The sequence below is a fragment of the Nocardia sp. 2TAF39 genome (assembly GCF_052114905.1).
Classification (GTDB): domain Bacteria; phylum Actinomycetota; class Actinomycetes; order Mycobacteriales; family Mycobacteriaceae; genus Nocardia.
The window spans coordinates 57,672-115,342 of sequence record NZ_JBFRFQ010000003.1; the positions used below are offsets into that span (position 1 = coordinate 57,672).

The 57,671-nt window shown below is 65.7% G+C and carries 52 protein-coding genes, 1 tRNA gene and 1 pseudogene (2 of these 54 cut by a window edge); 20 read left to right on the top strand and 34 right to left on the bottom strand.

Going from position 1 to position 57,671, the window contains the following annotated elements; all coding sequences use genetic code 11:
- The 3 genes from AB4Z47_RS02855 to AB4Z47_RS02865 form a co-directional block, all read right to left on the bottom strand.
- On the bottom strand, positions 1–998 hold the 5' portion of the coding sequence (locus tag AB4Z47_RS02855) for a cytochrome P450 (RefSeq protein WP_441947598.1). It extends 325 nt beyond the left edge of the window; 998 of the gene's 1,323 nt are visible here — the first part of the coding sequence; it begins with the start codon at positions 996–998; its stop codon lies off the left edge, out of view.
- 150 nt (positions 999–1,148) lie between these two features.
- Positions 1,149–2,744, bottom strand: coding sequence for an FAD-dependent monooxygenase (locus AB4Z47_RS02860; protein ID WP_441947599.1), 1,596 nt, complete (start codon positions 2,742–2,744; stop codon positions 1,149–1,151).
- Positions 2,745–2,766: 22 nt separating this feature from the next.
- The gene (locus AB4Z47_RS02865; RefSeq protein ID WP_441947600.1) at positions 2,767–3,573 is read right to left on the bottom strand and encodes an SAM-dependent methyltransferase; all 807 of its coding nucleotides are present in this window, start codon (positions 3,571–3,573) and stop codon (positions 2,767–2,769) included.
- Positions 3,574–3,867: 294 nt separating this feature from the next.
- Between AB4Z47_RS02865 and AB4Z47_RS02870 the strand changes: the two genes are divergently transcribed.
- The 7 genes and pseudogenes from AB4Z47_RS02870 to AB4Z47_RS02900 form a co-directional block, all read left to right on the top strand.
- A complete protein-coding gene (locus AB4Z47_RS02870; protein ID WP_441947601.1) occupies positions 3,868–6,774 on the top strand; it encodes an ATP-binding protein in 2,907 nt (968 codons plus the stop codon).
- A complete protein-coding gene (locus AB4Z47_RS02875; RefSeq protein ID WP_441947602.1) occupies positions 6,771–8,102 on the top strand; it encodes a hypothetical protein in 1,332 nt (443 codons plus the stop codon). The genes AB4Z47_RS02870 and AB4Z47_RS02875 overlap by 4 nt, the downstream gene beginning before the upstream one ends.
- A gap of 325 nt (positions 8,103–8,427) precedes the next feature.
- On the top strand, positions 8,428–11,487 hold the full coding sequence (locus AB4Z47_RS02880) for an ATP-binding protein (protein ID WP_441947603.1): 3,060 nt from the start codon (positions 8,428–8,430) through the stop codon (positions 11,485–11,487).
- Positions 11,487–12,071 carry a hypothetical protein gene (locus AB4Z47_RS02885; protein WP_441947604.1) on the top strand — a complete coding sequence of 195 codons (585 nt, stop codon included), beginning with the start codon at positions 11,487–11,489 and terminating at the stop codon, positions 12,069–12,071. The genes AB4Z47_RS02880 and AB4Z47_RS02885 overlap by 1 nt, the downstream gene beginning before the upstream one ends.
- Positions 12,052–13,797 carry a hypothetical protein gene (locus AB4Z47_RS02890; protein ID WP_441947605.1) on the top strand — a complete coding sequence of 582 codons (1,746 nt, stop codon included), beginning with the start codon at positions 12,052–12,054 and terminating at the stop codon, positions 13,795–13,797. The genes AB4Z47_RS02885 and AB4Z47_RS02890 overlap by 20 nt, the downstream gene beginning before the upstream one ends.
- Positions 13,798–13,823: 26 nt before the next feature.
- Positions 13,824–14,780 (top strand): FHA domain-containing protein, encoded by a 957-nt coding sequence (locus AB4Z47_RS02895; RefSeq protein WP_441947606.1) that lies wholly within the window; start codon positions 13,824–13,826, stop codon positions 14,778–14,780.
- Positions 14,781–14,991: 211 nt separating this feature from the next.
- Positions 14,992–15,261: pseudogene (locus tag AB4Z47_RS02900) on the top strand (IS1634 family transposase); the annotation flags it as partial.
- A gap of 194 nt (positions 15,262–15,455) precedes the next feature.
- Here AB4Z47_RS02900 and AB4Z47_RS02905 read toward each other — a convergent pair.
- The 27 genes from AB4Z47_RS02905 to arfB all read right to left on the bottom strand — a co-directional run bounded on the left by AB4Z47_RS02905 (position 15,456) and on the right by arfB (position 43,191).
- On the bottom strand, positions 15,456–16,283 hold the full coding sequence (locus tag AB4Z47_RS02905) for an alpha/beta fold hydrolase (RefSeq protein WP_441947607.1): 828 nt from the start codon (positions 16,281–16,283) through the stop codon (positions 15,456–15,458).
- Positions 16,284–16,439: 156 nt separating this feature from the next.
- Positions 16,440–17,378 (bottom strand): hypothetical protein, encoded by a 939-nt coding sequence (locus AB4Z47_RS02910; RefSeq protein WP_441947608.1) that lies wholly within the window; start codon positions 17,376–17,378, stop codon positions 16,440–16,442.
- Positions 17,375–18,304 (bottom strand): hypothetical protein, encoded by a 930-nt coding sequence (locus AB4Z47_RS02915; RefSeq protein ID WP_441947609.1) that lies wholly within the window; start codon positions 18,302–18,304, stop codon positions 17,375–17,377. Before AB4Z47_RS02915 ends, AB4Z47_RS02910 begins: the two co-directional genes overlap by 4 nt.
- Positions 18,301–19,194: a DUF4913 domain-containing protein gene (locus AB4Z47_RS02920; RefSeq protein WP_441947610.1), complete on the bottom strand. Its 894-nt coding sequence runs from the start codon at positions 19,192–19,194 to the stop codon at positions 18,301–18,303. The genes AB4Z47_RS02915 and AB4Z47_RS02920 overlap by 4 nt, the downstream gene beginning before the upstream one ends.
- Complete coding sequence (locus tag AB4Z47_RS02925; protein WP_441947611.1) at positions 19,191–21,068, bottom strand: type IV secretory system conjugative DNA transfer family protein; 1,878 nt, start codon at positions 21,066–21,068, stop codon at positions 19,191–19,193. The genes AB4Z47_RS02920 and AB4Z47_RS02925 overlap by 4 nt, the downstream gene beginning before the upstream one ends.
- 46 nt (positions 21,069–21,114) lie before the next feature.
- The gene (locus AB4Z47_RS02930) at positions 21,115–22,362 is read right to left on the bottom strand and encodes a hypothetical protein (RefSeq protein WP_441947612.1); all 1,248 of its coding nucleotides are present in this window, start codon (positions 22,360–22,362) and stop codon (positions 21,115–21,117) included.
- Positions 22,363–22,632: 270 nt separating this feature from the next.
- Positions 22,633–23,604, bottom strand: a complete 972-nt coding sequence (locus tag AB4Z47_RS02935) for a hypothetical protein (protein ID WP_441947613.1) — start codon at positions 23,602–23,604, stop codon at positions 22,633–22,635.
- 13 nt (positions 23,605–23,617) lie between these two features.
- On the bottom strand, positions 23,618–24,550 hold the full coding sequence (locus AB4Z47_RS02940; protein ID WP_441947614.1) for a hypothetical protein: 933 nt from the start codon (positions 24,548–24,550) through the stop codon (positions 23,618–23,620).
- A 134-nt stretch (positions 24,551–24,684) separates the two neighbouring features.
- Positions 24,685–25,689 carry a hypothetical protein gene (locus tag AB4Z47_RS02945; protein ID WP_441947615.1) on the bottom strand — a complete coding sequence of 335 codons (1,005 nt, stop codon included), beginning with the start codon at positions 25,687–25,689 and terminating at the stop codon, positions 24,685–24,687.
- The gene (locus AB4Z47_RS02950) at positions 25,686–26,225 is read right to left on the bottom strand and encodes a hypothetical protein (RefSeq protein WP_441947616.1); all 540 of its coding nucleotides are present in this window, start codon (positions 26,223–26,225) and stop codon (positions 25,686–25,688) included. Before AB4Z47_RS02950 ends, AB4Z47_RS02945 begins: the two co-directional genes overlap by 4 nt.
- Positions 26,222–26,890 (bottom strand): hypothetical protein, encoded by a 669-nt coding sequence (locus tag AB4Z47_RS02955; protein ID WP_441947617.1) that lies wholly within the window; start codon positions 26,888–26,890, stop codon positions 26,222–26,224. The genes AB4Z47_RS02950 and AB4Z47_RS02955 overlap by 4 nt, the downstream gene beginning before the upstream one ends.
- The gene (locus AB4Z47_RS02960) at positions 26,887–28,029 is read right to left on the bottom strand and encodes a C40 family peptidase (protein ID WP_441947618.1); all 1,143 of its coding nucleotides are present in this window, start codon (positions 28,027–28,029) and stop codon (positions 26,887–26,889) included. The genes AB4Z47_RS02955 and AB4Z47_RS02960 overlap by 4 nt, the downstream gene beginning before the upstream one ends.
- Positions 28,030–28,035: 6 nt before the next feature.
- Positions 28,036–29,748, bottom strand: coding sequence for a hypothetical protein (locus AB4Z47_RS02965; RefSeq protein ID WP_441947619.1), 1,713 nt, complete (start codon positions 29,746–29,748; stop codon positions 28,036–28,038).
- Positions 29,745–31,217 (bottom strand): SCO6880 family protein, encoded by a 1,473-nt coding sequence (locus tag AB4Z47_RS02970; RefSeq protein ID WP_441947620.1) that lies wholly within the window; start codon positions 31,215–31,217, stop codon positions 29,745–29,747. The genes AB4Z47_RS02965 and AB4Z47_RS02970 overlap by 4 nt, the downstream gene beginning before the upstream one ends.
- Positions 31,214–32,503: a hypothetical protein gene (locus AB4Z47_RS02975; RefSeq protein WP_441947621.1), complete on the bottom strand. Its 1,290-nt coding sequence runs from the start codon at positions 32,501–32,503 to the stop codon at positions 31,214–31,216. Before AB4Z47_RS02975 ends, AB4Z47_RS02970 begins: the two co-directional genes overlap by 4 nt.
- 146 nt (positions 32,504–32,649) lie before the next feature.
- Positions 32,650–33,435 (bottom strand): hypothetical protein, encoded by a 786-nt coding sequence (locus AB4Z47_RS02980; protein WP_441947622.1) that lies wholly within the window; start codon positions 33,433–33,435, stop codon positions 32,650–32,652.
- Positions 33,436–33,447: 12 nt separating this feature from the next.
- The gene (locus tag AB4Z47_RS02985; protein ID WP_441947623.1) at positions 33,448–34,086 is read right to left on the bottom strand and encodes a hypothetical protein; all 639 of its coding nucleotides are present in this window, start codon (positions 34,084–34,086) and stop codon (positions 33,448–33,450) included.
- Positions 34,087–34,108: 22 nt separating this feature from the next.
- A complete protein-coding gene (locus tag AB4Z47_RS02990) occupies positions 34,109–34,342 on the bottom strand; it encodes a hypothetical protein (RefSeq protein ID WP_441947624.1) in 234 nt (77 codons plus the stop codon).
- On the bottom strand, positions 34,339–35,343 hold the full coding sequence (locus AB4Z47_RS02995; protein ID WP_441947625.1) for an alpha/beta fold hydrolase: 1,005 nt from the start codon (positions 35,341–35,343) through the stop codon (positions 34,339–34,341). Before AB4Z47_RS02995 ends, AB4Z47_RS02990 begins: the two co-directional genes overlap by 4 nt.
- Before the next feature lie 2 nt (positions 35,344–35,345).
- Entirely contained in the window at positions 35,346–35,642 is a 297-nt protein-coding gene (locus AB4Z47_RS03000; RefSeq protein ID WP_441947626.1) for a hypothetical protein, read from the bottom strand.
- Positions 35,639–36,301, bottom strand: a complete 663-nt coding sequence (locus AB4Z47_RS03005) for a DUF6668 family protein (protein ID WP_441947627.1) — start codon at positions 36,299–36,301, stop codon at positions 35,639–35,641. The genes AB4Z47_RS03000 and AB4Z47_RS03005 overlap by 4 nt, the downstream gene beginning before the upstream one ends.
- A gap of 3 nt (positions 36,302–36,304) precedes the next feature.
- Positions 36,305–37,015, bottom strand: a complete 711-nt coding sequence (locus AB4Z47_RS03010) for a hypothetical protein (protein ID WP_441947628.1) — start codon at positions 37,013–37,015, stop codon at positions 36,305–36,307.
- Positions 37,016–37,086: 71 nt separating this feature from the next.
- Positions 37,087–38,646 carry a cutinase family protein gene (locus AB4Z47_RS03015; protein ID WP_441947629.1) on the bottom strand — a complete coding sequence of 520 codons (1,560 nt, stop codon included), beginning with the start codon at positions 38,644–38,646 and terminating at the stop codon, positions 37,087–37,089.
- A 72-nt stretch (positions 38,647–38,718) separates the two neighbouring features.
- Positions 38,719–39,861, bottom strand: coding sequence for a lipase family protein (locus AB4Z47_RS03020; RefSeq protein WP_441947630.1), 1,143 nt, complete (start codon positions 39,859–39,861; stop codon positions 38,719–38,721).
- Positions 39,861–41,108, bottom strand: coding sequence for a cutinase family protein (locus tag AB4Z47_RS03025; protein ID WP_441947631.1), 1,248 nt, complete (start codon positions 41,106–41,108; stop codon positions 39,861–39,863). The genes AB4Z47_RS03020 and AB4Z47_RS03025 overlap by 1 nt, the downstream gene beginning before the upstream one ends.
- Positions 41,105–41,950 carry a hypothetical protein gene (locus AB4Z47_RS03030; RefSeq protein WP_441947632.1) on the bottom strand — a complete coding sequence of 282 codons (846 nt, stop codon included), beginning with the start codon at positions 41,948–41,950 and terminating at the stop codon, positions 41,105–41,107. The genes AB4Z47_RS03025 and AB4Z47_RS03030 overlap by 4 nt, the downstream gene beginning before the upstream one ends.
- 827 nt (positions 41,951–42,777) lie before the next feature.
- Positions 42,778–43,191 (bottom strand): alternative ribosome rescue aminoacyl-tRNA hydrolase ArfB, encoded by a 414-nt coding sequence (arfB, locus tag AB4Z47_RS03035; RefSeq protein ID WP_441947753.1) that lies wholly within the window; start codon positions 43,189–43,191, stop codon positions 42,778–42,780.
- A gap of 302 nt (positions 43,192–43,493) precedes the next feature.
- Between arfB and AB4Z47_RS03040 the strand changes: the two genes are divergently transcribed.
- The 3 genes from AB4Z47_RS03040 to AB4Z47_RS03050 are packed head-to-tail and all read left to right on the top strand — an operon-like array spanning position 43,494 to position 46,551.
- Entirely contained in the window at positions 43,494–43,994 is a 501-nt protein-coding gene (locus AB4Z47_RS03040) for a hypothetical protein (RefSeq protein WP_441947633.1), read from the top strand.
- Entirely contained in the window at positions 43,991–45,151 is a 1,161-nt protein-coding gene (locus tag AB4Z47_RS03045; protein WP_441947634.1) for an MAB_1171c family putative transporter, read from the top strand. Before AB4Z47_RS03040 ends, AB4Z47_RS03045 begins: the two co-directional genes overlap by 4 nt.
- Positions 45,148–46,551: a cytochrome P450 gene (locus AB4Z47_RS03050; RefSeq protein ID WP_441947635.1), complete on the top strand. Its 1,404-nt coding sequence runs from the start codon at positions 45,148–45,150 to the stop codon at positions 46,549–46,551. Before AB4Z47_RS03045 ends, AB4Z47_RS03050 begins: the two co-directional genes overlap by 4 nt.
- Here the strand turns inward: AB4Z47_RS03050 and AB4Z47_RS03055 are convergent.
- Together AB4Z47_RS03055 and AB4Z47_RS03060 are read right to left on the bottom strand one after the other, a co-directional pair.
- Complete coding sequence (locus AB4Z47_RS03055; protein ID WP_441947636.1) at positions 46,508–46,948, bottom strand: hypothetical protein; 441 nt, start codon at positions 46,946–46,948, stop codon at positions 46,508–46,510. The two genes, AB4Z47_RS03050 and AB4Z47_RS03055, sit on opposite strands and share 44 nt — an antisense overlap.
- Positions 46,945–47,430: a hypothetical protein gene (locus tag AB4Z47_RS03060; RefSeq protein WP_441947637.1), complete on the bottom strand. Its 486-nt coding sequence runs from the start codon at positions 47,428–47,430 to the stop codon at positions 46,945–46,947. The genes AB4Z47_RS03055 and AB4Z47_RS03060 overlap by 4 nt, the downstream gene beginning before the upstream one ends.
- Before the next feature lie 751 nt (positions 47,431–48,181).
- On the opposite strand from AB4Z47_RS03060, the gene AB4Z47_RS03065 reads away from it, so the two are divergent.
- From AB4Z47_RS03065 to AB4Z47_RS03105, 9 genes are all read left to right on the top strand, one after another.
- Entirely contained in the window at positions 48,182–48,994 is an 813-nt protein-coding gene (locus AB4Z47_RS03065; RefSeq protein WP_441947638.1) for an MmyB family transcriptional regulator, read from the top strand.
- Between the two features lie 122 nt (positions 48,995–49,116).
- Positions 49,117–50,232 carry a GNAT family N-acetyltransferase gene (locus AB4Z47_RS03070; protein WP_441947639.1) on the top strand — a complete coding sequence of 372 codons (1,116 nt, stop codon included), beginning with the start codon at positions 49,117–49,119 and terminating at the stop codon, positions 50,230–50,232.
- Between the two features lie 323 nt (positions 50,233–50,555).
- Entirely contained in the window at positions 50,556–50,897 is a 342-nt protein-coding gene (locus AB4Z47_RS03075; RefSeq protein WP_441947640.1) for a WXG100 family type VII secretion target, read from the top strand.
- 2 nt (positions 50,898–50,899) lie between these two features.
- Positions 50,900–51,199 (top strand): WXG100 family type VII secretion target, encoded by a 300-nt coding sequence (locus tag AB4Z47_RS03080; RefSeq protein WP_441947641.1) that lies wholly within the window; start codon positions 50,900–50,902, stop codon positions 51,197–51,199.
- Entirely contained in the window at positions 51,199–52,599 is a 1,401-nt protein-coding gene (locus AB4Z47_RS03085; protein ID WP_441947642.1) for a WXG100-like domain-containing protein, read from the top strand. Before AB4Z47_RS03080 ends, AB4Z47_RS03085 begins: the two co-directional genes overlap by 1 nt.
- Positions 52,599–52,883 carry a hypothetical protein gene (locus tag AB4Z47_RS03090; RefSeq protein ID WP_441947643.1) on the top strand — a complete coding sequence of 95 codons (285 nt, stop codon included), beginning with the start codon at positions 52,599–52,601 and terminating at the stop codon, positions 52,881–52,883. Before AB4Z47_RS03085 ends, AB4Z47_RS03090 begins: the two co-directional genes overlap by 1 nt.
- Positions 52,880–53,314 (top strand): hypothetical protein, encoded by a 435-nt coding sequence (locus AB4Z47_RS03095; protein WP_441947644.1) that lies wholly within the window; start codon positions 52,880–52,882, stop codon positions 53,312–53,314. Before AB4Z47_RS03090 ends, AB4Z47_RS03095 begins: the two co-directional genes overlap by 4 nt.
- 472 nt (positions 53,315–53,786) lie before the next feature.
- Positions 53,787–54,047, top strand: coding sequence for a helix-turn-helix domain-containing protein (locus AB4Z47_RS03100; RefSeq protein ID WP_441947755.1), 261 nt, complete (start codon positions 53,787–53,789; stop codon positions 54,045–54,047).
- A 339-nt stretch (positions 54,048–54,386) separates the two neighbouring features.
- Positions 54,387–55,487 carry a tyrosine-type recombinase/integrase gene (locus AB4Z47_RS03105; RefSeq protein ID WP_441947645.1) on the top strand — a complete coding sequence of 367 codons (1,101 nt, stop codon included), beginning with the start codon at positions 54,387–54,389 and terminating at the stop codon, positions 55,485–55,487.
- 79 nt (positions 55,488–55,566) lie between these two features.
- Here the strand turns inward: AB4Z47_RS03105 and AB4Z47_RS03110 are convergent.
- A tRNA-Asn gene (locus tag AB4Z47_RS03110) sits at positions 55,567–55,639 on the bottom strand.
- A 199-nt stretch (positions 55,640–55,838) separates the two neighbouring features.
- Between AB4Z47_RS03110 and AB4Z47_RS03115 the strand changes: the two genes are divergently transcribed.
- Positions 55,839–56,084: a hypothetical protein gene (locus AB4Z47_RS03115; protein WP_441947646.1), complete on the top strand. Its 246-nt coding sequence runs from the start codon at positions 55,839–55,841 to the stop codon at positions 56,082–56,084.
- A 328-nt stretch (positions 56,085–56,412) separates the two neighbouring features.
- On the opposite strand, the gene dnaG is transcribed toward AB4Z47_RS03115, so the two are convergent.
- Positions 56,413–57,671, bottom strand: partial view of a DNA primase gene (gene dnaG, locus AB4Z47_RS03120; protein ID WP_441947647.1) — the 3' portion only. It continues 667 nt past the right edge of the window; 1,259 of the gene's 1,926 nt are visible here — the last part of the coding sequence; its start codon lies off the right edge, out of view; the stop codon is at positions 56,413–56,415.

A 57,671-nucleotide genomic window follows, 5' to 3' on the forward strand; every position in this document is an offset into this window, starting at 1 on the left:
AGGCTGATGAGGACAGGTTGATCTGCTGGTATCCAGGTCTGGTCGACCATGGTCGGCTGGCGTGGGTAGGTGGGGCAGAAGTTCGCCATCGGTGGGTCGGTGAACAACACCTCGTCGAGCGCGTCGCGGGTCGACAGGCTGCCGGAAAGAAGACCGCCGCCGAACCGCTCATCGGTAAGCATCAACAGCAGGGTGTTGGTGATGAGGTTGCGTGTCGGTTCGATGCCGGCGCCGTAAAGGCTCATCAGCTGGGCGAGCATCTCCGCATCGGTGAGGTTTTCCTTATGGTGCGCCAGCCGTGAGGTGATGTCATCGCCGGGATGGGCGCGTTTGTGCCGGATCAGCTTCATCAGCGCCGTCTCCAGCCTGGCCATACCGGCGGCGGCATCACGGCCGGAATCGAAGCGGGCTGCCATACCGGCCGCGATTTCGTGTCCCATCTCTGCCGAGCAGCCGATGATCCGGTTGAGGACTCCGAAGGCGAGCGGGAATGCGTAGTCGGCGGCCACGTCGGCGGCCCCGTTCCCGCAGAAGGTGTTGATCTGTGGGATAGCTAATGCCTCGACCATGGTGTCCAGGCTGTGCAGATCGATCCCTGAGATGCCGGCGACCGAGGCGTGCCGGTAGCGGTCGTGCGCCGACCCGTCGTGGAATCGTGCGGCTGGCTGCCACCCCAGCATCGCCCGAATGGGTGAGTCCTGCGGGATGGTCTTCTCCCACTTTCGCGGGTCGGCTGGGAAATGGGCTGGGTCTTGCAGGATCTTGACAGCCGTGCGGTAGTGAAGGACCAATGTCGCCGAGATACCCTCTGCGAGTTCGACCCGCGCCAACGGCCCGAACTGCTCACGCATCCACCGGTAGGTGCCGTGCGGGTCGGCAGCGAACTGCGGGCTGTAGAGCGAGACTCGGGGGTCGTCGCCGGTATCGAAGGGCGATCCGTGCTCGACGGGGCATCCGCCAGACGTTGTGGGGTGAGGCGGGGGCGGTGGGGTGGTCATGAATGTGACTCCAGAAGGGATGCAGAGGGTGACCGGCAGCGCTGCGCATGTCGCGAAGGCCGCGGTGATCGCGCGATAGCTCGGTTCCGGCTGATGACCTGTTGCCGTGGTTGACGGCAAGCGAATGCGGCCCGTCCGCGTTTGCCGTGGTCAGGTCAGGAGGGTGCCGAGGGTGGTGAGAAGTGTTTCCTGCTCGGGCAATCCGCGTAGCTCGTGGATGTGGCCGTCGGGGCGCAGCAGGCACAGGGTGTCGGTGTCGTCGGCGCCGTACAGCTTGTGGGCGTCGTCGTTATCGGCGATGACGGCACCGGCCGGTGCGGCGCCGCGCTGATCGGGCGATGTGATCACCGAAACCCGCACTCGCTCGCCGAAACGCTGCGCGACCCGGGTGCGCAATGCTGTCAACGTTGGCGTCGACTGAGCGGTGCGTTGGAATGCCAGCACCGTATGCCCGGGATGGCGCAGCAGTTCATGCACGCTCTGCCGGGAGGTGAGCGCAACGTCGGGGGCGCGGTCTCCCGCGACGAGGCCAGCGCGCGGGGTGATGCCCGCGATGTCGGAGGCTGTGTGCCGATACGTGGTGGAGATTCCGGAAATCCCCTGCACTGCTTGCTGGATGAAGTCCGGCTCTCGCAGGATCGCGAGGCGGTGATCGATCGGCGTGTCGTGCGCCATGAGCAGGTCATGGAGCCGTTTCGTCCGTTCGATCACCTGCTCGGCGACCGGGATCCGTTCTTGCGCATATCTGTCGAGGATCGCCTCAGGGGCGTCTCCCCTGGCGACCAGCGCGAGGCGCCACCCGAGATTGACCGCATCCTGCAAGCCCAGATTCATGCCCTGCGCGCCGGCGGGTGAATGGAGGTGGGCGGCATCGCCAGCCAGAAACACATTTCCGCGCCGGTAGCGATCGGCGATGCGATTGCGGATGTAGAAGTTCGCCGACCCTTCTGACTCTCCCAGGGTGACCGTTCCGCAGAAGCGATCATCGAGCGCCCGCTGGAACGCCTCGCCTGTGATTTCGGTGTCGGGGTTCTCACTCAGGTCGCTGACCAATATCCGGTAGTTGGGGCCGGGAAGGTTGATGAGCAGCAACATGCTTCGGTCACCGACGAAGTAGTCCAGACCGTCATCGGACAACGTGAGCCCTGTCAACGGTGCGTCGGTCATGCGCATCTGGCTTGCGGTGTACTCGCCGCCTTCGAAGGCGATGCCCATGTGGTGCCGGACCGTGCTGTGCAGCCCATCGCACCCGATCAGCCACTCGGGATGCAGTACTTCCTCACGACCGTCGACTGTGTTGACCAGATGTGCAGTGATGTCACCAGCAATGTCGGTGGTGACCGACCGCAGTTCGGTGTTCCATTCAACTGCACCTTCCAACGAGGCCAGATGATCGTCCAGGATCTGCTCGATGACGTTCTGGGGGATGTTAAGCATGAAAGGGAAGCGGCTGTCCAATTGCGTGAAGTCCAGCCGCGCAACCTCGTCCACTGCCTGGAAGTGATAGTTCATCGAGAAGGCGAGTCGCCCCTGATTCACGAACTGGTCGGCGATCCCGGCCTGATCCAGCAGCTCCAAGGTGCGAGCATGGGCGACGCAGGCGCGCGTCGTCTGCGCGGGCCCGCTCGACCGCTCGATCACTCGGCAGGCCACTCCGCGGCGCCGCAACTGGATGGCGAGCATCCGCCCGACCGGTCCTGCGCCGACGATGACGATCCGGTTGCGGGCAACGGAATCTTGAGACATGAGTTGGCCTTCCTGTTCCGATTTACGGTTTGCGGGCGACCGCGCCGTAGGCGGAGATCTCGCGGACCTCACCCACCTCGGTCACGCCTGAGCGCCATCGGGTAATGGACACGAAGCCGGGTTCCACCAGCTCCAGGCCGTCGAAGACGGCTTCGATCTGTGCTTGCGGGCGAGGGAAATAGGGGGTGGCGCCGGTGTGGGTGTAGTTCTCGCACAAGGTGACGTACGCCTTGCTGTCGTCGGTGCCGTCCCACATCGCCAGGTAGCTGCCCGCCGGCACGGCGTCCATGACGGTGTGCACGATGCGCAGCAGCTCGTCATAGGTCTTGGCGTAGCCGAGCACACCCATGAACATGACGGCGATCGGCTCGGTGAAATTCAGGACGTTCTCGGCGTCGGAGATGATCCGTTCGGGGTCGTGGTAGTCGGCGTCGATGCAGGTGACCACGCCCTGCGGTGTGGTGCTGGTGAGCAGTGCCCGCGCGTGGGTGAGGACCAGCGGGTCGTTGTCGACGTAGACAATCCGGGACTCGGGCGCGACAGCTTGGGCGAGCTCATGGGTGTTCTGCCTCGTCGGCAGACCTGTTCCGACGTCGAGGAATTGGGTCACCGCGGCTTCTGCGGCGAGGTAGCGCACCGCGCGGGTGAGGAACTGCCGTGACTGCACCGCCATCGTCGTGATGTCGGGATCGGCTTCGACGCCGGCATCGCCTGTGATGCGGTCGATCTCGTAGTAGTCCTTGCCGCCCATCCAGTAGTTCCAGATCCGCGCCGAGTGCGGGATATCGGTCCGGACGAGGGAGAAACCGTCACCGAGTACTGCCGCCATGTGGTTGTCCCTCCTGCTGTTTCGACACCGCGAGACGCCGGTGACGATCAGCGTCTAGCGCCGATGCGATCTGCGATAGATGAGAGGACACCGCGCAGCATGGCGGGCGCGCTCACGCTCATCGCCGCTGGTCAAGCAAGATTCGTGGAACAGACGGTTGCAGTGATGGAGGCGGGCTCTCATCTTGAGATCCAGCACGCGAAGTGATCACCGCATGCCGGGATTGCCGGTGTGCTCGCCGGAGTCGGGCTACCGTGGGTCTGTTCACCGGAACGTGGCAGGGGCGGATAAAGAATGGGTGACAACAAGTCTCGATCGTGCGAGCCGGCATGCGCCGCACGCATCCGCGACACGGCTGTGGGACAGCTGGCTGAGGAGCAGGAACCGTCCGTCGAGTTACTTCATGCGATCGCCAGCGAAATCGCCAACCATTGCGGGCATTCGGTGTTCAAGTCCTATCGGCTCGCCTGGGGGTGGACGGTCGCGCAGGCGGTCGAGCAGTTCCACCAGATGTGTCGACGTGAGAACCTCGCACAGCGTGGTCTTGTCGTGCGCTCGTGGATGGAATGGGAGGCCGGAGCTCGCCCGAGCTGGGACTACCAAGATCTGCTGTCACGGCTGTTCTCCACCAACCCGGTCCAGCTCGGCTGGGCCCCCGACTACGCTCCGCCCGCCCGCCGTCCACCACCGCATTCCGCCGACAAGGGTCTGCTTTCCGCTCGCACGCTGATGCAGCTGCCTCCGGACATCGACGTGTTCACCGGGCACGATGAGGAACTCACGCGGCTGAGGAGTCTGCTGGACGGGCCGCCCACCACTGCGGTCACGATCGCGGCGGTGTCGGGTACGGCCGGTGTGGGCAAGACCGCGCTGGCCGTCCACGTCGCTCACCAGGTCCATCACGCGTATCCCGACGGTCAGCTGTATGTCGACCTCGGCGGCACCGGCACCAAACCCGCAGGGGCCGGTGACGTTCTGGCGGGGTTTCTGCGCGAATTCGGTGTCGAGAACACCGACATTCCTGAAGGTCTCGGGGAACGCACCCGCATGTACCGGGGGTGTCTGGCCGGGCATCGGGTGTTGGTCGTGCTGGACAACGCCGTCGACGAAACACAGCTTCGGCCTTTGCTTCCCGGCAACGCCGGTTGCGCTGTCCTGGTCACCAGCCGCACTCCCCTGGCCACGCTGGGAGGCCTTCACCTGCCGGTCGATGTCCTGCCCGAAGCCGAGGCCATCGACTTGATCTCCGCCGTCATCGGAGCCGACCGCGCCCACGCCGAGCCTGACGCGGTGCGCATCGTGGCGCGGCTGTGCGGCGGGCTTCCGCTGGCGCTGCGCATCGCTGGCGCCCGGCTGGTGTCGCGCCCGAGTTGGACGGTGTCCTGGTTTGCTGAGCGGCTGGCTGACGAGAGCCGGCGGCTGGACCTGCTCGCCGTGGGAGATCTGGAAGTGCGTGCCTCGTTCGGGTTGAGCTATCACAGCCGCAGTGGCGAAGAACAAACCGCGTTCCGGATGCTGGCGTTGACCGCCGCGACCTTCCCGGCGTGGAACCTCGCGACTCTGCTCGACACCGATCTGCACCAGGCCGAGCAGCTGCTGGAAAACCTCGTCGACGCCCAACTGGTCGAGATCGCCGGAATCGACACCACCGGCGCGGTTCGCTACCGCCTGCACGATCTGATCCGCGACTTCGCCCGCGAATGCTCCACCCACCACGACACCGACGATGCGCGCCGCCACCCAGCACGACGACTCATCGACGACTACACCACCGCCGTCCACACCGCCGCCTCGATCCTGCACCCAGGAACCCACCCCGAAATCACCGACCACACCGCCGAGGGCACCGACCGGGCCGCCACTGCGGCCGACATCGCCCGCACCAACCCGCGGCGATGGTTCATCATCGAGCAGGCCAATATCGTTGCCGCAGTACAGCTTGCCCACCGCCTCGGGCTGTGGGAGCAGACCTGGCAGTTGGCCGCGACGTTGCCGACGATGTTCGACTGGCGCGCGGACTGGCAGGCCTGGGCACACACCCATGAGCTGGCCTTGGACGCCGCCCGCGAGATCGCCGCCGACGGCAACGCCGAAGCGGTCATCCTCCGCAGCCTCGGCGCGCTCTACCGAGAACTCGGCCGCTTCGAAGAAGCCGCCACGATGCTGACACGCGCAGCCGCACTCTTCCGTCGCCTCAACGACCATCGCCGATGGGCCGCCACCATGAAACTCATCGGCGACACCCGCCGCTACCAGGGCCGTCTCGACGACGCCCTCGACGCATTCTCCGCCTCGCTACTGACCGCGCAAAGCGAGTCCGACGACCGATCCGTCGCCGGAGTCCTCAACGGGCTCGGCGACACCAGCCGGGGCCTGTCACGCTTCGCCGAAGCCAGCCGCTACTTCACCGAAAGCCTCGCGATCTACCGCGACCTCGGCGACGAACTCGACGCCGCCCGCACCCGAGTCCGCTATGGCCTCGTGCACCGCGACCAGTGGAACAACGACCAAGCCCTGCACATGTTCGAACAAGCCCTACCGGTCTTCGAGGAGTACGACGACCAAAGGTGGCAAGCCCGCACCCTGCGACATATCGCGGTCGTTCACCGCAACACCGGCAACCTCGAACCCGCGTTGAGTGCGTTCGAGGAATCATTGTCGCTGTTCGATCGGCTCGCTGATCGCCGCGGCACCGCGGTCACCCTACGCAACAGAGGTGACAGCTATCGCCTCGCCGACAACCATGCACACGCGGTCGCCGACCTCACCCGTGCGCTGGAGATCTTCGAATCGATCACCGATCACCGCTGGATCGCCCGCTGCCATCTGAGCCTGACCGACCTCAACCGCACCATCGGCAACTACGACCAGGCACATCAACACCTCGACACCGCGTGCGACATCATCTACCGAACCAGCGGTGACAGTCCCGCCCAAGCACGCGCGCAGCGACAACTCGGCATGCTCTGCCGCGATTGCGGTGACTACGACACCGCCACCACCGCGCTGGTCGACGCCCACGCCCTGTTCACCAACCTCGGCGACCAACTATGGATCGCCCGCGCACACGCCAGCCTCGCACGCCTGGCACAGCGACGCGGCCAGGACCCGGAACCAGAGATGAAGGAGGCGCTGGCGATCTGCCACCGACGCGGAATCACCGCCCCCGACAGCATCGAGATGGTGTTGAAAGAGTGGTGACGATACCCGAACCCGACACCGGTCCGACCCGCTACGAGCAGACCATGCTCGATCACTCCCGACGAGCCGCAGACGCGGCCGCCTTACTCTGCGACGCCAGTCAGGCAGCCCGCTGGCTCGTTCCGGCATCCAGCGAACACGAGCGAGCCATCCGAGATGTCGCGGCCGGTGTGGCGGCACCGGCGCTGGTCGGTGCCGTCGTATGGATGCTGCGCGAAGCCGATCGACGCGGCCTGGCACAGCTGCGGTTTCTGTCCCGCGATGGGCAGATCTTCTACGAACTCGCCCGACGCCTCACCCCGGCACTCGACCTCGACATCGATCTCGAGTACGTCTACAGCAGCCGCCTGACCTGGAGCCTGGCCGCCAGCGACCCCTCCTGCCTCGATGAGGAAGCGTGGCTGCTCAACAGCTTCATGAAATCCAACGCCGACGACCTGTGCGCGCGGCTGGGTCTTGCGATCGATGACTACACACCGCTGCTGGAAGCTGCCGGGGTGTCCGTGGATCCCGATGCCCGCGCCGACGGGCCTCGGCAAGCCGACGCGATGCGACGGTTCCTGCGAACACCCCAGATCATGGACGCTGCCCGCGACCGCATCACCGAAACTCGCCGATTGCTCATCGATTACGCCACCGAGCACCACCTCATCGAGCCCCGGACCGGGTTGGTCGACGCCGGATGGACCGGCCGCATGATCGACTCCCTGCTACGCGCCTGCCACACCACCCGGACGCAACGGCCACACGCTCTGCTGTGGGGGTACGAGCCGCGAACGGTCGACCCGACCAGCCTCGACCGCGTCGCGGCCTACATGTACAACACCGCAACCGGCGACGGCCTGCAATGGCGGGTACCCGACGCACCCTTCCTCGTCGAAACGTTCTGCATGGGTGACCACGGAATCGTCACCGGCTACCGCAAAACCCCTGCAGGACAGATCGAACCCATCTTGCGAACCCCGGACAATCCCGCAGCCGAGGCGTGGGGACTACACACCTACCGCTCGACGCTCTACACCTTCACCGAGCAGTTGGCCGAGCTGCCCAGCGAGGACCTGCGTCCACTCATCCACGGCCTCATGACCGCGTTCTGGTCTCACCCCTCCCCCAGCGAAGCCGCCGCCTGGGGCGCCTACCCCTACGACAGCGACCCGGCAGGCACCGCAACCCGCCCCCTGGCCAGACCCTTCGACGAGCAGACCCACACCCGAGAAGACCGTGCCTGGATCCCCGGCGCACTGGCGTTGAGCCGACCGACCGCCCGTGAACGGTACCTGGCCCACGCCTCCGCAGGTGACATGCTCGGGACACCCGCCACAGACTGACCGATCACCACAGAAAACCGCACCCAGTCGCGTCTACCTCTCGCGTTGTGCTGACGGCGTGGGCCGGGAGCAGGTCCACTCGTCGGTCGTGGCTGCCGTACCGGTCGGACCAGCGGGCTAACTAACTAATCTATATACGTTAGGCAACCTAAATGACCGTGACATCGCAATCGAATCGGAGGAAGATAAATTTGAATTGATTAGTCTTACTCGCAGAGCCGGTCAACTGATATATACACACTCCGGGACGCTAGCTGGCAAAAAAGCTTCACGCTGGCGTGTCCGTCAACGGTAAAGGTCGATCGTGTCAGTAACAACCGGACATATGGACTACATTCAGCGGTGTGGTCCGATCTCCGATGTCGATGGGCCTTATACGACCGGGGTGTTTGATTCGCGACGATTGTTGCGAATATTCGGCGTTGGGCGTCCTGATAAGGAAGTGAAGCGGCGGTCGCCGTTGCCCGATGAGCGGTGGCGTCCGCCCACCATCGGTTTGTTGACCGGCATGTACGGCTACCGCATGCCTCTGGCCTTTTCCCTTTCCGGTTCGCAGACGGGCATACAGGTGCAGTTAGGAACATGGTCAGCCAAAGCGGGCGCTGGGGCCGGGAATCAGGATCGGCGATGTGACGTGGTTGCGTCATTGCTACGCGGCCTCTACCCCGCTGTGGCACTCGAGTCGGTCCTCGATCGCGGTTGGACGGTGCCACTCAGCGGTCTCGCCTTGGGGATCCCGGCTCCGAACGGTATAGACGAAATTGACGGATCAGCCCCGGTTGATCGCGTCCTTCGCTCGTTGGTCGGGACGACCTGGACAGCTTTGGTGCTCGCCTATCCTGTGGCCGAAAGCGTCGTCGCCGCAGTGAGATCACAAGTGCTCAACGAGATGAGGGGAATCGCCACGGCAGCGAAGGCAGAGAGTGCGCCAAGTCCCCTCGCTGAGCAGTACACGGAACTGTTGAAGGCAACCCTGGCGTCTCTTGGGCAAGGGATGGCGACCGGTGCGTGGCGCACGGGGGTTTACCTACTAGGCGACGGTGAGAGCTACCCTCGGCTGGCATCTGCCTGGCGCAGTGTCTTTTCCGGTGATCAATCTCTCCCCGAACCGGTGAGAGTATTCGACCTGCCCAAGGTCGGTTCATTAGCGAATGACTGGGCGTTGCCCGATACGGAGTCCCGTCCCGGCCCCGGCTACTACCGGCGTCCGTTTGAGTTCCAATCCCTGCTAACCACAGCTCAACTCGCAGCCTACGCCCATCTTCCGGAGCTCGAAGTCCCCGGTTTCGCGGTAAGCCTAGCCCCACGTTTCGATGTCGTAGCGAAGACACCCTTCAACGATCCAAGCAGCTTCGTCGTGGGGCAGATCCTTCACAATGGCCGAAAAACCGAAAGCCCATACGCGGTAACGCGGCGGTCCCTCACGAGACACGTTTTCGTTGCGGGGTTGACCGGATCTGGTAAGACGAACACGATCATGGCTCTGCTTCTCGAGGCCGCCGCAAATGATATTCCGTTCTTGGTCATCGAGCCGGCGAAGACGGAGTACCGGGCCCTCATCGATCACCCGACACTGGGGTCGCGCATGCGCGTGTTTACGGCCGGTAAGGCGATGGTCGCTCCATTCGTCCTCAATCCGTTCGAAGTACCGAAGGGTATTACCGTCAGCGAGCACCTTGACCTCCTCCGCGCCGTCTTCACTGCCGCGTTCGGGATGTGGAGCCCGCTGCCTCAGATCCTTGAGCTGTGCCTGCACTCGATTTACGTCGATCGTGGATGGGACATGCGGACGAACCTCAACGCTCGACTTGCGAGCCCGAACGAAACACCGGCGGCGTTCCCGACCCTGTCCGATCTGATCGCCAAGGCCGAAGAGGTCGTCCCCTCGCTCGGCTACGACGAGAGAGTGACCGGCGACATGAAGGCGGCGCTGATCACCAGACTTGACTCGCTCAGGAGAGGCGCGAAGGGCGCGATGCTCGACGTCGCCCGTTCGTTACCCGCCGAGGAGCTGTTCGGGCAGCCGACCGTCGTTGAACTGGAAGCGCTCGGCGACGAAGGGGACAAGGCCTTCTTTAGCGGGCTGCTCTTGATCCGGCTGGCCGAATACCGACGAGCGTGCGGCCAGTCCCGTGATCTGGTCCACCTACTCGTCGTCGAGGAGGCACACCGACTGCTTAGCAACGTGCCAACCTCGGTGTCGGAAGAGACGGCAAACCCCCGCGGTGAAGCAGTAGAGACATTCTCGAACCTGCTCTCAGAGATCCGCGCTTACGGCCAAGGGGTGGTGATCGCCGACCAAATTCCCGTGCGGCTGGCACCTGACGTGGTCAAGAACACCAACCTCAAGATCGCACATAGAGTCGTGGCCACCGACGATCGTGCGGCGCTAGCGGGCGCCATGGCCATGGACGAACGGCAGGCGAAGGCGTTGACCTCGCTCGACGTCGGAGAGGCCGCCGTGTTCAGTGGGGGCGATGACGCTCCGCTGCTTGTGAAGATCCCGCTTGTCAAGGACGCCCTCTCCCCGACACCACCACCAGATGCTCGCGTGTGCACCCACATGGCGGGGTGGCGGGAATCGGGTTCGTTTGCCGCGCTATTTCATCCGCAGTCGTTTTGCGTAGAGACATGCCGCACAGTGGCGGCCTGTGAGGCTGCGCGCGGGCTCGCCGAAGACAAGTACGTGCAACGGACCCTCTCGCGAATGTTGCTCTCCATAGTCGATGAGCACGGAGCGCTCGACCGGATATGGGACGACTTAGTCGCTGTACTGAAGGCACGAAGACCCGCCACGGTCCCCGATCGAGACCTCCTTCATGCCTTCGCGGGCCACGGTTCCGACTGGTTCGCAAGACGGCGTGGCGCTCAAGCCGCGTGGTCCTATCGGGACACCGCCGAACTCGGTGACCATATACGTGCGACTCTGCTGATCAAGGCGGCTGGAACCAACCCGGTTCCTGATCAGCTGCTCGCTCAGCTCGAACAGATCATCCGCAGACTGCACGCTCGGACATTCGAGCCGTACCCTGCGTGTCACCTAGCGTGCACGCAGGACCCACCGGTATGCCTGTACCGGTCGGCCGTCGCTGACCTCGTCATCAGCGGGCGCTACCACCAAGCCTGGCGTGACGCCGACGATAAGGACGCTAACTCCGAGGACCGACGGAGCCGGCAGACCTGGGAAATCTGCCAGGACGCGGCATACGAGCTGATCGAGTTCCCCACTGAGGACGTCGCTGCCGAGACGAAATCGGTACTCGACACTGCCGCGCGGCGAGTGTGCATATGCTTTGAGCAACAGATGCTCGCGGATGACCGCCGCAAACCCCCCCGCGCGGCGCGCCGCATTCTGGCGCGCGTCTTGAAGGAGGCGGGTCTGTGATGTCTAAGCCAAGGGGCAAGGATGCGTCTAATTCTTCGGACGCCATAGTCCGCTTCAAACAGTTCGAAGACCAGTTCAAGCTTCAAACCGCCGACATGCTCGAAAAGTCGAGTATGCCCGGGGCGGAGAAAGCCGCTTTTTTTATGCGACTGTCGGTAGATCCTTCGGCCGCCCTAATGAATAAGGGAATGAATTTTGGCTCGGGCTCAAATATGCAGCTCGACATAGGACTTGGAGATAAAGCATCTGCCTCAATCGACAAGGTGCTGCCGGGCACGGGGATGCTTGAAGCGGGGCTTTGTCGAAAATCCAGTATGGATGTCGATCTTGGTGTGAATTTTGGATCGTCGCTCAACCGCGACAGCCAGCTAGCTGACCGCGCTCGGGTCGACACGGACGGAGAAATTGATAGCAAGAACGCGGCTCTATCGACACTTCCATCGAACGATGGTGCACGAATCGAATCGTTCGTCACCAACGAACTCGGAATTGACGCTCTCACACTCATAAGACCCCAGCTCGAACCGGCCAGCGATCTAGTGCAGTCGCAGAAGGAAGAACGCCATGGCCGAACTCGAGTGTGAGCATCAGTCCAGAGCAGATAGATCCGACCAGGGGCGGCCCGGGTCTAACGATGCGGCACAGACCCAACGCCCCAAAGATGAGGGATTGCAGCCAAGAGGACGTACACCTGACGGAGAAACGGGACCATCCAGCAGCCACGGCAACGACGCTGAGCGCCCCCGCCTGCAGCACGAGGAGCAAAGCACGGCAGCGGACAAGACTCCGGCGCAGAAGGGTTCGGGTGCAGAGCCCAGCGCCGTATCCGCTGACCGCGAGCGCGCTTCGGGGGACATCGCAGATCAGATCAAACGTGCGATAGGTGGCCAAGACAGTCCGTTGCGCCCTGACCTCGAGCACACCCGAGATAGCTCACAAAACCCGGAGACCGATCCGAAAGCAGTAGCGAAGACAGTTGGCGAGGTCGTGGGCCAGGCTCGCGATGCAGCTCGAGCCGCATACGACATCGTTACCGGCCCGGTCCCTCACTACCAGGGTGACAACCTCGCCATGGCGGTGGCCGCAGGTGCGCTCGACGCCGATCTAGCTCTTTCCAGGGAGATGCACGGCCGGGTCATCGACGCAGTCACGAATGCGGCGATGGGTCCCTATGGGCCCGTTATCAAGGGTTTTGAGGCGTCAAAGGCCGCCAAAGAGAAAGCGCAAGCACTAAAAGATGCCGGCGTCTCAGGTGAGGAAAGGGCTCGAGTAGCAGTCACTGAGGCTATCAAGCAGTTGCCATATCTCAGCGACGCGGCGAAGGTTGCCGATCAGGAGACACTGGCAGAGGACGCGTTCAAAGCGGGCGATGTCCAGGGCGGTGTAAACCACGCACTACAAGCCGCGGGCCAGATAGGGATCGTGGTCGGCGAATACATTGCCTTCCACGAGACGACCAGCGGTGGCGCACCCAAAGGCGCTGGCTCGGCGACGGATATCGCGGCATCCAAAATCGAAGGAGCGGCGAAACCCACAGAGGTCCGCTCGGCGGCGCCCAAAGAAGCACCCATGAGGCCACCTGTGGAGAACCCGACGGTTCCGCGAGGGATGAGCCTCAACGAGATCCGGGAAGGACCGAGCCGGCAGCGCTACTACCCGACCTCGACCGAGCCAGTCGCTAAGCAACCAGGCGTCGATTGGGTTGATGGAATCAGGGACGAGTGGTACTCCCAGAAAATCAACGCAAAAACCGGTGATCCGGTGATCACTCACACCATCGAAGGGGGGCAATGGATTTCAGCAAAAAGGCTCGCCGAACACGCCGGAACGCCATTAGATAAGCGGTTAGAAAACAATGTCGATGCCGCATTCAAGAAGTTCGAGACTACGGTGAAAAATATGGAGTCATCTCGGTCGATCACCATGACTGACGGCTCCAAGTTGACAACGATCCTAAAGAATCCGAACTCTCTACTGATACACCTTGAGGTGGAAAAATTTGACAGCATGCCGCTGGCGCAGCAGGAGGCTCTCCAGACAGCCGCCGAGCGAGCCGCGGTGGGCTGGACGGAGCCAGGGGAAATCAAAGAAGTACCCGTTCGGACATTCGAAGGACTACCCGTTTCCGTCAAGGTCGTGGAGGCGCCCGACCCAGCGCAGGGCCAGCAGGTTCGGGTGGACTCGTCGGTGTCAGGCCCTCGGGTTCAGGTGGACTCTCCGGTGTCGGAGGAGGTGGGAGCGCGCGAGGTGGACCACGGCGGCTCCGGTCAACAACACCGATTGGCCGCTGTGCGTGATGACCGGAAGTAGCTGGCGGACGAGCGCGGGTGATGGCGATGGCTTATCTCGAAGTTGAGCGGGACGGGGCCGCGGAGCGGGTCGCGCTAACCGGCGAGACGTTCACCATCGGCCGTGAGAGTAGTAACAGCCTCCAGTTTTCCCAGGACCGCGCGGTTTCGAACCAGCACGCGGTCCTCGAACGGCTACCCGCTGGGTGGTCGATCGAAGACAGCGGTTCCTCCAACGGCACCTACGTAAACGGCCACAGGTTGACCTCGGCTCGGCTGCTCCGTGCGGGCGACAGAATTGCTGTCGGTAAAAGTCAGATTGCTTTTCTGAGCGACACAGCGGACGGTTTGCCCGGACCCGCATCTGGCTACCTTGACTCCACCGAAGAATGGACAGCTGGCCCAGCCACTCAAGTGCCCAGATCCGGTGGCGAAGCGACCTTCGACCCAGGACCGGCGACGCCGCGAGAGCCGATACCGACCGACACTGACAACGCGCAACTCGGAATGTCCTCGACCGGACTGCCTGAACCGTCCGGGGTCCACCAGCCACTATCCGATCCACCCGAACGGCGATCGATATCGACGGTCCTGGGCGAGGCCCGCGGTATCCAGCAGCGCACCGAGTCCTATGGCGAGAACGTCGCGCGCACCATCTGGACCTTCCGCGTCGAGCGTTACGACACCGCCGGTAACCGCCTGCCTCCCATACCAGTGCAGATGCGAGGGCTGGAGTTCGATGGCTCGCTTAGTGAAGGTGACGAGGTAAGGGTCGGCGGAAGATGGAAGGACGGCACACTGCACAGTGAGCGAGTCGACAACCTAACGACCCGGGCCTCAGTTAAGACCAGGTCGCTCACGAAGGTGATGGTCCTGTCGATTGTCGTGTTCTTGACTATCGCCATGCTAATGATCGCCGGATTCATCGCCTGCGACTCCATCGCGAAAAACCAGTGGTGTCAGGAAGTCACCGAGCAAATAGAGCAGACCCCGTCGTTCTGTTAGCGCCGGGGGTGTTGGAGTGCCGGTAGTATTCGCCGAAAAACCAATGAATATGCAGGTCAATGACCATCTCAGGTCCCGTACCCACAGCCACCCTGTCACCTGACCTCGGACACGTTTCGGCTCGGCTCTCGGCGGCGGGCCATTGATCTGTGGTTTTGCTGGTTGACTGGTCGAGATTTGCGCACTAATCGGGGCGTCGTAGGGTGCGGTGATGGCCTACGTGCGCACCGTGAAGACCGCCTCGGGGGCGATCGCGGTGCAGATCGTGTGGTCGTCGCGGCGGGGCGCCCGGGATATCGAGCATGTGGGGTCGGCGCACGACGAGGCGGAGCTGGAAGCGCTGCAGGCCGCGGCGCGTCAGCGCCTGGCGGTCGGGCAGGGCGAGTTGGACCTCGGGCTCGGTGCGGCTGAGATGCCGAGCGGAACATTGGAAATCGTCGGGTCCCAGGCGGGGCATCTGTGGGAGGCGTTGTGCCGGGCCTAGCGGCCGAAACCGCGAGCTCCCCCTAACAACGAACGCGCCCGGCGTGCCGCTGATGATGCCAAAGCAACGTTCATCAGCCCCGTAGGAGCGGTTCACCTACGCAGAATCCTGCATGGGGCTGGTCGCTACGAACCCTGACCTATCAGTAGCGGGTGAGCCCGTTCGGTGGAGCGACGGGTTCATCTGTCCGCTCAGACTCCATCGGTGAGGGCGAACTGCTCGTCGAGATGCCGCGCGACTGCCTCGGGCTGTTCGAGGGCTGCAGAATGTCCTGCGTGCTCGATCGTGACGTGGCGGCCGTTGTGGCCGACGGCGTCGGCGATGTTCTTTCCGGATATCTCGTCTGGGTAGGCGTGGTCGTCGTCGCCTCCGATAGCGAGCACTGGCACCGGGCAGCCCTGCAACTTCTCGACGATGCGCGGGCGGGTGACGACGCCGTGGGCGGCGTCGCCGATGCTCTCACCGAGGCGGCTGATGACGGCCCGCCAATGGCTGGTCACCGCCGGGTTGTTCTCCAGGGTCCAGGTGCTGAACATGATGTTCAGGATCGGGTCGACCACCCCGGCCGCGCCGTGCGCGGTCAGGTGAGCGACCAGAGTGTCGTACTCGGTGTACTCCTCCTCGGCTGAGGACCCGATGGCTGTGATCGTGCTGACGAGATCGGGCCACAGCGCCGCCAACCACAGACCGACGAAACCTCCGAGGCTGGCACCGACGACATGGCATCCTTGCAGCCCGAAATGCTCGATGAACGCCGCGGCGTCCTCGGTGAGGGTGGAAACCGACAGATCTTCCCGCGCGGCCCGCGCACTCTCGCCTTGGCCGCGATGATCGTAGGCATACACCGGGTGGCCGAGCTGCGCGTATCGCGCCATGAGCTCGTACCACTGGGTCCGGTTGAAAAACAACGGATGCGAGAACACCACCGGCCGGCGGCGACCCTCGCGCGGTCCCGCCTGGGTGTAGGCCAACGTCGTTCCGTTGACCTGGGCTGTTCCGTGGATCAGTGCTGTTGACATAGCAATTCCTCCATAAGGGGTATCCCTCACCTAACGGTCAGGGTGGGGATTCGGGAAAACAGACGCGGCGACGACGGTGACGGGGCTTTCGGGTGGATGCATGGACTCCGCGCACTGAACGTCGGTGGTGGGCAACGCGGCTCGGTTCCCGGTCGGCTACGGATCGGGTCCGGCATCCGGATACGCCTCGACGGCGGCAGACTCACCGCCGTGGATGTCCGCTGGCGTGTCCCAGCCGTGGGCCGTCACGTCGGGTATCGCGGCGGTAATTGCTGCATCGATCCCAGTCCCCGTCTCTGAGCCGTTGGCGGCGGCCGTGTCCATGACGTCGCGGGCTCGCTTGATGAGGGCCTTCGGTGTCGGGGGCTGTTCTGCGTCGGAGTCCGCGGTGGCGATGTCGGCGCTGCGGTCGGTGCGGCGCAGGCTGCCCAGCGAGCGCCTCACGCTGGCGGCGATGGTGGGAGTGGTGTAGCTGCGCCACTGCGCGTTGAGGTCGTCCAGCCTGTAGTGCAAGTAGGTCTCGACGCGCCGATCGACATCACCACTGGCAGTACTGAATATGCGGGCGCGTTGTTTCCGACCCATGCCGATCGAGGTGGCGGTGGCCGCGGCGCGCGTCCAAATTGCTTCCATGTTTCGTCGCAGCTGCCCGGCGGCAGCAGGTTCCGGCTCTGCGGTGACACCGTCGGTGGCGAGACGGTGTTCGCGGGCGACGGTGATGGCGGCCATGTCGGCCAGTTGGCGAGTGTCGTCGAGGACCCGTTTGGCGTTTCGGCGGCCCGCCTGCGGGCGAGGTGGCGGGAGCAGTAGCTGATCGGTCCATGCACGGCCGGATTGCCCGGCCACTCGCGCCTGGTCGACCCAGCTCGCGGGCAGCCCGTCTGCGCGGGCATGGATTTCGGTCAAGTCCCGATCGCGGTCGACCTCGCTGATCTGGTCGAGCAGCCGTGTGCTGTCCGCGGAGCGCGGGGTGGTCGCTTGCATGGCCTGACGCAGCCGGGTGCCGAGGGCGGCCAGTTGGTGGATCTGGCGCAGGAGCTCGGCCTGCTCGGGTGGGATATCACGAATCCGCTGCGGCGAGTTGGGGCCGGTCATAGCTCGGCCTGCTGCCAGACCGGTAGCGCGGCGGCAATGTCACTCGGTGACGAGTCGCTGGTCCAGGGGTCGGTGCCGGGTGCGTCACTGAATGTTGGTGCCCCGATAACCGTTTCGGTGTCGGTGCTGTAGGTCAGGTTCGCGGCGCCGATCGCGGTTTCGATGTCCGCACCGGGTGTGGCGGCTGACTGGAACAACGGTTGCGGGGGTGTGAGCGCGGCACCGATCGGGGGCCCTAGCTGTTCGTGGGAGGGCAGCGCCACCGCGGTGTCGATCGCGATCCCGGCCTCCGCGAGCGCCCTTGCTTGCAGTGCGTAGGCGCGGGTATCGGTGGATACTGCCTGGCGCCAGCGTTGCGCGAGCCCCTCGACCGCAACGCCATCGAGCATCGCCACCCCGGCAGCGACCCAGTCGGGTTCGCTGCCCCACAACTGGTGGCCTTGCTCGGCGCCCAGGCCCAGCAGGTTCGCCACCCCCGCAGTCCTGGCCCGTAATACGCGCAGGTTGCGGTCGAACCCGACCGCGGCCGAGACCTCGTCCCGGGCACCGATCGGACCGTAGACCGCATCGAGGGCGGTCCACTCGCGCAGCCGCGCCACATCCGCGTCAAGGCTGCTCAGGACCCAGTCCCAGTCGACCGCATCAGGGGCGCGCAGGTAAAGGTCGGCGCGCCAGCGCACTCCGCGTTGGCCGCGCTCGCGGACGTGGTTGGTCCACGCGCGTGGCACCCCGGCGTCGTATGCGGCGTTGGTCATTTCCTCACGCAGGATCGCGTGGTCGTGGAAGTTCTCATACCAGGACTGCGGCGGTCGTTGCCCGGTCTGCTGCTGGTGTCGGGTTGCTTCGGCCAGCATGCTGGTGACGGTCACCGACCAGTTCTGCAGGGACTTCAGCACTTTCACCTGCACACGCGTCGGCGTCCTCATCGCGGCCCTCCTGACCCCTGTCGGGCTGGCGAGCCGTGACCGAAGGCTCGGAAGTCGGGTCCGAACCCCACGTGTTCGGTCGGGGTTTTCGCGCCGGGGGCGCCGAACCATGCGGTGGGGATCGGTCCCGCGGGCAGCCCGGGGATGTCGAGGTGTCCCTCAGGGGTGCAGCGGTGCATGGGCCCGTTGGCGGCGTCGAGGATGTAGCGGAAATGGGGGTCGATGTGGCGGACGAACAGCCCGCTCATCGCCGCCTTGTCCTCGGCGTGGAGGGCTGCTTCGAACACCGCGTGCAAGCTGGCGAAACGGACCGCGACCGCGTGGTGGCGCCACCATTGCCGACACCATGTGTATTGGCCTTCACGGTTGTTGCCCGCGATCCGCACGGCGGTGACCGGCAGCAACCAGTCCTGCACGAACTCGCTGTAGTGCGCGAACCGCGGCGGCGGCTTCTTCTCCCCCTGCTCACCACCCGCGACAGCACCGGATGGGCGATTCGCCGGCTGGAACCATCCGGGCGGGACCGGGTCGAATGGCAGTGATGGTGTGCTGAGGTGGGTGGTGCGGGTGCAGCGGTGCAGCGGCCCGTTGGCGGCATCGAGGATGACCTTGAAATGCGCGTCGACGTGCGAGAGCAGAAACGAACTCAAACTGGTGGCGGTGCGGGCGCGGCGTTGAGCCTCGAACGCCGTGTGCAGGTGCGCGATTCGGACAGCGACGCCCCGGTGGGCCCACCACTGGCGACACCAGGTGTAGGTGTTCTCCCGGTTGGCTTCGGCCAGGCGGACATTGATCGCCGGCAGCAGCCACTTTTCGGTAAAGTCGGTGAAATGCCGGTATGCCGGTGGCATCGGCGGCTTCTTACCCGCCGTCGCGGTCGGTGCGCTCATGACAGGTCACCGCTGGGCGCCGCATCGTCGTCGACGGCCTCGGTAGGCAGGGTGATCTGGTAGGCGGCTTTCTCGAAGCGGGCCAGCGATGTCCGGATCAAAGGCGCGTATTCCGTATCGGACCACCAGATCTTGCGGACGACCACCGGCCCGTGGTTCGGAAGCCGAACCACGGCACGGTCTTTAGGGAGCGCGGCCAGCAGGGCGACATCGAGGATGGGTTCCGCGCGCCAAGTCAGGGTGCGGTTGACTCCACCGGCGCCGTGGCTGCGGGAGCGGTCGGCCACATCATGGGGGCCGGTCATCGCCGACCAGTGTTCGAGGTAGTCGACCGCGGCGATACCGCCGCCGTAGACCTCGATCGATTGGGCGCGCATCGTCTTCAAACCGTTTGCGCCCCACAGGTCTTCGCCCTGTTCGAGGACCTGCAAGATCGTCATGAGAATGATTCCGCAGCCACCGGCATAGGTGTAGTACGAGGGCAGTTCGGCGATACGGGCGCAGTTGGCGGCCTCGTCGAGCACCCCCAATAGCGGCACCGCCAGCCGCCCATCCGGACGCGACCGCGCCGCATCGAGAGCGGCCTCGAGGATCTGCCCAACCAGCGCCGAGGTCAACGGAGTGGCGCCGTCGGGCCCGGCCATCGACAGCGCATACAACGTGTCCGTCGAAGTCACGAACTCTGCCGGTGTGAACTCCGGCAGAACGTGGGTCGGGTCCTGTTCGGTCTTGTCGATGACGACGCGGGTTTTGCCGCTCTTCTTCTCCGTTTCCTCCCGCACCGCCAGCAGGTGGCGCCGTGGTGGGGTGACCATGCGCGCGTAGCCCTCATCGGAGAGCACGTTCAGGAACCGACGTGCCATGTCGTATAGACCGTCACGTTGGCGGCTATACAGCGCTTGGGATTCGAGGATTCGCTCAGCGGGACGGTGGTGCCCGTAGTGGCGCAGGATCAGCGCAGGGGTTTGGTCCTGGTCGCGGCCGAGCCATTCGGCCACGTGTAGCAGATCCCCGCCCGCACAGGCGGCGGCATACATGTACAAGCTCAATAGTTCTTGTGCGCCGCCGTCGAAATAGGAATCGACCTTGGCGTTGGCGGCTTGGGAGGCTGACCCGGAGGCGGCGGAGACGAAGAACCCGGCCAGTTTGCGGGCCGCGGGCAGACTGGTGACCTGGGTGAGCAGGTCGACCCAGAACCCGCACTCGACCGTCCCGGTGACCGCTTGCAGATCACACAGCCAGATCCGGCCGCGCTGTTCACGCCCGTACACGGTGTGCCGGAACAAATCCGGCTTGTTCGAGGTGGCCAGACACGGCCCCCACGCCGATAACACCGCCGGGATCGCCCACGCCATCGTCTTGCCGGTACGGGTACCCGCCGCGATCGTCACCCCCAGCTCAGCGGGCACGAACAACTCCACCCCACCGACCACCGTCTCCCCTAGCGGCGGGCCTTTGCAGGCTTGAATCTCAGGGTCGGCATCGCGGAGCAGCCGCTGGTTGGCGACCGCGTTGTCCCGGGCACGGCCCAAACGGATATGGGCGGGGCGTTGCATCGTGCGCGCCGCCGCGTCGATCTCACTGCCCGCGGCAAAAGCCCGCCAGCACACGACCACCAGCGCTGCTCCACCAGCTGTGAAGGCGACGGCCAGCACGCTGGACTGCCACGGCCAGGCGTGCTGGCTGGCGACCACCTCGAGCAGCGCGGTCACCGGGTGGCGGGTGATCGGCAGGCCGGCCCACCAGCTACCCAGGATCAACGCCGCCCACAACGCCACCGCGAAGGCCACCAACGCCAGAAACGCCAACAGCAGCAGGGTTTCCTCGCCGAACCCGCGTTTGGTGCGGCGGCGGGTCTGTCGTGTCGAGAACATGATCAGGTCCTCCAGATGGGTGTGAAGGGTTGGGCGGGAGGGGTTTTCACAGCGACACGTCGGCATCGACGCCGAGGTCGCCCGGTGTCGCGGGGTGGTCCTCGATGCTGTCGGCGGGGCTCCACGCGACCGACTCCGCCTCGGGCAGGGCCGTGTCGATGGCCTCACCGATATCGGCGCCGCCCCGGTCCGGACTCGGTTGCGGTTTGGCCGGGTCGCGAGAGGCCGACGGTGGGCTCAGCACTGGCTGCGAGGTAGGCGTGGGCACGGTGCCGCGCAGATCCTCGACAACCTCACGCAAGGTGTCGGCTTCCGCTGCGGCGCGGTCACGCTCCTCGACCAACCGCGCAATGCGGCCCAGCCGAGGATCGCCAGGCTGTTCGTGCCAGTAGGTGCCATTACGTCCGGTGCGGTACACAGCCTCGATGTCGGCCACAACCACACCCGCGCGCGCAGCTTCGAAGCGGGCGGTGCGGGCCGCGTCGAGCAGCGATTCCAGGCGCGCGAGCTGGGCGAGATCCTGCTCGGGCGAGCCGTCCCACTGTCCGGCCAGCCACGCGTGCTCCGCGGTCACATCTTGGAGCTGCCGCAGCGCCGCGATCTGGCGGGCTTCGTGGTCGGCTTCGGCGCTGTAGGCGTAGGCCACCGGCGCCGAGCGCACACGCTCGGGCAACAGATCGGCATGTTCGTCTGCGCCGGTGTCGAGGTCGCCGAGTTCGTGCTCGACCGCCAGCAGCCGGTCGGTTTCGGCGATGAGTGCATCGACCTCGGCCACACTCGCCGCCTCCGGGCCGCGACCGCCGAGCGCGCGGTCGAGCAGGCTGGCGCGCTCGGCGTCTTGTCCTGCGGAGCGGTCCGGGGGGCGCCATCGAGCGGCGTCTTGGTCGGAGCCGGTGATGGTGGTTTCGATGTGGCCGGTGACTTCGGCTGCTTGGCGCAGGTTGCGCCACACCACGGCATCGACGGGGAGGTCTCCGTCGGCTTTGGCTTGGGCGACGCGGTCGTAGGCGGCGCGGGTGGATTCCGGACGAAGCTCCCACCCGGAGACCGCCGCCTGTAGTTGCTCCCACAGTCTGCGGTTCTCGATGGACACGTGGCGGCCCCATCGAGCAGCCAGCGCATCGGCGTGGGCGGTGAATTCCTGTTCCTGTACGGGTGTTTCGGCGAACGGTACGAACAGCCGCAGCTGGTAGTAGTGCGTGAAATCGGCCCGTAGTTCGGCTTCGCTACTGTCGGCCGCGTCGTGGTAGTACGCCGAATCGGTGGCTCCGTGTCGCGGGTCGGGCCAGCTCATCGCTCAACCCACCGATCGCTGTTGCGACGGGAGAGTTGGCGGCGTTGCGGGGCAACGGAATCGGATGTGGTGTTGGACATCATCGACCTCCGGTGAGGGAAGGTGCCGTGAACCGTCACGGTGACGGGCGCTGCGGCGTGTTCGGGTGTCCCCTGGCAGTGCGGTTTCGGCGTCCCGGTCAGTACCCGTGACCAGTGCGTCGACGTAGGCGTGTGCTGCGAGTGTGTGTGGTCGGATCAGTAATCGGTCGCGTGTTCCCGATCAGTTCGGCTAGTAGGGGTCGGTGCCCAGATCGGGCGGGCGGTGCGGATTGGTGGCCGGGTCGGCGTCGTCGGGCTCGCTGTCCCAGGTGTGCTCGCCTGCGGGTAAAGCAGCGTCGATGGCTCCGGTGATGACGGTGGGGCCGAGGTCGAGGTCGCCGTCGCGGCCGAGGGCGGCATCGACGAATTCCGCGCGCAGGGCGGCGGTGGCGGCCTCGATCATGTGTTGCGGTGTCGGTGGAGTGACCTCGGCGCCAGCGATGGGGGTGCCGGTATCGGGGTCGGTAGGAATGTAGGGCGGGACTGCAAGCTCGCCGCGGGCGGTCGCGTGGGAGTTCCATTCGTTGACCAGCGTCAGTTCGTCGTAGGTTTCGAGATGGACCGCATGCTGTCGCCGGCTACCTTCAGCATCCGGCCCCCAGAGCAGGTCGGCTTCGGCGGTGGTGATCTGCGCAGCGTGCGCCAGAGCGGTGACGCGCTCGTAGCGCAGCTGCATGTTCTGCGCGAACTGCGCTGCGGCAATGGGATTGGTGCCGAAGCTCCACCGCCCGGTGGCGATACGGTCCGCGCGGGCAGCCGACAGACCGGCCATCCGTTCCAGATGCCACAAGTCCAGGGCGAGCATGTCGACGTAGAAGTCTTGTGCGGCGTTGTCGCGAGACGGGTTCTGCCGCAACCCAGCATCGACGCGTGGGCGGGTGCTGCGGCTGCCGAGTTCACGGGCATCCTCGATCCAGGCCGCCTCGACCCCGGCGGTCAGCGCGGTCTGTTCGGCCTGCTCCCGCTGAGCCTCCAGCCCATCCAAATGCGTTCGCCACGCCGTCTGGGGATCGCCGTCTGTGGTGAGTGCTTCGAAGTTCTCCCACCCGGCGTCGAGGATTCGGGTGTGTTCGGCGGCCAGCAGCCGGATGCGTAACAGCAGCTGGGCTTGCCATTGGACCACCGTCTGCGGCGGCGAGAATTCGGAATCGGGAGTCGTCATCGTCGTCCTCCCCTTATAGGTCGTGCTCGACCGACGAGCCGAGTTCGGGCGGACGGATATCGGGTTCGGTGGCCGGTTCGTTCTCCCATGTCGCGGCCAGATCCGGGGGCAGGGCGGCATCGACCGCCTGGCCCATGCTGGCGGCCACCTCGCTAGGTGTGGTTGTGGTGAGGGCTTCGGTGGCACGGTCGATGAGCAGGTGCGGGGTCGGTGGCGCCACACCCGGTTCGTGCAGCGTCACCCGGCCGGCGGCGAGGGTGCCGATGCTGCGGCGGGCTTCGTGTTCAATGCCGCGCCAGGCGTAGGCGCGCCACCGTTCCCGCAGGGCGGCGTCGTCGTAACCGCGCACTGTCACCGAAACCAGCTTCAGCCAGCCCGCCCGGTCGCGATCCCACAACTCGGTGCACTCGGCGCCGGTGAGGCCGATGATGTGAGCGGTCTCATTCGCCCGGGTCCACAGCGCGGCCATGTTCCGGTCGAACTGCCCGGCTGCGGCCGGGTCGGGCGCGAAACCGTCGTGTAGGCCGCGGAGCTGGTGTTCGACGCTGATCGCGGCCATGTGCTCGAGCTGCCACACATCATTGGAGATGCCTTCGATCATGTGCGCGCGCACCGGGTCCTGGCCGTGGCGCATGATGCGTGGGGAGTGCACGCTGTCGGCCCACCGCAACCCGCGCTGCCCGGCAGCCCGTGCGTGTGCGATCGCCGCAGCCGGGACGCCGACTGCGGCGGCGTGGATCTCGATTTCGGTGCGGTCAGCGTCCAAGGCGCGCAGGTGGGTGCGCCAAGTCTGCATCGGAATTTCCCCGCTGCCGTCATGCGGCTCATAGGTGGGGTAGCCCTGCAACAGAACCCGCGCGTGGTCGGTGGAGGTATCTTGGATGCGTTCGAGCAGCCGCAGCTTCCAACTGGGCAGTCCCTCCAACTCCGATGAAGGTTGACTCATGGCTTGCGCCTCTCTCGTGAAGGGTTGGTGTTCTTTCGTTTTCGGATCCCAGATGCCGCCTGGCCCCCTGCGGCGGAGCGGTCACCGGCTCCGGCCATCACGCGGCCAAACCCTGGTTGAGCTTCGTTCGCTGGTCATGGCTCGATCCCCGGATCAGGTACTGGTGACATGGGCACCGACGGCGGGTCGGGATCCACGGCGAAATCCATCGCCTCCGTGAGACCGTCGCCGCTGAGTCCGGCGGCGTCGACAGATTCCTCGATCGCTGACCCCTCGTCGGAATGGGCGGCCGCCTCCTCGGACAAATCAGCGAACTCGTGAGTGAGATGGGTGGCGAAACTGAGCTCCTCAGTGAGACCAACGATGTCCTCGATCGCCACCGACGACCTGGCCTGCTCTCCCACCCCCGCGTCGAGGTCATCCAAGTCGCCGAAGTCTTCGATGATGGTGGCGTCAATGACCTCGGTGTAGTCGGTGCCGGTATCCTCGGCGAACCGCTCGGCGTAGGCGTCGGCGTCACGGTCGTGCTGCTCGGACAACCCCTGCGCCCCCTTGGCAGCGGCGAACGCGGCTGCTGAGGCCATCGCTTCGCCGGATTCGCCGTGCGTGGTCAGGGTGTCAGTGAAACCCGCTGCGCGGCGGCGGATATCGATCAGCAGTTCCTTGAGTTCGACGTCGAGTTCATGCAACGCGACCGCGCGTGCTTCCCGGTTGGTGTAACCGTCGACCTGTAACTTGTGGACTCGGATCTTGTGTTTCCGCTCGAGCTTCCCGGCATTGTCTCGGCGGTCCAGGTCGGCATCGGCACGTTCCATCTGCCGGTTCTTCTGCCGTTGCTCCAGCTCGTGCAGCTCCCCGCTCCGCTCGATCCGGGCGCGAACTTCGTCGACCTTGGCGGTGTTGAGTTCCCGTGCTTGGCCCGCTGATTCCACAGCGTCGATCACGCGGAGCCGGTGTTCGATGAACGAGCGCCGCTCCTTGCCTGCGGCGTGGCGCAGGCGCTGCTCGGACTCCGCCTTCGACCGCGCTTCCCCGCCGCGTCCCCGCATCAGCGCCGCGGTGGTGTGCGAGGTTTGCAGCGCTTGGACGAAACCGTTGCGCATCGCCTGACTAGACTCTTCGACCGGATCGCCACTCACGCGAGAACCTCCATTCCGGACAGCAACCACGCCGAGGCGGCAGTGGTGCGGGTGGCGTGGCCGTACACGGCCCACCTGATCTGGGGCTGGTTGCTGGGTTCGAAGTCGATGGCCAGGACACGGCTCGCGGTGGTCGCGGTATCGGTGGGATGGTCGTCCCTGGTCACGCGGGCGGAGACGGTGATCGTGACGTCGTCGGTGCGCCACTGCTGCCATTGCGTGGCGCTCACCGGCGCCCACACCAGGGCCGCGGACTCGGCGCGTGCGGCGAATCGTGGATCCATCAACGGACGCGCGGCCCGGAATGACACGCGCTGGTCGGCGTGCCCGCTCGGCCGATAACTGAACGCGGCGGTTACCGCCGCGGTCAGCACTGCTTCGGCCGAACACGGGTCCACCTCACCGAAAGGCTGTACGAAACTCGCAGCCTGGCAATGTTGTTCATCGCTGTCCGCTGGTGGGGGTGTGTTCGCGGCGCATCCTGCGGTCGCGGCGGCGAGAGCGATCATGGTGGTGAGGAATGTTGTGCTGGTCATGCCGACTCCCGGTGCGGGTGGAGCAGGCCGCCGAGGTCGGTGGTGTACCAGTCGACGGCGTCGCGGCGACTGCATTGCTCGGCGGCCGGGTTGCACACCGGATCGGTCACCACATCCAGCACCAGCGCGGTGGTGACGGCGGCGCGATGCAGGTTCTCGACGTCGACGCCACCGCTGCGGGCCAGGATCAGGTGCAGGTTGGCTGCTTCGGCTCCCCATTGCGCACGCGCTTGCCCGGCAAGCCAGATCGCCTGCTGTGCGGAGGCTTCCGCAGCTGCTGCACCGCCATCGATCGCAGTGTCGCGGGAAAACAGGTCGTGCCAGATGACTCGTCCGTCGGCGCGGCAGACGGTGAATGTCGTCATGGTGGCTGCTGACCACAGCGTCAGCCGCGGCCCCCGCGCCGCCATCACCGACAGCCGATGGTGCACGGTGCGGCGTGCGACCTCGGTTTGTCGCAGTCCTTCGTAGTCGATCTCGGCTTCGACCAGCAGTGCGGTCAGATATCGTTCGAAGGTGGACGCGTCGGTGAACCCGTGCTCGGTGGCGACCTGATCGAACTGGCGGGTGCTGGTGAACCCGTGCAGCTCGGCGGCGCGGACGCGCACGACCATCTCCGGCGTGACACCGGGTTGCGGGGCTGTGGCGGTGGGTGTGGTTTTCATGCTCGACCTCCCGGGGTGGTGTSGGGGGTTGGGGTGGAGGGGCTGGTGTAGCGGCGCGCGTCCGTGCGTTCGCCCTCCCACGCCGAAAGCGGGGTGAGGGTGACGGTCTGGCCGGTTTGCGGGGCATGCAGCAGCAGGTCGCGGCCTTGTTCGTCGCGGCCGTAGTAGATGCCGACGTGATGGGAATCCGCATCGCCAGGAGCGGCGAAGAAGATCAGATCCCCAGGTGCCCGCTCGGCGAACGACACCGGCTGTGCGGTGGGATGGTCTTGTTGGGCTTGGGTGTAGTGCGGCAACCGGATTCGCCCACCCGAGGCGTGATAGATGGCGTAGAGGGTTAGCCCGGAGCAGTCGAACCCGCCTCCGGTTGGGCCGCTGGTGTCGCCGCCTCCCCACACATACGGGGTGCCGATCCAGCGGGCGGCGTGTTCGATCACCGCGCGCCCGAACGCACTCGCTTCCGCGGGCAACGGGGTGCCGGAGCCGGTCGGCCCGCATCCGGCCGCCGATGATCCGGCCGACGTGCGGGGCATTGAGGAGACGTCGATGTCGGCGAACAGCGCATACAGTCGCCGCGCCAACTCCAGTTGCGCCCCGTAGGCGTTCGGTGCCGAGTGTTCGATCGCTTGAGCGAGCTCGGCCGGCGACATCCGTTCCGCGGCGGCGCCGAGTTGTTGGGCGTGGTCGTAGAACCAGTTGATCTGATAGATCGGGTCCATCAGTGTCGCGATGCCGACCGATCCCCAGATGCTGGCGCGCATCTGGTGCGGGCCGACCGAGTCGTGGTCGTAGCCGAGTCCGTCGTTGCTGTAGTTCAGCGATTCGGGCACCGCCGGGTTGGCCAGGTTCCGGAAAGTTGATTCGGTGGCTTGGGCAGCCAGCTCGGCGATGATCACCGACTCCCGCATCCGGCGTTGTTTGCCGATCGCGACCCCGTTGCGTGCCAGCTGCAGTTGCCGCTCCGACAACCCCGCCACAGATTGCTCGGTCGGGCCACCCACCCCGGTCACACCGTGCGCTGAGAGCAGGCTGGCGCAGGTCAGTGCCGGGTCGGCGCCGATGATCACCAGTAACAGCAAAATCAGCGCCACCGGAAGGCCGAGCGCGGTCGCAACCACAACCCGCGAGGAAATGTCCATCGGTCATCACCTGCTCGCTTCCCCTGCTGCGGGCAGGTTGTCGAAGCGCCGGTTGGTGTTGTGCACATCCGCAGCACGCTCAGTCGGGGTGAACACCAGACGAAAAGGAATACCGGGCTCGTTGGCCTCGCCGGTCTTGAGCAGGAAACAGCCAGTGCCGGGCGGGGTTTCGCGACGCGACGGATCGAGGTCGTCGTCGCTGGGTGGTCGCGGCGCCGCCCACGAGGTGACGAGGAGTTTCTCGGTATCGGTGACACCGACCGCAGCACGGATACGGTTGATCTCCTCCGGCCCGACCGGACCGATCAGCTTGGCGCGGGCCCGCTCGAAGAAGCCGAGGGCTTTGGCTTGAGCGGCGGGTGAATCGAAGGCAGCGAGGTCTTTGACGGTGTGGCTGCACATGATCAACCCGGTACCCAACGTACGATTCAATCGAGTCAGGGCGTCGACGCGGTCGACCATGAACTCCCCCACCCCGAGCACACGCCAGATCTCGTCCATGACGACCTCGAACGTGCGCGGCGGCGCGAGCCCAGCGTCAGCGAGTGCGTGGGCGGCAGCGATCGCACCGAAACCCTCGCTCCAGCAAACCATCAGGACGGCGGCCAAGAGTTTGGTGTCGCCTTCGGGGATTCGGGAGACATCCACACACACCGCAGGACTTGCCAGGTCGAGACGGGTGGTGGTCGGCCCGTTGAAAATCGCCCCGAACGGCCCCTCGACCAGCGCGCGCAAGGAGCGGCGCAGGGTTTTGGTGCTGGCTCGGTAGGCGGATTCGTCGTCTTCTTCGGCGAACCGGCGCAGGTGTTCGCCGCCGCCGGAGATGACCTCCAGCAGGTCCGACAGCAGCGGCGGGCGCTCATAGCTGAAACCAATTGCGGGGCTGTAGAGCTCGCGCAGCCCAGCAGCCAAGAGAACTTCTTCGTAGTCAGCAACTCGCGACCCGCGCACCAACTCGATCAGGCCAGCCACGATGTTGACCTGCCCGGCCTCGACACGGGCAGTGACCTGGCGGCGCTGATCCGAGCCGGTAAGCCGCTCGACGACCGCGCCGAGCGCGCCGACGTCAAGGGGGTTGATGGTGCCGTGCCCGTAGCCGACGTCGACAACCTGACCACCGAGCTTGATCACCAAGTCGCGGTAGTCGGGTTTGGTATCCCCCATGCACAGCACCGTCTCCCCGGCCGCGACCGCGCCGGTCACCATCCGCCGGATCAGGCTGGATTTGCCGAAGCCATTGAGGGCAAGCACGAACGCGATCGGGGCAGTGATGAACCCGCGCAAGAACCACGACATCGGGTCGAAATGCACAGGTGCGCCGGTGATGTAGTGCGCGCCAACCGGTGTCCCGATCGTGGGTGCGCTGGCGCCGACGGTGAACGGCCACAATCCGGCGACTTGCACGGTGGTCGCCCGCCACTCCGGAGTGCCGGGCACCACGGCGGCGCGGCCGCCGCCGAGCCCGCGATAGCCGCGGTCGGTCAGCTGCGCTAGGGATTTGTCGAAGCCATCGCGTCCGGAGTCCTCCGCGCGCCGCGCGGCAGTGGACCTGCGATGATCATCGGCCGATATCGCCAGCCGTGCCCGCCAACCACGCGGACCGGGCTTGGCGGCAGCCGCCTCAGTCGCGGCGTGCGCCTGCGAAGTGAGCACCCGCACCCCCGCCACCGTTTCGGTACGCGCGAGCCGAGAAGTCTTGGTACGGCGGGTATTTTTCATGCGGCGACCCGCTTGGAGATCGAGGTGTGCTCGGACAGGATCAACCCGATCCCGAGGCTGGCGGCGAACGCAGCGGCCTGGGTGCCGTAGCAACGGCGCACCCCCAGCCGCGACGCGGCAGCCATGCCCTTGACCGACGCCTCGATCCCTGGCAGGTCCCCGTCGAGGTGATCGGTGACCGTGATCAGCGCCCCGAACCGCGTCAGGCCCGCGCCGCGGGCTTGTTCTTCGCGGGCGGCTTGCGTGTTACCGACCCGGATCCGCGCCGAGGCGGTGGCGATGCCACGTTCGGTTTGCTCGGCGGCGACGGCGTCGCGGAAGTCGGAGTCGACCAGGGTGGTGGCCTCGGCCGCCGAATGCAGCCGGTAGACGACCGCCACGCGCTTGCGTGGCACATCCGCGCGCGGGCGCAGTAGCTCCTCGAGGACGGTTTCCATGACTGCGCCGCGCGGTGCGGCGTCCATTTCCCAGGTGATCGATCGGGCGCCGTCGTGGATGTAGTGATCCCACCGGTCCTGATGCGCGATCGGGCCCACCGAGTCCCACGACTGGGTGCCGGTGATGTCGGCGCCTGCGGCTTCGACATCACGTTGGGAGGCCAGGTCGTAGCGGGTGCGCACCAGGCCGAGCACTTCCCATGCCTGTAGCGGCGTCGCCGGGAGACCGGCGCGGGCGAGCTGGGAGAGGATTCCTTGCAGGCGTTGCCCGATCTCGCGGGCCTGCTCGGCTTCGTCGCGGCGGATGCGGCCCTTGCCGATCGCACGGTAGGTAATGGCGATGCGCGCCTCGATCCGCACCCCTACCCCGCCGACATCGGCGGCAGCCTCCCGCATCACCGCCTGCGCGTAAGCCGGGGCGTCGGGGCGGACCAAGCGAGCGACCTCACGGGCTTGCCTGAGCCTGGTTTCGACGACGTTCTCGAGCACCGAAGTCACCGCGACGACTTCCCCGCCACGACTCTGGGTGGCCAGGAACTGGCCGTATCCCTCGACCCAGGAGTCGATCTGAGCTTGGTCGACGAGTTCCTTTCCGCGCGGGATCACCCGCAGGACCACGGTGTAGTGGTCGCTGCGGCGGATGTGAACCATGGCGAAGCGTTTCCCGCCCGCCGTCTCATACTCCGACAGCCGCGAATCTGCCAGCAGGCCAGGAAGTTTCGCGACGCCAGGAAACTTGGAGAACCGGCCAGACTGGTAGACATGCTCACCGCGCGCTCGGGCGGCGGCGAACTGGACCCGCAGCAGGGCGACCTCCCAGCCGGTGCGCCCGTTGCGTGTGATCGCCAGCGGTGTGAACATCAAGGCGGCGACCACGATCAGGCTCGCGGCGACCGGCAGCGATCGGGTGATCATGAACCCGACCATCACGGTGATGATCAAGCCGAGCCCCAGCATGGACACACCCCAGGTCAGGCCGAAGAACCCAGCGGATCGGGGGCGTTCCCATCGGCCGTACATGCGTGCGGTCATCGCCGAACCTCCCCCGGCCCCAATGCATCCGGATTCAGCCCTCTCTCTGTCGCATCACGGGTAGGGCTCTCGATCGCCGAAGCCCCCTGTTGTGCCATGTCTTTGGCCATCTGCGCACCCATTACGACCGCACCGGCGATACCGGCGCCAGCAGCACCGGCCGCCTCCCCAGCGCCGCTTCCCACGCCGGACGCACTCGAGGACTTCGCCGCTCCTGCTCCGGTGGGTCGCGCACCGCCGCCTGAGCCACTGCCACCGGTTCCGGAGTTACCGGCCCCTGCGGTCGCGGAACCGCTGTCCCCGCCGCCGGACATCGGACGGCCACCACCACCACCGCTGGACGGGCCGCCCGGCGGGGGCGAACCGCCTGCTGGTGATGCGCCGCCTGGGTCGTTTTCGCCTTCGCTGACCTTGCGTGCTTGCGACTGATCGCCGATACCAGCCATCGCCACGCCTGCCACACCTCCTGCCAGTACGGGCGCCGCTCCACCGCCTGCGCCGAACGTCGCTACTGCGGGTGCGACCAGTCGAATGAGGGCGGGCAGCACGATGACCGACATGACCAGCAAGATCAGCCCCAGCAGCACCAGCTGCGGGTCCTGTTGATCGCGCCCAGCCACGGTGAAGGCGATCGCATATACCAACGCCCCGACGGGTTTCCACAGGACGAACGCCAGCGACCAGCTCAACAGCCGCTTGTACGCCTGGGAACCTGGCCCTGTTCCGGAGGCAGCCGCCGCGATGGGAATCACCGCCACAACGAGAATCAGCAGGGCTTGGCGGACCACGAGCATCACTAGCTGCACCAGCATGCTGATGATCCCCAGGAGAAACAGCACCAGCAGGACACCGGAGCCCAGGCCCGAGCGGGTTTTCAGATCGAATTCGACCAGCTCGGCGACGATGGTGTGCATGTCGCCGCGGGAAGCGTCGAACAGAACCCACTCGGCGAACGCATCGCCCGCACGTGTTCCACCAGTGATCACGGCGGCGAAAGTCATCGACGCGAACACCGCTCGCGCCAGCATCAGGAAGCTCTCTTGCGCCTCACCGGCAACGCCGCCTCGCTTCGCCAGCGCCAAACGGGCTGCAGCGAAAAGGATCCCGGCCGTGAGTAGCAGCACCTGAAGGCCGCTGGTGTAGTCCCTGATCCCCGACAGCGCTGGGCCCAGGCCGCCCTCGTTGTTCGCCAGCTGCGGTGATGGCAGCGCGGTCCACCACGTCATCAGGAACCGCAACAGCTTGCCGAAGCCCTCTCCCAGCGCCGCGACCATGTCCTCGAACACGGAGTTCGCCGTGTCGGACGTGGCTTGCCCGACTGTTTGGCAAGCCTGCTGGGGTCCCAGCGGGAGATCGCAGACATCAGGTAGCTCGAGCTGGGCATGCAACGGCCCGGCAGAATGTACGGGGTTCGTCGTGTGCTGGAGACCGGTCATGGCCGGCCCTGCCATGGCCCGAAGTCGGCCAGTGTCGAGGTCAATGCGCCTGGGCGCCAGAGCATTTCTACGTCGTCGGGTACACGGACACGCCAGTCACCGTCGATCCATGCCATCGGCCAGGTCGAGATCGAGTAGCCGCCATCATCGTGGCTGGCGACCTGGACGACTGCGAGGTCATCGCGGTATCCCGGTTGGATCCGGATTCCGTCGGGCACCACGACGTATCGGGCGGCGTCTAGTGTGCGTTCGCGTGAGCGTGCGAAACGGTCGAGCAACGCCTGGCCACCCCCGTAGTAGCGATCGCGCACGACGTGCTGCCAAATGCCCTCCGGTGCGGCCAACGCCCGCCCGACCGCGTCGAGGGCGGCAAGGGCTGCTCCCTGTGGTGTGCGCGCGAAACCCGTCGCGATTCCCTGGTGGATGCGGGTCGGGCCGTCGCTGCCCGATACCGGTAGTGCTGCACCGCCCCATCCGCGTTGCCACTGCATCCGCGCGGGCGCGGTGCTCAGATAGTCACCGCGGGTTGGGTCGGGGCGTGTGGTGGCATCTTGGGGAAGGGCAACTCCGGATTCGTCGTGTGGCACTTCCAGGCGATTGCCGAACAGATCGGTGGTCGGCGGCAGGTCAGGGAACGTTCGCTCGGTCGGCGCAGTGGTACTGCCGGGACCGACGGGGATATCGCGGGGGCCGTTGTCGTTGGTGATGGTCAGCACAAACACGGCGACCACGACGGCGGTGATGCCGGCAAGCAGGACAATCAGCAGACGATGGGATCTCACGGGTTGGCCTCCTCAGCGCGGCGCGAGCGCGACCATGTCGACCGGTGGCACGACAACGGCGGCGACGGGGGCGATGGTTGGGTTGACGGGTAGTCGCAGGCGCCAGTCGTCGCCTTGCCAAAGGACGTGAGTGCTGTTGCGGGTGACGGAGTTGTCGGGGTGGATGGTGTAGATGTCGACGTCGGTGGCGTCGAGGGTGTAGCGGGGAATCACATAGCCCAAGACTTTCGGTGCGCCGCTTATGATCGCGGCGGTGATCGAAATCTGGGCGCGAGCGGTAGCCCAGCTGTCGCGGCCCGGTCCCGGGGCGAGCATTTGCTGCCCGACCGTGGGCCATTGGTTGTCGGTGGCGATCGATATCCGCACGGTCGAGTGGATCGCGGCCAGCGCGGCACCTGCTGGTGACCGGTCGAATCCGCTGGCTACCGGTCCCTCGGTGTGGCGTGGACCTTGGTCGGCGACCGGGAGGTCGACGCCCTCGAAGCTTTGCCAACGCAATCCGGTGGGCACGGCGACGGTCGCGGTGGAGTTCGCCTGAGCGGATTCGCTGGTGTCCACGCCGCTGCAGGCGAGCAGGCCAGCCGCAGCAATCGGTCCAGTGAAGGCGAGTACGGCCACGACGCCGATGCGGTGTTTGCGAAAGGGGTTCACGTGGTTGGTCTCCTCGGAAGGATCAGGTGGGAGGCAGGACGGCGATGGCGATCGTGCTGGCCGAGCCGAGCAGGGCCGCGCCTGCGAGTGCGCCGAGGAGTCCTTCGACGCCTTCTTCGCGGTACATGCGGATCGCCAGCAGGCCACCGACCCACACCGTGCGGGCGATGCACAGCAGCAGCACGAACCAGGCTAGGTAGCCCAGCAGCTGCGTGAGCGGTGAGAGCACCTGCACGGGAAGGGGTTTGGCGATCACAGCGAGCCGCCGTTCTGCTGGTGAGTGCGGTAGGCGACTTCAAGTGCGGCCAGGATCGGCTCGGAGGCCTTGGCGGCCTCCGCATAGGGAAGGGAGTGTCCGGCGGCGGGGACGCTGTCGTAGTCACCCCAGATGCGTTCGGCCAGGTGCCGGGATCTGCTCGGCGCAACGACCGGGTCGAGCTGGCCGGTCATCACCCAGGTCGGGATGGTGCGCAGGATGCTGGCCGTCTCGCCGGTCAGGGTTGCGCTGTCGTAAGCGGCGAGGGCAGCCAGCGTGGCGTCGAGGTTGTCACTCCACGTCCCGCGGCGGGCGGTGTCGAACAGGCTCCGGCGTGGCAAGCCATAGCGGGTCGGCGGCTCGTACAGGTAGGTGGTCAGTTCCTCGACGAGCTGGCGCCCAGGGTGCCGGGAGCGTCGCCCGGCAGGCACGTCGGACGCTGGGAGACAGGGGAATTCGGGGCAGCCGTTGAACAGCACGATGCCCGTCAAGGCGCGGGCACGGCGTGGGTACTGCTCGACCCATGCCCCCACAAGCAGCGATGCCACCGAGTGCGCCACCAAGACGACCGCGCCGTGGGCGCGCGCTATGACCGCGTCGAGGTCATCGACAAGCACCGGCAACGTGGTTGCGACCCCGGGTTCTGGATTCTCCGGTGTGCAGTGCCCGCGCTGGTCGTAAACGATCTGGGTGACACCCCCGTCGAGGCGTCGGTGCAGGTGCCCGGTCAGTGGCGTCCAGTACGTGGAGTCGGTCAGCATGCCGTGGACGTAGACCACGCTCGCCGGAGCCAAAGCCGGGCCGAGGCGTGCCGCCGAGAGCCGGATCCCGTCCGGGGCGGGGACGGTGAACGGGCTCAGGTCGGGGTGGCTGATCGTGCGGTGTTTGCGCGCAGCGATCGGTGCGTACAGAACTCCGCTGGCGGCGCTCCAGGTGCCAGGTGCGTCAGGCGCGCCGTGTGTGGTTGTCGAGGGGTGGGGATGAATTCGGAAGTGGCGCATGGTTATGCGCCTCCGGTGACGACGGCGTTCATGATCGCTCCGGCGCTGGTGGCGATGATGCCGCCGACCAGGGCGCCGAGGATGATCTTGGGTGATTCGACCGCGCCGCCGTGGAATCTCTCCCAGCCGAATTTGCCGCCGGCGTAGATCAGTGCCGCGATCCCGGCGAGCATGACGATCCAGGACAGATAGTTGACCAGGTTGAGCAGCTGTGGCGCCCCGGGCGGCACGGTGGGGGTGATCTTGATTTCTTGGGCGAGCACGGTCAGCGCCTCGCCGACCGTATACGCGGTGGTCATGGCGATGTCTCCGAATCCTGTTGTGCAGCAACCGAACGGGCGGCTGCGAGGTGGGTGATGATCTGGGTTCCGGCGCGGTGCACGTCGGCGGGGACCGCCTCACGTAACCGGGTGCGGCGCGGCGGTGCCGGGTCGAAGGGGAAGTACTGGGCGAGTTCGGTGAGTTCGCGGACGACAAGTTCGTCGTGCCAGCCGATGTCGTAGACGTGGTCGACCAGCTCGGTGACGACAGTGCGATACCGGCGCACGGCCGCGGGAACCTTCCCCGGGCGAGCAGCGCTCAGCACCAGCCCGATCACCCGCACGCCGTCCGGGGCCAGTCCGGCGTGCCATTCGCGCAGCCGATCGGCCGCGGCGGTCAGACCGGGCATACAGAGCCGGGCGGCGACGATCACCTGTTGCGTTGTGCGGGGTGAGGCGGGCCAGGCCAGACCGGTGTCAGCGGCCGGGGCCCACCACCGCGCCAGCGTCGAGGTACCGGCGCCACCATGCGCGCCGAGCACGGCGAACAGCGGGGGGTGCGCACCCGTGGTCGGCAGCGGTGTTTCCCGCACCGGCGCCAACCGTTCCGGCGCGGGCGCGGCGACGGTGCCCGGGTTGAGACGGTGCCCGAGGTCGCGGTGGTTTTGGTGCAGGTGCAGGTGCAGCGGTGCGGCCATCGCTCATCCCCGCTTCTGAATGTTGGTGATGGCGACATTGCCGGGGTCGTGACGGATGTTGATCAACTGGAGGTAGTCGACGCGCTGCCCGTCGGGGTGCCGCTCGACCAGGTGCACCTCGGCAGCGCCCTCGGCGATCGGGGTGATCGCGACACAATGCGTGGTGCCGGTCGGGATGGAGGCTATGGCCGCCGCCAACGTCTCGAGCTCGAGACCGGCTTCGGGGGCGATCAGCCGCAGCGCGGACTCTGCGTCGCGCTGGACGTAGTAGGCGTGCTCGAACGCCGCGATTACCCCGGCCAGACTGTGGGCGTCGCCTGCGGTGCCGGTGACGGTTTGCCCGGACAGCCCGGCGCACGCGCCGCCCGATGGTGGCGTCATTGTCGGAAGGCTCGCGGTCAGGGGCGGGATCGGCGTGGCCATGTACGGGCGGTCGGTGACCGAGCTGATTCCCGCGCCGATGAGCATGGCGGCCACCCCGAGTCCGGCGGCAAGCCCGACCCATACGCGCCGAGGCACAGTGCGCCCCGACCTTGTGGTGGGCTGCGGTGACGGGGGAGTTTGCTGGTTGATCCACCGCCATCCATCGCAGACGTCTGGATCCGCATCGTCGGTCACGGGCAGGACAGGTTGCAGGGCAACCGGGTCGGTTGGATGTAACCAGCCCGAGCCGTGCTCACCGCTGGTGTCAGGTTCGGTTCGGGTGTTCGGCATGTCGGGTTCTCACCTCCTCGGTGTGGTGGCGGACAGTGGAGGGCCCTTCGGGCGGGAGTGCCAGGGGAGAATCAGCAGACAGGGGGTGGGTACGTCTGCGGAATCGGACTCCGCCCGAAGGGGTCTAAGGACCGCCGCTCGGCGTCGGGACCGCCGGTCCGGCAGGGCCGCTGCGGGACGTCGTGGTGGGGGGCTCTGGTCGTCGAGTGGGCGGCGGACTTCGGTGGGGCCGCCGACGGTGTCCCGGTGGCCGCGAGGTCGCGGGCGAGCGCGGTGAACCATTCGGCTGTGGCGTTCAGGGCTGAGCGTCCGGTCGGTGTGGCGGGCACGGTTTGGTAGGAGCCGTGGCGGCCGGCGGTGTCGCTGTACTGGGCGGAGCCGGCCAGGGTGTAGAGCTCGCTGTGGTCGGTGATGGTGCTGGTGATCGCGTCGAAGGCTTGGTTGATCCAGCGGCTGGTCGTCTGCGGCGCCACCAACTCGATAACCGCGGTGGCGAGCTTGGCGCCCAACGTGGCGACTGCCGCCCACGGATTCGCGAGCCCCACGGTCGCCAGTTCGGCGATAGTGGTCGGGGTGAACACCTTCTGCACGACCGACACGACGGCGTTCAGGCCGATGGTGCCGAGTTTGAACAGCGCCGCGAGAGCGTCGTTCGGGCCGGGTGGGGTGGTGTTCGGGTTGGAGGCTTCGGCCAAGCGTTGACCGAGGGGTTTGGCAGGCTGATAGGACAGTTGATCGAGGCTGGTGCCGGTCAGGTCCTCGTTGACCACGTTCACCACAGTGGTGTAGACCGTCGCCGACAAGGCTTGTGCGATCGTGGATACCGCCGCGATCGGGTCACGAAGGTCCGAGCGGGCAGCAATATTGGCGGCGGTGGTGGCCAGAGGGCTCCCGGCCGGAGCATCGCAGGTCGCATCTCCCGCGACGCACAGGTCAGCGACCCTGCCGGTCAACGCCCCGTATCCGCTCGACGGCGTCGTCGCGGCGATGCCAGCCCCAGATAACGGTGGGTTGAGCAGCGAGATCTCTGCGACCTTCTCCCCCATGGTCCCGGGTGCGGCCGAGGGGGTGGTGCTGTCCGCGCGGCCAGGCAGCACCGGGGTGTTCGCGTCACGGTTCGGGTTGGCCAGCAACGCGATTCCGGCAACTTGGTCGGCGCCGACGCGTGTGTTCCCAGCTCCAACCCGATTAGCGAACCGCGAGACCGCGGGTGCGCCGTGGGCGTATCCAGCGGCAGCGATCTTCGTGTTCGGGCACCGCGCCACGACCTCGGCGGCCATCTGCTCCAAACGGTCGGCGGCAGCGGTGATCGCGACGTCATACGGCAGCACTGTCCCGTCGGGTGCGCGGCCGTAGGGGACGTAGGCCCGCTGCATAAGATCCCCCACTGCCGCGGCCAGAGGACCGAACATCTGCCCAAGTGCACCGGAGTCACTGGTCATCGCAGCGTCAGGGGCGGCCTCCTCGCTGCCCTGCACCCCCAGCGCATACAGGCTCGGGCATTTCGCGCCGAGCGGGACTCCGGTGTCGGCGTGGACGGTGCTGGCACCTGCCACCGACACGGTCACCAACGTCAGCGCTGTCGCGGTGACGCGCCGTAATGTCCGGGTTCGGGTGGTGCTGGGATGCATGGGACTTCGCCTCGATCTGGTTTGGGGGCCTCCCCGCACCCCGGTCGGGGGTTCGTGGTGCGGGCAGGCGATTCAGGTGGTCTGGGGACTCGGTGGTGCCGGGCGGGCGGCGGTGCCGGGTCGGTGCAGCAGATAGCTGGCTAGCCGGGCGATGGCTTCGGCGGCACCATCGGTGGCGGTGCCGATATGGCTGGTCGCGTACTCGCGCCAGCTCACATCGACTCCGAGCGCGCGGTATTCGGCGAACAGTCCGCGTCCCATCGCCGCCGGCACGAGGGCGTCTTCAGTGCCGTGGTAGAGATGCACGGGCACCTGCGGGGCTACGCGACCGCTGGTCTCGTTGGCCAGTACATACCGCCAGAGGGGGTCGTTCCACGGGTCGGGTCGCTCGCACCAGCGCCCCAACGGCTCGTTGCGGTAGGTGACCAGGAGCGCCGCCGCGTCGAGTTCTCGGGCCTGCTCGATCGTGCGGTGGCCGTCGTCGGTGAGGATGTGGCCGACCGGCAGATGCGTATACGCGCGGCCCAGCCCGATCAGCCCGGCCAACCCCAGCCCCGCCCACCGACCGCCATCGATCTCGGCAATCAGCGCACCAGGATCAGCCACGACAGCACCCGCGGCGACCCCGCGCAGATCCAGCTCCGGTGCATACTGGGGCTGTTGTTCGGCGGCCCAGACCGCGCCGCGCCCGCCATCGGCGTATCCCCATACCGTGCAAGGCGCCTGCGCCGAGTCCAGTTCCGGCAGCGCGCGCACAGCGCGGGCGAGGTCGAGCACGGCATGTGCGGCGGCGCGGCCGGCCAGGAACTGGTGCGGCCCCAGCCCGGTCATGCCCAGGCCGTGCCCGTCGGGCACGGCCACCGTCCAGCCGCGTTCCAGAGCGGTGGTGATGAACCCGGTTTCGGGTTCGGTCCTCTCCCCCGCCAGCAGCTGTGACGGTGCACAATGCCCGCCGAGACCATGAAAGGCTGTGCAGTACACCAGGATAGGACTGGGTCTGGCGAACTCGGTCGTGTGAGGAGTGATCACGATTCCGGAGGCTGGGATGGGGGCGCTGAACGCGGTGCGGGTGGCGTAGACGAGCTGCCATGCGCGATTGCCGCCGTCTAGGCGCGGGGTGGCGACAGTGCGGCGGCGCAGGATTTCCCCCGGTCGCGGGGTGAAGTCGAGCGCGGGGCTGCTGTAGAAGCCATCTAGGGCGGCGGGATCGGTCATCATCGACTCCCGGCGATGTCGTGGGCGAGGGCCACCATCCAGGCGATGCCGGAGTTGAGCTGGCCGGTGATGGCGTAGTTGTTGTGGCGGGCAACGGTGTCGGCGTAGTGCAGCCAGATCGCGGGGTTGAGCAGGTCGGCGTTGTCGGTGACCAGCTGCCCCCACGCCGCACTCAGTTGCACGGCGAGTTTGGGCAGCAGCCCGATCGGGTTCGCGGCGACGGTTGCGGTGATCTCGTTCCACCGCGTCGCCGCCGCACCGACCTCCTCTGGGGTTGGGGCAGGAGTGCGGGGGTCGGCGGCGTCGATCAACCGGCCCGCCAGACCCAGCTGCGGGGCGTAGTCGACGTTGCCCGCGCCGAACTGGAAGTCGTTGAGCACCACTGTCGTCCAGGCATCGCCCAACGCGGCGGAGAACAAGGCGTTGAGCGAGCCGATCGCAGCTAGGGGGTCACGTAGGTCGGCTTGGGCGGCGATCTCCGCCCCGACGCGCAGCAGCGCGGCCCGGTCCGGTGCCGAGCAAGCCAGATCCCCGTCGGTGCAGATGTCGGCTACCCGGCCGGTCAACGCCCCGTAGTTGGTCTCGCCATCAGCGATGCCGCCGCCACCAGCCGGCGGGTTGGAGATCTGCACCGCCGACACCGCTGCTCCGCTCGTGCCTGGCGCAGGATCCGGCGCCGTCTGGCCCGGCCGCCCAGGAAAGATCGGTGCGCCGAGGGCGCGGTCCGGGTGGGCGTACAGGGCGATCCCAGCGATCCGTTCCGGCCCGACCGGGCCGGTGCCCGCACCGATGTCGCGGGCGAAGGACGACATCGCTTGCGCACCTTGGGAGTAGCCGATGCCAGCGAACATCGTGCCGGGGCAGGTGTCGGCAATCTGAGTGACCGCGGCGTAGAGCTGACGTCGCGCGTCGGTCACCGACACCACATACGGATCGGGCCCGCCGCCGGGGACCGCACCACCGAAGCCCGCAGTATACGGGATGTAACTGCGTTGCACCAGGCCCGGGGCCGCGAACAGGACCGGGGCGATCAGCGCGCCGACGACGCCGGTGTCGGCCAGCGGATCCGCGGTCGGTGAGGACTGACCGGTGCCCTGGACCCCCAGCACGTAGAGAGCGGGGCAACCGGGCCCGATCGGCATCGCCTCCGCGCTGCCGGTTCCGGTCGCGACACTCACCATGCCGATTGCGGTGGTCATCGCTGCTACAGCGGTGGTGCGCGTGCAGCTCTTCGTGAAGGTGGTCATGGCTGACCGACTCCCACTCCGGCACCGAATCCGGCGCCAACGGTGCCACCGGCGACCGCGCCGATGACAGCGGCAGGAATGCCCACTACCGCGGCACCCACAGCCGCGCCGACCGCGGCACCCAGAGCCGTTCCGGCCACGCCGGAGGTCACGGTTCCGATGACCGGCACCGGCACGACCGTGCCTAGCACGGCGCCCGCGATGCCGCCGATCGTTCCGCCGATCAGGCCACCGACCACCGCTCCCGCAGCCGCCACCGGGGCACCGACGACCGCGCCGCCCGCAGCGCCACCGATCCCGGCACCGGCCAAGGTCGCGCCACTGACCCGATCCGACCGCCCGGCGGGGATACCGACCGAATCCAGCGCGGTGGCGACCTGGGCCTCGGCACCCGCCGCGACGTCGTTGATCGCATCCGCGCATTCGGGGGGCAGCCACTCCGGGCGCGGGGCCTGCCACTGCCCGACGCGGATCATGTTCTCCGGTGCCTCGATCGGCGCGACCGGCGGCACCGGTTCGGGCAGATGCAGCTCCTCGATCCGGATCGGCTCGACCGGCTCCTCCGGCGGCGGCGCCGGACGCGACGGTGCCTCGTTGCGGACCTCGGGCGGCTGCTCGTAGTACATCGGCTGCGGCACAGCTTCTGGGGCTTGAGTCGTCGTGGGTTCCGGGGGTGGTGGCGTGGTTGTGCCGGGCTGGGCGGGGCTGGTGACCCCCGGCTGATCAGAGATCACGGCGGGGGTGTCAGCGGCATTGGCCGCACCGGCTGCGGCGATCACCATCGCCGCCGGGACCGCCCCGGCCAGCAGCGCGCGGCTGCCGCGTCCAATGCTGGAGCGCAAGCAGATTCTCCAATTTGAGGTCCTGTGGCGCAGCTTCTCGGGACCGGTGGCATCGGTCCAGTGGATATCGGAATTTCTGGATTTGGGCATGCCTAATAAACCCTTCGTCCTGAAGGAAAAAGATGGGGATTGATAATTGGAGAGGGCGGGCGACCGAGGTAGGCCGAGGGCCTCCCAGAAGCGTGATCACCTCTGGGAGAGCACTTCTCAGGGTGTTTGTGTCAGATGAAGGGCAGGATGAGCGCCAGGGCCTGCGCTGCCACGGACAAGCCGTGAGACAGCATCGACAGACCGGTGTTCACCCAACCAAGAATCACGAACGGGTCCAACGCTGTTTCCTTTCAATCGGTTTGGATCTACTCATCCATCCAAACCGCGAAACATGCTGGAAAGCTAGGGTTCCGACTCATCTACTTTTATGTACACACCGAATCTTGAGATTGCTATTTCCCGATTGATCAGGGAGTTTGCTGACGAACTAACGAAGAAATCTCGAGAGAAAGCTTCTGTCTGATTCTGCTGCCCTGCAGCCACTTCCACGCACCCTCTGCCACAGGTTGCCGCCCGGCGACCAGCTACCTGCGTGCAATCGCTGACGAGATCACCCTTGCCGCCGTTGGCTACGCTGGTGAGTCCCGACGTTGATCATCGGTGAACTGCGACCGTCGGTTCGCGGGGCCGAGCGCTGTTCATATCGGCGGAATGTGTCGGTATGCCTGCGCTTAGGCTGCTGCCAACGACGAGAGGATGCAGACGGGTACTTGGGAGCACGGGCCCGTTCGACAACGATTGTGCCGCCGATACCCCGACATTGGCGCTGCCGTCGGCTAGTCGTCGGGGGAGGCGCGGCGGTTGCGTTTGGTGACGCCGCGCCGTTTCTTCGCGGAGATGCGACGTTCCTTTGCTCCGCGCGAGGGCTTGGTGGCGCGGCGAACAGGTGGCGGGGCGGCAGCGGCGTCACGCAGTAACGAGGCCAGACGTTCGCGGGCGGCCGCGCGGTTCTGCAGCTGTGCGCGTCGCTCCGATGCGGCGATCGTGAGCACCCCGTTGACCAGGCGGGTGGCCAGGCGGTCGAGCATCCGGGTGCGCAGCCAATCCGGCACCGAGGGCGAGTTGGCGAGGTCGAACGACAGCTCTACCCGGCTATCGGTGGTATTGACGTGCTGTCCTCCGGGACCGGACGACCGTGAGAACCGTTCGCGTAACTCGGATCTGAAGTTCTGCGCGGTGGTTGCATGCAGAGTTGGGTCCCGTCCCGGGCATCAGCCCGTGTGAGGCCGCGGGTTCGATCTGAGGCACAGCTGCTTCGCTGACAGAATCCCCACCGACTTCAACGGAACCGAATCATCCGCTGCGACGTCCAACTCTGTAGTCGCCCACATGAGGCGCGACGCATTTCAGCGAAAAGTCCACGGACACAGGAGAAATCATGTCACTACTGCAGGCGGATCAATCACGACACGGTTCAGTACTCTCAGCCTCCTCGACCGCGTTACGTCGCGACGGTGCTGAAGCTTCGGGGTTGGCCGCGAGGTGATGCAGGGTGGATGACTCGACGCGGCGAGTGTTCGACGCACGGGCCGAAATTGCCCACCTGGTTCCGTCGCCCTGGAACCGGGAGAGGTTTCTGGCTGCGCTGGGGGCCTGGCGTGGTCGTCGGATCCAGCTGATGGCGGTGGAATCCGGCGTGCTACCTGATGTGTGGAATCTCGGGCGCGGTGCCCCCTGCGGTTTGTGGCTCGACACCGACGCCGGGGATGTGGTCGCGTACGCCGCTGGCACTACGAGTTTCCATGTTGATCAGATCCTGTGGCACGAGGTTGGTCATATGGTGCTCAACCACAACGCGGGTGCCGGGGACCTGGACGGCTTGCAGCGGCTGTTGCCGGATATCGACCCAGCTACGATCCGGCGGGTGCTGGGGCGAAGCGAGTTCGCCGACAGCCAGGAGGATGAGGCAGAGGTGTTCGCCGATCTGATGCTGTCGAGTACTTCGCGGTGGCGGGCCAGCCAGCCGATGACGTCACTGTGGGGAGAGCATTGACCTCGTCGGCACCAGCGCCGGTCGCCTGGACAGTCCTCGGATTCAGCGTGGTGGCGTTGATGTTTCGGCTGCTGTGGCTTTCGGTCGATGCCCGACCGAGTGAACGTCTGATCACTTATGGCCTGCTGTTCGGAACGGCTTCGGGATTGCTGCGTGAGCGTGTGGTGCAGGATTGGCTCGCGCAGGAGGGTGTGTTCAGCGTCGCGTTTACCCGGCAGTTGTCGTCGGCGGTCATGGTGGTCATGTTCGCGCCGTTGCTACTGCTGGTGGCCTCGTGGTCGGAGCGCACGCCGGCACATGCCGCCCGTATGAGCCGGTCGGTGTGGGGCACCGTCTGCGTGTCGGCTGCGCTGATGCTGATTGTTGGGACTCACTCGCGGGCGCTGGGTGATTACATCGATCGAGCCGAGGGCTGGCAGACCCCGGTGTACTTCGCGATCTTCTCCGCCTGGTGCGGCGTGCCCGGAGCACTGATGGTGACGACGAGCGTCAAGGAGCTGCGGGCCGGTCATCTTCGGCCGCTGCACCGGCTGACTTATCTGATGATCGTGATCGTCGGCGCCTGGGCGGTGGAAGAAGCGCTGTTGATCATTGTCTCTTCGCTGTGCGCGGCAACCGGGACCGCCACTGCCTATGTCGAATTCCGTTTCCGGGCAAACGAAAACAACTACACCTACATGCTGGGAGGCGGTGCCCTGGTCGCCGCGGCTGGGGTGGTGACCGAGTTCATGCGGCGGCTGCGGATAGATCCCGCCTCGCGGGCCATCCGGCAGCTGACCCCGATGTGGGAGGAGCTGGTGGGGGCGTGTCCAGAAATTCCACGCCCGACGCGGCAAGACGTCGAGATGAGCCCCCGGCGATGCCTGCACCGGATGACCGTCGAGATCAGGGATTCGTTTCTGGTGCTCGGACGCTACGTCGAACCAGGTGCCGACGGCGTTCCAGGGCCGGCCGGTGAGGCGATCCAGATTGTACGTGCGTTGCACCGCAAGCAATCCGGTGTCGCGGCCGGGCAGTACCGTCGGCTACAGGCGTCGGCGCCGGGCAGTGACATCGTCGATGAAACTCGTGCCCTGCGCAGAATCGCCAACCACTGGCATGAGGCGCGGAACCACCTGCATACCAACCTGCTATTGGATGGAGACCGAGCGAAGTGACGACAACACCGGCCCCACAGCGGATTCGATCCAGTGATCGGGTGCTTCCGCATCCGCCGTACCGGATCCCGTTCCTCGGCGATGTGTGGGATCTGCACGTGACGGATTCGAGCCAGTGGGGCATGCGTGGCGCGCAGCGCTACGGTGACATCTACGAGCGGAATATTTTCGGTACCCGGGTGACGTATGTGTCCGATCCGGAGCTGCTGCGCGAGATCAACGATGACACGCACTGGGCGAAATTTCTCGGCGTCCCGATCGGAACGCTGCGGACGGTGGCTCGCGACGGGCTGTTCACCGCGTTCAACAGTGAACCGAACTGGGCCAAGGCACACGCGATCTTGGCGCCCTCGTTCACCGCGACAGCGATGCGCAGCTACCACGCCACCATGCAGGCTTGCGCGAGCGAGCTGATCGAGCACTGGGCAGGCCGCAGCGATAGGTGGGTCGACATCCCCCACGACATGAACAAGGTGGCGCTGGAGGTCATCGGGCGCTGCGGCTTCGGGTATTCGTTCGGTTCGTTCGATCGCACAGATCCGCATCCGATCGTGGCCGCAATGCTGCGGATCCTCACCTACATCAACCGCTCCGCCTACAGCCATCCGCTGCTGGAGCAGACGCTGCACCGCGAACAGCGGACTCGGCATCTGGCCGACATCGACTATGTCAACCGAGAAGTCGACTCGGTGATCGAGCAACGGCAGCGAGACGGCGCCGGCGAGCACGGCGACCTGCTGGACCGGATGCTCACCGTGGCCGACCCGGAAACCGGGCAGCGACTGGATCCGGAGAATATCCGCTACCAGATTCTCACTTTCCTGGCCGCAGGCCATGAGACATCAGCTGGGGTGATGGCCTTCGCCCTGCACTATTTGTCGATTCATCCGGAGATCGCCGACCGCGCGCGCCAGGAGATCGACGAGATCTGGACCGGTGACGAACTGGCGTTCGAGCAGGTCGCCAAGCTGCGCTACGTGCGACGCATTGTCGATGAGACCTTGAGATTGTGGCCCACCGCCCCGGGCTATTTCCGCAAGGCCCGCCGGGACACGATGTTGGGCGGCAAGCACCCGTTCCAGCGCGGTGAGTGGGTGTTCATCGTGCTGTTGCAGCTGCACCGCCATCAGCTGTGGGGTGATGACCCGGAGCGCTTCGACCCTGACCGGTTCCTGCCCGAACGGGTGCGTGCCCGCCACCCCGAGTTGTACCGGCCGTTCGGGGTGGGGATGCGTGCCTGCATCGGCCGCCAGTTCGCCTACCACGAGATCGTGCTCGTGCTGGCCACGATCCTGCGCAACTACGACCTCACACCTGACCCCGCCTATCGGCTGAAGATCAAGGAAACGATCACGCTCAAGCCGGATCGGTTGCGCCTGAAGGTAGCTCGGCGCAGCTAGGTTCGATCTCGTGCCGTGGGCACGTGCATAGCGATTCGGCTAGGGCTTTTCGGTCGGAGGTGCCCGGGCTGCCGCGCAGGCGGACCCGGCGCACTCCGGCCTCACGCAAGGCTCGCAGCAGATCCAGCTGGACATACGCGTCGACCACTCGTTGTACATCCCCGGAATCGGTCAGGTACCACGGTTCTTGCTTGAAGTGCTGGGCCACCGTGGTGAGTACCTCCGTTGACGGCGCGGGGCCAGTACCATCGCGCAGCGCGGTCAGATCGTCGGCTGATATCTCGATGCCTCGATCACGCAGCGCTACGGCAACGAACTCCACGGTGGGTTCGCCTTCGTCGGGGCTGTGCAGTGCACGGAACAGCACATCGACACGTTTCGCCAACGACAGGTTCATGCCTCCGCCTCCGCTAAACGGGTCTCGAAACGCTGCTTCATCGACTTGTCGAGGTCGATATGTAAGCCAGCCAGCCAGCGCCGGTACAACGCTTCCTCCTCGTCATCACACTGGTCGACTACACGATCCAGAAACGGGCCCAGAACCGCCACCAGCGGACCCAACGCGCCGCCCTGGCGGCGGTTCGCTTCGAGCAGCTGGGTGACGTATCGGGCGTACAACGGCTGGATCGCAGCGTCGAGTCGCTCGGCCGCTGCCCGCATGGCCGGTGCACCGGATTCAGCTAGATCCCCGATCTCATGCGCGACGGTAATCAGCTGAGTAACGACGCCACCCTCGACATACACCCCGCGCGGACCGACGACGATGCCCGTCCTGCCCACCACCGGCCTGGGCTTGCCGCTGCTGTAGTAGACGTCCTCCGCCGATCCAGGCTCCCACTCCAGCCCCACGTTGAGCTTCCGCAAGGTCTTCGGCTTCACAGTCCGAGCCTCGGCACGCTCGATAGCAAGCAGCGTCGGCTCCGTAGGACCGCCATGCAAGTACACCTGCCTCCGCGATCGAGGCGGTTTGAACTCCGCCATACGCGCGAGCACTGCATTAGCCAGCCGCCTCGCACACGCGTCATCCATCGAGCCACCTCCCGAGGTATGACCGTACACAGGCATCTGCGCCATAGTAATACGAAAATTAGGCGCAGACGAGACCAGCACGTCGTGGGGTTCGGATCGGACTGTATCCGAATGTCGCTACACACCTGATGATTAGTTGCTCTGCAGTCTCAACCTTTCCAATTGACCTTTGAGTCAATTTGCGTACTATTTTCGTATGCTTTCAAACGAACGCTCGCCCTGGTCGGGAGCTGCTGGAGATGCCTCGGCGGGAGCTCTACTCGCGAGAAGTCCGGATTGGACGGGGCCGCCGGGCGAAGATCAACTCCCCGACCGTCCCAGTCGAGCAACCCCCACGCGGCGCCCGGTACCGACGAAGCAGCCACCCCGCAGGTTCGACTGGTTCCTGTCCCCAATAGTGGCGGAATCGACCCAGATACAACAGATTTCGGTGCCTTGCGCGGGTGGGTCGGGGAATTCTGCACGGCTGGCGACCTCAGTTGCGACGCGCCTCGCCACGCAGTGGCATTGCGCACGATCGCAGGATCCCGATTGGGAGGACTGATCGTCGTATCTCTGCGTCTACCTGTTACGTAAGCAACCAGGGAAAGGGGGAGCCCGCTTGCGCCGGAATCCCGCAAACCGTCCGTCCGACCACTTCAAACGCGGACCGGCAGTCCGCATCCCGCAGCTCTCCAGCGCCTGCCGCTCGATCAGAGAAGACTTTGGCCTCTCCCGAGCCGAGGCCCGGGACCGCACCGGGCTGAGCGACGGCTACTTGTTCGAGATCGAACGAGGCAAGCACGTACCCAGTCTCGAGGCGTTGGAAAAGTTGATCGCCGGCTACCGTCTCAACGTGGTGCAGGCACGCCATCTTCGCGAACTACGTGCACCCACCGAGGATCTTCTCCCGACCGCCAAGCTGCGAGAGTGCCTCATAGCGAACGACGTACTGACGTCTCACCTTCAAGGGCTCGAGGAACGGGGAGTACCTGGGGCCTACATAGACCCGGTGTGGAACGTGCTGGCCTGCAATGACTCCTGCCGAGCAGCTTTGCCCGGCTTGGAAGAGACAGCCGAATCCATCCCGGCCTGGCTGTTCAGCGCGACCGCCAAGACCATCGTCATCGAATGGGAGCGAGAAGCCGCTCACGCCGCGGCAGTCCTGAAAGGGATCTTCGGCCGCTACCGCGCCTCCGAGCAAGTCCGAGACCTCATGCGGCGACTGCGCCCCAACCATGACGCCAACCGGCTGTGGGGTCCGAGCCACAACGTCACTTACGGCCGCGACACCAGCGACCCGCTGCACTGGCGGCACCCCTCCACCGGTCAGCCGAACTCGTACATCATGACTGTCTCGGAGGTGAACCAGACCCAGAACGTTCTTCTCGTCACCACACTGCGCAGACCCTACTGCGGACCCAATACTGCCTAGTCACTCCAGAGGTTCTTTGCTGGTTCAAGGGGAGCCGGTCGGGCGGTCTGGTCGGCGCCGACGATGAGACCGCGCCACGAAACTATTGGTAATCGCGCGATGTACTCGACGATCATCATCTAGTGCTGACGAACCCGAACATGGACGACGAACGTCGAGTTCCCGAATTGGCAGCAGCGGCAGGAGAGCTGGTGCTTCGTCCTTGGTCGATGTCCTCGGCAGACGTTGGCTTGGTGCGGGAAGCGGCGGACGACGATCTGATCCCGTTGATCACCACGGTGCCGTCGACCTATACCCCGGAAGCGGCGGCCACGTTCATCGAGCGGCAGTGGGGGCGGGTCGCGAGCGGGAGCGGATACCCGTTCGTGATCGAGCGGGCCGTAGACGGCAAGCCTGTCGGCAGTATCGGAGTGTGGATGAAAGATGTCGTCGAAGGCCGAGCGTCGGTGGGCTATTGGCTTGTGGAGTCCGCTCGCGGGCAGGGTATCGCCGCGCACGCTCTGGGGGCCGTCGCTGCCTGGTCGTTTGAGCAGCTGCGCATTCCGCGGCTTCAGCTCTACGTGGAGCCCTGGAACGGCGCTTCCATCCGAACTGCCGAGCGGGCAGGCTTTCGACGCGAAGGGCTCTTGCGAGAGTGGCAACAATTCGGGGACAGCCGCCGCGATATGTTCATGTACGCGCGGCTCGCGCCACCAACCCGTCCACATGCGAGCCACCGAACTCCCACCGTTACGCGCGACAACAGGCCGACCGTCCGTGGCGCGGTGCCGGCGGATATCGAGAGGATCGTCGAGCTACGGGTGCAGGTGGCAGAGAAAGGCAAATGGATTGGGGCGGAGGCACCTATCGATACGGCCGACGCTGCACGGCACGTCCGAGCAGCTCTCGGCAACGAGGAGCACGGCGTGTTCGTCGCCGAGATCGACGGAAGAATTGGGGGCACGGCCACCGTCAGCTTCACCACCGGTGGCGTCACCAGTTTCGGCATGATGGTCGCAGCGAACCAACGAGGACGAGGTATCGGGACGGTGCTGCTCGACCGAGTCATCGGCTGGTCACGGGATCGGGGCGCGCACAAGGTGTCCCTCCAGGTATGGAGGCACAATCAACCGGCGATGGCGCTCTACGACCGCGCCGGCTTCGAGGTCGAAGGGGTGCTGCGGCGTCATTACCGACGCCGCAGCGGCGAGTTGTGGGACGCGGTGATCATGAGCCTGCCACTGGACACCGCAACCTGATAGACCCCCGGCCGCTCGCCACCACTTCCGCCCGCAGGACGGCGGCCGCATTGTGGGCCGAGGCACCGACAGCGATGGGCGGCGGCGCGTTACTGGGGCCATTGGTCATGGCAGTCGCAGGTCGTCGGTGTCGGCGCCAGCGTTCGTGGAGAGCTCAACGTACTGGTAATCCATCCGGGGTTCGACGCCGTAGAGGTGGGTGGCGTTCTGGCTGCGATGCAAATGTCCGGTCGTTGTTCGTATTTCGTGGTCTGGACACCGCTGGGCAGCGGGATAGAAGCCATCAGACGTTCACGCCCCGCCCTTATAGTCAGAGGCGATCGGTGGACAGAACACGAGGGGAGGCGGCGTTGTCCGATGAACTACAGGTCGAGGTGGCTCGGCTGCGTGACGCGTCACGGTTCATCGCTGTTAAGGCGCAGGTCATCCGGGATCGGCTGAAGCAGTTGGACGACACGATGGGTAAGGAGTTGCTGGCCGACGGTTGGCGAGGCAAGGCCGCCTCGGCCTATGACGAGTCGTGGGTTGAATGGAAGCGTGGCGCGGATGAGATCGTTGCGGCGCTGGAGAGTTCGGCGACGAACCTTGCAGACTCGGCCAACCGATACGAGGTGCGGGACTCCGCTAATCACGACGCGATCACCCAGTTCGGACGTCAGGTGTAGCGATGGCCGAAGACGACTACAGCTACCGGGTGAACCTCCAACAGCTCGATGACGCCATCACGACGATGGCAAAGTTCGGCGCCGACGCCGAAGGCTGGTTACGCGAGGTGGACCAGCACATCGCTGATCTGCATCTGTCCTGGTCGAGCCAGGCGGCCGAGGCTCAGCGCGCCGCGCATGACCGGTGGATGGCCGGTGCGGCAGAGATGCGCGAGAACCTCGACGAGTTACGCGAGGTGGCGCGACAGGCGCACACCAACTACTCCGGAGCGGTCCAGACAAACCTGGGAATGTGGCCCTGATGGCTCCGGCGTTCCCGATCATCGTTTGTCGGCATCAGGAGTACAACTCGGCCGGCCAGGCGTTCGCGTCGGTGCGAGACGGCGGCACCGAGGTGCATGCGGCGCTGGTGCGAACTCTGGTCGGCTACGGCGGGATGGCCGGAACCGACAGCGCGGGCACCGAATGGGCCAAGGCATACGACGAGGCGGTAGGCCTCGCCTTGCACGCGTCGTCGAAGCTGGTATCCGCGTGCGGGCGCACCGGCGATCTCCTCACCGCCGGGGCATACAACCACGCCTCGAGCGAAGCTGCCTCCAACCCCGCGTCATCTGCGCCACCAGTGTCCCCGACGCCCGGTTTCGAGCCGTGCTTGGCGCTTTTCGCGCCGTCTGCCTCCGGGGCGGCCGGATCGGAGCCTTTCGGGTGGTCGCTGGTCAAATCCGCCTCCGGGTTGGTGTGGCCCGACGGCCACCAAGATCAGCTGCGGGCCGCGAAGACCGTGTGGTACGGCGCTGCTGCGGCGTTGGCCGACGCGGCGGGGCCGATCCCTGGGGCGGTGGGGATGCTGGAGAACCAGCAATCGCCCGAGATCCCCAATGCGATCAGAACCTGCAATGAGATGGGTGTGGACCTCGATCACCTGGCGTCGGCGTATCGGGCGATCGGAGACTCGTGCGGCGACTACGCACAGCATCTGGACGACGCGCATCACGAGATCCTCGAAGAACTCAGGAAGATGCTCATCGAGACCGCGGCTGTGGAAGCGGTCATCCAGGTGGGGGCGTTCGTCACCGCCGGGCTGTCGGAACTGGGCAACTTCGGCGTCGCGGCGCGTATCAGTATGTACACCGCGCGGATCAGCCGGATCATCGCCGAACTGGTGACCAAAGCCGCAGCAATCGCGCGCCGCGTCGGCAGCGTGATCGGCACGACGCTCAAGGCGATGTCCGCCCGGCTCGGCCGATGGCTCGAGCAAGCGGTAGCCAAACTCTGGCGGGGCGGCGAAGCGGCACCCCAATTGTTCTCCCGCAGTGCCGCACGAACGAACATGGATGTTCTCGCCAACGGCGGCGGGATCCCGATGACGGAGGAGACGATTGTTGCGCTCGCGCAAAAAGCTGGCATCGACCTGACCGGAGTCGAGATCAACATCGTCAGGGATGCCGAGCAGGCCCGCTATCTCGATTACTGGGATGCCTGTGCGCAGACTCCGACCGAGCTGGGAGGGCGTCAGATCAGGTTCGGTCCCGCCTCCTTCATGGACGAGGAAACAATGGTGTCTACCATCGCGCACGAAATGACCCACGTCCGCCAAATTCTCGACGGCAGGACGCTGGGCACTGGAGCGGTACGCGACCTCGAAGCTGAGGCATACGCCAGTGAAGCAGGCCCGCTTGCCCGATTCAGAGGAGTTCAGTGATGAATGACGTCGACTTCACCGTCACCCACGTGTGGGACTTCCAAGACCGCGGTGGACTGCTGGTCACCGGCCGGCTGGCCGCTGGTGACATCACCGTCGGCGACGTGCTCTACGACTCCGCCAACAGCGCAACAGTGAGAGTCATCGGGGTGGAGTTCCACGGAGGCCGCCATCCAGGGGAATACACCCTGGTCGTGGACCGTCGCGACACCGACCACGTTCGAATCGGCCAACTGCTGGTCAGCCAGCCCGCTCACACGGCAACCGACCCTGAAAAACCATGACCGACATCGACAAGTGGAACGAACGCACCCAGCGCGAACTCGCCGAGATTCGGCGAACCGGCCAACAGTTAGCGACAGCCGCAGCTGCCATACGAGGTCGCGGTGAAGTCCGAGGCATCACCGTAGAGGTGGACATGCAAGGCGACATCACCAATCTGCAGATCGCTCCAGGAGCGATGCGCTGGTCGAGCACACAACTGACCGCCGCACTGTTGGACGGTCACCGTCGAGCACGTGCCGACGCGGCAGCAAAAGCGGAAAAACTCTTACGGACAACGGATCCTCGGATTCGACAGCAATCCCAAGAGTTGAAGGACGAACTCGCAAAAGCCCAGCCCGCGCCGCGTCGCCCATTGACAGAGCACGAAGTTCAAGAGGCCGACGACCGGTACTTCGAACGCATGAACGGATGGACGACTCCAGATCGCTGATTTGGTGAAGTCGCGGTTGACCAGATCCGGCGCCCGGCGTGGCCCGCCGATCCTGCCGAGTTCTTCGCTGCTGCCACTGATCAACTCCTACCGGTCCTATCGGACCACAGATTGGAGCTCTCCGTGAAAGCGGGGTTCCTCAGGCTTCCCACGAGTGTCTGATCTTGCTGGACCCGAATAAGCATGGTACGAAAGAGATTAGCTTCTCAGGGCATTTTTCAGCACACGCTGCCGCAGACACGTGCGCGGCAGGCACCTGAGAAGGAGGGAACTCCGTTGTGGCGGAATCCCAGTCATCACCGCAGCCTCGGGCGCATGTTTCTCGCCCCGACGCCTGCGCCACCATTCCTCGTCCGAGACAAGCTGACTCGCGACTCCTGCGAGCCGCTATCGCCGCACCGACTGCAGTCGGTCTGCCCTGCACGAGACAGAGACTCAGCTTCCTCGAGGGGCTCCGTTGAAATTCGATGACGTGTGGCTCAGCACAGCGGAACTAGCCGCACGCCTCAAGATTCCCGTGAAGACACTCGCAGTCTGGGCTTCTGCCGGGCGGGGTCCCAGATACGCACGGATAGGACGATACCGACGGTATCGGTTGAGCGATCTACTCGCGTGGGAGCAGGACCAACTCGACAAGAGTGGACGGCCAGATCCCGATGAGCCGACCGATCGGGCACGAGACTCTCGGTGTCGGCCGCCAACGAAGGAAGACCGCAGTCACCACCGGAACTAGCGAGCACAGACAACCTTCGTAGACAACTTTCAGCAATCAATCGGCTCTTGTCCGCATTGCTGAGATCTAGCAGTTTGTTTCTGGCTCGACCATCAAAACCAGGCAGGTCCGATCGCGACTCGGCACTCTCGCATGCTTCGCAAACTTCTCGCATACACAAAGGGGTCGTTCGCCTTGAGGTCAGCGGCTGCCCAACCACCGCTCTCCCGCAGGAAAGGACAAACGTTGCCCAGACAATCTCTTCCGATCGGTACCTATGGCCGAATCACCACCAAGAAGCAGCCGAACGGCAGCTGGCGCGCCGTCACACGCTTTCGCGACCCTGACGGAATCACCCGAATGGTGAACAACTACGGCCCTACCAAGGGCAAGGCTGAAGGCAACCTCCGCGAAGCTTTGAAGAACCGTGACGGCGGGCGCGGCGAGCTGATCACACGGGACACGAAGCTGTCTGAACTGGCCGATCTCTGGCTGGCCGAGAAGTCGCTACAGGAAGGCGTGACGGAACAGTCGCTGGATCTGTACCGATCGGAAATCGAGGTCTCCACCGATATTCGAGCCAGCAAGGACACCATCAAGATCAAATCTGCACTGGGCGGACTCCGGCTGTGGGAGGCAACCACCTCACGTATCGATGCGCACCTGAAGCGCATCATGCTGAACGGCCATCGGGAGAAGGCGCGGCGGCAGCGGGTCATCCTCTCGGAAATGATGAGCATGGCCGTCCGCCACGACGCCATCGACCAGAACCCGGTCCGCGAGGTGGCCGACCTGCCCCGCAAGCGCCAGAAGCCGCGGGCGGCCGATCTCGAGACGCTGACCGAGCTCCGAGAACAGCTCAGATCGTGGCTGGCGGGCGAGAACATCGACGGCACCCCTGGATACAAGAGCGGTCCCAAGCGCAACGTTCGCGTCTTGGACGTCGCCGACGTCGAGTTGGGCACCGGACCCCGCCCTGGAGAGGCGTTGGCGTTGCGCTGGTCCGATGTGGATCTGGAGTCGACTCCACCGCGACTTACCTTCTCCGGCACCATTATTCGTATCAAAGGTAAGGGGCTGATCCGTCAGGAGTGGACGAAGACAGATTCCGGATTCCGGACAGTGATCCTGCCGCAATTCGTCGTCGACACGCTAGAGCGCGTCAAAGCCCAAGCAGTCGACAACAAGTTGGATCTGGTGTTCCCGAACCGCGACGGCGGGATTTGGGACCCCCACAACTTCAACAGACTCTGGCGTCAGGCACGCGGCGAGAAGTTCGCGTGGGTGACCCCGAAGACGTTCCGCAAGACGGTCGCATCGATGCTGGCGCAGGAGCACGGCCCTCGTGCCGCAGCTCAGCAACTCGGCCATGCGAACACTGCTACCACCAAGCGGCACTACATCGACCAGCCGACCCAGGCCCCCGATTTCACGACCACGCTGGACAAGTTTGTAAGCTGAAAGCGTGACGTTTCCGTGACGCTTACGGGCATCAAAAGGAAAAACCAGGGTCAAACTGTAGCGTTTGCCCTGGTCAAAGCTCCCCCATCTGGACTCGAACCAGAAACCTGCCGATTAACAGTCGGCTGCTCTGCCAATTGAGCTATAGGGGACTATCCTCGGCTCGCTCGGTACCGGGCGGGCCGAGGAGAAACTTTAGCGTATCGCTGGGCGAGGGCCCAAATCGCGTCTCTAGCTGCTGACTTGTCCCGGATCGCGGGGGTGTTTCGTAGCGGGCATCCGGATCGACAGGCGTGCGGGGCGTCGGGCAGGATGGTAGCCGCGAACAGGCAACGGGAGGAGCACATCGAGATGCTGCGGTTGATCATCGGCGTGGCGGCCGGTTACGTACTCGGCAGCAAGGCCGGTCGGGCTCGCTACGAACAGATCAGTGCGGCTACTCGCGCACTGACCGAGAGCCCGGTGACCCGCAAGCTCGTGCTCGTCGGTAGGCAGAAATTGGCGGACAAGCTCAGCACACAGCCGCGCCTGGAGCCGATGGAGCCGCTCGACGAGCGGACCACCGTCATGGTTCCACACGACCAACTGCGCCGCTGAAGGATTGTCACGGGGTCGATCGAGCGGGTCGCTGCGGGCGTCGTCGAACCGAACAGCCTCACTCGGCCCATTGGCAGTCCGGGCACAGACTGGCGAGGACCAGGGACCGGTCTGAATCGTGGTTAGCCCAGACCCGACCGAGTGCGCCATATCCGGCGGCGTGGGCGGAGCACAAAGCCCTGCTCATCCCACTGAACGGCTACGACGGGCCCAGTGTGCACCGAGCTACGGCACGAAACCGCACAACTGAACGAACCTTGTGCGAGGAACCACGCCGATGCGCCGAGAAACGCCGCGGGGATCGATCGCAAGACGGATTTTGCGACCGTTACGCCCCGGTCGCGAAATCGCCGTGGCTGCCCATCGCCTGGGTGAGCAAGCTCTTGCGGTACTGCTCCAGGGCGACCAGATCGCCGAATAGAGCGAAGTACGCCTCCGGCTGTTCGGTCGAGGACACCCGCTGCAGCTTGGACTTCAGCTCGGCGATCTGCCTGCCGACCCACGCCTCCTGGGTGCGCGCCAGCACACCGGCGACGAAGCGCGGGATATCCGCCTCGGACTTCACCGGCAGTGGCTCGTTGGCCAACTCGGACAGCATGGCCCGCACCGTGAGGTCGTCGGTGCGGTCCGCGACGGCGTTGACCCATTCGGCGCCACCCAGCCCGGCCGCCGTGCCCCCTGCCCGGGCGATCAGCGTGCGGACGACCGTGTAGGCGGGGTGGGTGAAGGCCTCCGGCTCGAGCGCGTCGAAACCCGCCCCGGCCATCGCCGGGTACTGTAGCGCGGCGGCCAGCACCTGTCGTTGCGGCAGCAGCGTGGGGTCGTTCGGATTCGGCCGTGCCGCAGGATGTTCGGCGACCACCTCGCGTCGCGGCGGCGCGGTCGCGCGGCCCACTCCGGTGTGCCCGCCGCCGTTGCGATTCCGCTTGGCCTCCTCGCCGACTCGGCGCACGACGGTCTGGATATCGTCCCAGCCGACCCAGCCTGCCAGCTTGGTGGCGTACGCCTTGCGCAGAGCGTTGTCCTTGATCTGCGCGACCACGGGCACTGCGCGGCGCAGTGCCTCCACCTGCCCTTCGGCGGTATCCAGGTCATGGTCGGCAAGCAGACCGCGAACCACGAACTCGTACAACGGGGTTCGGCGCGCCACCAGGTCGCGCACGGCGCCGTCGCCGGAGTGCTGGCGCAGCTCGCACGGGTCCTGCCCGTCCGGCGCGATCGCGATGTAGGTCTGGCCCGCCAGCTTCTGGTCGCCCCCGAAAGCTTTCAGCGCCGCGGCCTGACCTGCCGCGTCACCGTCGAAGGTGTAGATGATCTCGCCGCGCCAGAAGTTGTCGTCCATCATCAGGCGGCGCAGCAGCGCGAGGTGTTCGTCACCGAAGGCGGTGCCGCACGAGGCGACAGCGGTTTTCACGCCGGCCGAGTGCATCGCCATCACGTCGGTGTAGCCCTCCACCACGACGGCCTGATGTCCCTTGGCGATCTCCCGCTTGGCGTGATCGAGCCCGAAGAGCACCTGAGACTTCTTGTACAGCAACGTTTCCGGGGTGTTGATGTACTTGCCGGGCATGGTGTCGTCATCGAAGA

Coding starts and splice junctions, on each gene's coding strand:
- AB4Z47_RS02860 (WP_441947599.1), bottom strand. CDS start 2,744: ATGTCTCAAGATTCCGTTGCCCGCAACCGGATCGTCATCGTCGGCGCA.
- AB4Z47_RS02865 (WP_441947600.1), bottom strand. CDS start 3,573: ATGGCGGCAGTACTCGGTGACGGTTTCTCCCTCGTCCGGACCGATATC.
- AB4Z47_RS02870 (WP_441947601.1), top strand. CDS start 3,868: ATGGGTGACAACAAGTCTCGATCGTGCGAGCCGGCATGCGCCGCACGC.
- AB4Z47_RS02880 (WP_441947603.1), top strand. CDS start 8,428: ATGGACTACATTCAGCGGTGTGGTCCGATCTCCGATGTCGATGGGCCT.
- AB4Z47_RS02885 (WP_441947604.1), top strand. CDS start 11,487: ATGTCTAAGCCAAGGGGCAAGGATGCGTCTAATTCTTCGGACGCCATA.
- AB4Z47_RS02890 (WP_441947605.1), top strand. CDS start 12,052: ATGGCCGAACTCGAGTGTGAGCATCAGTCCAGAGCAGATAGATCCGAC.
- AB4Z47_RS02895 (WP_441947606.1), top strand. CDS start 13,824: ATGGCTTATCTCGAAGTTGAGCGGGACGGGGCCGCGGAGCGGGTCGCG.
- AB4Z47_RS02905 (WP_441947607.1), bottom strand. CDS start 16,283: ATGTCAACAGCACTGATCCACGGAACAGCCCAGGTCAACGGAACGACG.
- AB4Z47_RS02910 (WP_441947608.1), bottom strand. CDS start 17,378: ATGACCGGCCCCAACTCGCCGCAGCGGATTCGTGATATCCCACCCGAG.
- AB4Z47_RS02915 (WP_441947609.1), bottom strand. CDS start 18,304: ATGAGGACGCCGACGCGTGTGCAGGTGAAAGTGCTGAAGTCCCTGCAG.
- AB4Z47_RS02920 (WP_441947610.1), bottom strand. CDS start 19,194: ATGAGCGCACCGACCGCGACGGCGGGTAAGAAGCCGCCGATGCCACCG.
- AB4Z47_RS02925 (WP_441947611.1), bottom strand. CDS start 21,068: ATGTTCTCGACACGACAGACCCGCCGCCGCACCAAACGCGGGTTCGGC.
- AB4Z47_RS02930 (WP_441947612.1), bottom strand. CDS start 22,362: ATGAGCTGGCCCGACCCGCGACACGGAGCCACCGATTCGGCGTACTAC.
- AB4Z47_RS02935 (WP_441947613.1), bottom strand. CDS start 23,604: ATGACGACTCCCGATTCCGAATTCTCGCCGCCGCAGACGGTGGTCCAA.
- AB4Z47_RS02940 (WP_441947614.1), bottom strand. CDS start 24,550: ATGAGTCAACCTTCATCGGAGTTGGAGGGACTGCCCAGTTGGAAGCTG.
- AB4Z47_RS02950 (WP_441947616.1), bottom strand. CDS start 26,225: ATGACCAGCACAACATTCCTCACCACCATGATCGCTCTCGCCGCCGCG.
- AB4Z47_RS02955 (WP_441947617.1), bottom strand. CDS start 26,890: ATGAAAACCACACCCACCGCCACAGCCCCGCAACCCGGTGTCACGCCG.
- AB4Z47_RS02965 (WP_441947619.1), bottom strand. CDS start 29,748: ATGAAAAATACCCGCCGTACCAAGACTTCTCGGCTCGCGCGTACCGAA.
- AB4Z47_RS02970 (WP_441947620.1), bottom strand. CDS start 31,217: ATGACCGCACGCATGTACGGCCGATGGGAACGCCCCCGATCCGCTGGG.
- AB4Z47_RS02995 (WP_441947625.1), bottom strand. CDS start 35,343: ATGCGCCACTTCCGAATTCATCCCCACCCCTCGACAACCACACACGGC.
- AB4Z47_RS03000 (WP_441947626.1), bottom strand. CDS start 35,642: ATGACCACCGCGTATACGGTCGGCGAGGCGCTGACCGTGCTCGCCCAA.
- AB4Z47_RS03005 (WP_441947627.1), bottom strand. CDS start 36,301: ATGGCCGCACCGCTGCACCTGCACCTGCACCAAAACCACCGCGACCTC.
- AB4Z47_RS03010 (WP_441947628.1), bottom strand. CDS start 37,015: ATGCCGAACACCCGAACCGAACCTGACACCAGCGGTGAGCACGGCTCG.
- AB4Z47_RS03015 (WP_441947629.1), bottom strand. CDS start 38,646: ATGCATCCCAGCACCACCCGAACCCGGACATTACGGCGCGTCACCGCG.
- AB4Z47_RS03020 (WP_441947630.1), bottom strand. CDS start 39,861: ATGACCGATCCCGCCGCCCTAGATGGCTTCTACAGCAGCCCCGCGCTC.
- AB4Z47_RS03025 (WP_441947631.1), bottom strand. CDS start 41,108: ATGACCACCTTCACGAAGAGCTGCACGCGCACCACCGCTGTAGCAGCG.
- AB4Z47_RS03055 (WP_441947636.1), bottom strand. CDS start 46,948: ATGAACCTGTCGTTGGCGAAACGTGTCGATGTGCTGTTCCGTGCACTG.
- AB4Z47_RS03080 (WP_441947641.1), top strand. CDS start 50,900: ATGGCCGAAGACGACTACAGCTACCGGGTGAACCTCCAACAGCTCGAT.
- AB4Z47_RS03085 (WP_441947642.1), top strand. CDS start 51,199: ATGGCTCCGGCGTTCCCGATCATCGTTTGTCGGCATCAGGAGTACAAC.
- AB4Z47_RS03090 (WP_441947643.1), top strand. CDS start 52,599: ATGAATGACGTCGACTTCACCGTCACCCACGTGTGGGACTTCCAAGAC.
- AB4Z47_RS03095 (WP_441947644.1), top strand. CDS start 52,880: ATGACCGACATCGACAAGTGGAACGAACGCACCCAGCGCGAACTCGCC.
- AB4Z47_RS03105 (WP_441947645.1), top strand. CDS start 54,387: ATGGTGAACAACTACGGCCCTACCAAGGGCAAGGCTGAAGGCAACCTC.
- AB4Z47_RS03115 (WP_441947646.1), top strand. CDS start 55,839: ATGCTGCGGTTGATCATCGGCGTGGCGGCCGGTTACGTACTCGGCAGC.